Genomic DNA, 57,671 nt, shown 5'->3' on the forward strand with positions numbered 1-57,671 from the left:
GATATGCAAACGCCTGCTGCTCGCCATCCCGACGTTGCTGATGGTCAGTATGATGGTCTTCGGGCTGCAAAAGCTGCTGCCCGGCGATCCGCTGACTGCCATGCTCGGGGAAGAGCGTGATCCGGCGGTGATCGCCCAGCTACGCGCGGAGCTGAATCTGGATGCGCCGATCCCGGTGCAATATTTCCACTGGCTTACCCGCGCCTTGCAGGGGGATCTTGGCGTCTCCTTACGCACTCAGGAGCCGGTGACGCATCTGATCGCCACCAAACTGCCCGTTACGCTGGAGATGTCCTTGCTGGCGATGATTTTCGCGCTGCTGTTCGGCATCAGCATGGGGATCATGGCGGCAGTGAACAAGAATAGCTGGATCGATCACGGCACTAACTTTGTCGCCATCTCCGGCATCTCGGTGCCGCACTTCTGGCTGGGGATTTTGTTGATCCTGATTTTCTCCGTCAATCTGCAATGGCTGCCAGCATCGGGTTTTGTCCCTTTCAGCGAAGATCCGCTGCAAAACCTGCGCACCTTGCTGCTGCCTTCGCTGGTGCTTGGTACCGGGCTGGCGGCCACCTTAATGCGCCACACCCGCGCATCGATGATTGCGGTCCTGAAAGCGGATTACATCCGTACTGCCAGGGCGAAGGGGCTGCTGCCGAAAACGGTGATCATGAAGCACGCATTTCGTAATGCGCTGGTGCCGGTGATCACCCTGACCACGCTGCTGTTTGGCGAACTGCTGGGCGGCGCGGTGCTGACCGAGCAGGTATTTACCATTCCCGGTTTCGGCAAAATGATTGTCGATTCCGTGTTTAACCGTGATTACGCGGTGGTGCAGGGCGTGGTGCTGGTGGTGGCGATTGGCTTCCTGTTGCTCAACCTGTTGGCCGATGTGCTGTACGTGCTGGTTAACCCGAAAATGCGGAGCGAATAATGGCGGAACTGACCACTACGGGCGTGGCGGCGTCGCTGCCGCGCACGGAAAACCGGGTACTGAAGAAATTCCTCGCCAACAAAAGCGCGATGATTGGTGCGGTGATTGTCGGCATCTTTGTGCTGATCGCTTTGCTGGCGCCGTGGATCGCACCGTTCGATCCGGTAAAAGCAAACTTTCTGGCGGTGCGTAAACCGCCTTCTGAACTGTACTGGTTCGGCACCGACGAACTGGGGCGCGATATTCTGTCGCGCATGATTTGGGGGGCGCGCACCTCGCTGTTGGCCGGTTGTATCTCAGTGCTGATTGCGGTGGTGATTGGCGTGCCGCTGGGTCTGCTGGCCGGTTATTTCCAGGGGATCTGGGATGGGGTGATTTCACGCTTTATCGAAGCGCTGCTGGCCTGCCCATTTTTGATCATGGCGATCGCCCTCGGCGCATTTCTTGGCCCAAGCCTGAGTAATGCGATGATCGCCATTGGCCTGTCGGCGATGCCGATCTTCGCCCGTCTGACGCGCGGCCAGGTGATCGCCATTCGCAACGAAGAATACATCGACGGGGCGCGGGCGATTGGCCTGCCGGATCGCTGGATAATCCTGCGCTATGTGCTGCCAAACGTGATGTCGCCGATCCTCGTGCAGGCAACGCTGGCGATTGCCTCGGCGATCATCACCGAAGCCAGCCTCTCTTTTCTCGGCCTCGGCCAACAGCCGCCGTATCCCTCCTGGGGCGCGATGCTGAATACCGCTAAAGGTTTTCTGGAGCAGGCACCCTGGATGTCTGTTTTCCCCGGTGTGGCGATTTTTCTCACCGTACAGGGATTTAATCTACTCGGCGACGGGCTGCGCGATGCGCTTGATCCACGCCACGACTAAGGAGTCTCGATGACGAAAGCGATTGATTTTAAAGTGGGTTATGCCTCATACCGCGCGCCGATGATGGGACACAACGCGGTAGCCACCTCCCAGCCGCTGGCGGCGCAGGCTGGCATGCGCATGCTGGCGCTCGGGGGTAACGCGGTGGATGCGGCGATTGCCACGGCGATGGCGCTGACGGTGGTGGAGCCAACCGGCTGCGGTATTGGCAGCGATGCGTTTGCCATTGTCTGGGATGGCAAAGAATTGCACGGGCTGAACGCCTCCGGCCGTTCCCCGGCGAGCTGGCATGCGGATATGTTTGCTGGGCTTGATGCGGTGCCGGAGCTTGGCTGGAATGCCGTTACCGTACCCGGCGCGGTTTCCGGCTGGGTGGCGCTGGCCGAACGTTTCGGCTCGCTACCGCTGACCACGCTGGCGCAACCGGCGATCGAGTATGCCCGTAACGGTTTCCCGGTTTCGCCGCTGATTGGTGAGCTCTGGCAGCGCGGCTATAACAGGTTAAAAGATCAACCGGGCTTTAGCGCCTGTTTTGCGCCGCAAGGGCGCGCGCCAAAGATCGGCGAAATCTTCCGTAACCCGGCGCAGGCGAAAACGCTGGAGTTGATTGCGCAAACCAACGGCGAAGCGTTTTATCGCGGTGAACTGGCGCAGAAAATTGCCGCTTTCGCGAAAGAGCATGGGGCGCACCTGAGCGAAGCGGATCTGGCAAACCATAAAGCCGACTGGGTGACGCTGCTCTCCAGGGCATTTGCCGGTGGTTCAGTGCAGGAGTTACCGCCGAACGGGCAGGGGATTGCGACGCTGATTGCGCTCGGCATCCTTGAGCACTGCGATATTGGCCGCTATGACCCGGATTCGGTGCAGTCGCTGCATCTGTCGATTGAAGCGATGAAGCTGGCGCTGGCCGATCTCGACCGCTACGTTGCGGATGCCGATCATCTGGAATTCGCCGCCGACCTGCTGCTCAGCGACGACTATTTAAAAGCCCGCGCGGCGCTAATCGACCCGGAGAAGGCCTCCGATTTTGTTTACGGTTCGCCGACGCAAAGCGGCACGGTGTATCTCTCCACGGCGGATGCCAGTGGCATGATGGTGTCGTTTATTCAGTCTAACTATATGGGCTTTGGTTCCGGCGTCGTGGTGCCGGAAACGGGTATCAGCCTGCAAAACCGCGGCTGTGGTTTTGTGCTCGATCCGCAACACCCGAATGCGCTGGCGGGCGGCAAGCGTCCGTTACACACCATTATCCCTGGCTTTGCGCTGGGGGCAGACGGCAAACCTCTGATGTCTTTCGGCGTGATGGGCGGGCCGATGCAGGCGCAAGGTCATATGCAGATGGCGCTGCGCATTATGTTGCACGGACAGAACCCGCAGGCGGCGATCGATGCGCCGCGCTGGCGCGTGGTGAAGGGCAGGGAAGTGGTAGTGGAAGCAACGTTTGAACGCAATCTGATTGCCGGGCTGCGCGCGCGGGGACACCAGATTACGGTGGAAGATCCGCTGGAAGGCTATCATTTCGGTGGCGCGCAGGTGATCTATCGTATGCCGGAAGGGCACTACGTTGCAGCGACTGAAAGCCGCAAAGATGGACAAGCGTTAGTGAGTTAAGGGAAGTCATGCCGGATGGCGGCTGCGCCTTATCCGGCCTACATCGCTTTCAGCTACACGTTGTTCAAGTCGTAGGCCCGGTAAGCATAGCGCCACCGGGCAGAATCTGCGCGGCAAATAAAAAGGCCGGATGGCGGCTGCGCCTTATCCGGCTTGTGATTCTCTTCGATCTTCAGACCTGTAGGCCCGGTAAGCATCGCGCCACCGGGCAGAACCTGCGCGGCAAATAAAAAGGCCGGATAGCGCTTCGCTGACCCGGCCTACGACCCCACAACCCCTGCGTTAATCGAGCGTAAACGGATCGGCATCCTGCCAGGCCGGGAACTGCGCGCGATACTCCTGCAATGCGCTGAGCGACATTTCGGCGTCGATGCGCGTTGCGAGGTGCGGCTCGGCGGTGGCGATAATCTCGCCCTGCGGGCTGATCACCCGGCTGTCGCCACGGTAGTGATGACCATTGCCGTCGGTGCCGACGCGGTTGCAGCCCGCTACCCACGCCTGGTTTTCAATGGCGCGCGCCACCAGCAGCGACTGCCAGTGCAGTGAGCGCGGCGCAGGCCAGTTAGCAACGTAGAGCAGCAGATCGTAATCGTTGCGGTTGCGCGACCACACCGGGAAGCGCAGGTCGTAGCAAACCAGCGGCAGGATGCGCCAGCCGCGCCACTCAAATACCACGCGCTTATTTCCTGCTTCGTAGTGATGGTGCTCTTCGGCCATGCGGAACAGATGGCGCTTATCGTAAAAATGCACTTTGCCTTCCGGCTCAATCAGCAGAAAACGGTTTACCGGCCCGCGGTCGGTTTGCAGCGCGGCGCTGCCCGCAATCAGCGCATTGGTCTGGCGGGCTTTACTTTGCATCCATGACACCACATCGTCTTGCGGCATGGACTGTTTTGCCGCTTCCATCGCAAAGCCGGTGGTGAACATTTCGGGCAGGACGATGACATCCCGGCCGGTAACGCCCTCCAGTTGGATGTCGAAATGGCGCAGATTCGCAGGCCCATCCATCCAGACTAACGGTTGTTGTAACAGTGTAATTTTCAAACCAGGCACAGTGTTGACTCCCCGTAAGACAGCATTTGCACACTGTAGCATGCAAAGACAGAAAAAAACCCGCGGTTGCGGGTTTTGGTAAGGGAAGAATGCTTTCAGGCTATTACTGCATCAGGCCGCTTCCGGTTTGCGCAGTTTTTCCGGCGCCTTGACCACAGGCTGCGTTGCCAGTGCCTCTGGCGCAAAGTCATCAACGTTGATGCTGCGCAGACGGCTGACTTCCGCTTTACTCAGTAGCGTCGCTTCTTCTGCTGTGATCAAGCCGCTTGCCAGCGCCTGCTGGGCGAGATCATTGAGGCGGGTGAACGGCAGGTTTTTGCCCAGCGCTTTGCAGATGCGTTGGTGAATCGGATCGGCTGCTATCACATCGACCAGCGCCTCTTCCAGCAGGCCCACCGGGTTGTGCTCGCTCGGCGTCAGATACTGGCCGCGCCCGATGCGGGAGCGGGTGGCGCTCGGCGTTTGCAGGATCTTCGCCACTTTGTGGTCCAGCTTATCCGACGGCGCGCGGTAATGGCGTCCGGTCGGGAAAATCACCAGGCTTAATGCGCCCGCGACGAAGCGGTTCGGGAAGTTCTCCAGCAGATCGCTCATCGCCTGTTCCGCCTGATACAGCGCGTCCTGCACGCTCCAGTGTACCAGCGGCAGATCCGCTTCCTGGCGGCCTTCATCGTCATAACGTTTCAGCGCGGCAGAGGCGAGGAATAACTGGCTGAGAATATCTCCCAGACGGGCGGAGATACGCTCGCGGCGTTTCAGGCTGCCGCCCAGCACCGCCATTGAGACATCAGACAGCAGCGCAAGGTTGGCGCTCAGGCGGTTCAGATGCTGGTAGTAACGTTTGGTGACGTCGCGGGTCGGCGTGGCGCTGGTTAAACCGCGCGTCAGGCCAAGCCACAGGCTGCGCATTTTATTACTGCCGACATGGCCGATGTGTTTAAACAGCAGCTTATCGAAAGCGTCCACATCATTATTCTGCGCGGCGGCCATCTCTTCCAGCACATACGGATGGCAGCGGATCGCGCCCTGGCCGAAGATCATCATGCTGCGGGTCAGGATGTTGGCGCCTTCGACGGTAATGGCAATCGGTGCGCCCTGGTAGGCTCGTGCCAGGAAGTTGCCTTCGCCGAGCATAATGCCTTTACCGCCGGCAATATCCATCGCATCAATAATGGATTGCTGGCCGCGGTGGGTGCAGTGATATTTCACGATAGCGGAAAGCACTGCCGGTTTTTCGCCGAGCATAATGCCGTAGGTGATGAGCGAGGCGGCCGCATCCATCACGTAGGCGTTACCGCCGATGCGTGCCAGCGGCTCTTCGATACCCTCCATTTTGCCGATTGGCACTTTGAACTGGCGGCGAATATGGGCGTAAGCGCCAATCCCCATCGCGACAGATTTCAGGCCGCCGGTGGAGTTAGACGGCAGCGTAATACCGCGACCGACCGACAGACATTCCACCAGCATACGCCAGCCCTGACCGGCCATTTTCGGCCCGCCAATAATGTAATCAATCGGCACAAAGATATCGTCGCCGCGGGTTGGCCCGTTCTGGAACGGAACGTTCAGCGGGAAGTGACGACGGCCGATTTCCACGCCCGGCGTTGATGTCGGGATCAGCGCACAGGTGATGCCTAGCTCTTCTTCGCCGCCCAGCAGTTTTTCCGGATCCGAAAGTTTAAAAGCCAGGCCGAGTACGGTGGCAATCGGTGCCAGCGTGATATAGCGTTTGTTCCAGCTCAGACGCATGCCGAGCACCTGCTCGCCCTGCCATTCGCCCATGCAAACCACGCCGGTATCGGGGATCGCGCCCGCATCGGAACCCGCTTCCGGGCTGGTCAGCGCAAAGCAGGGGATCTCCAGGCCACGCGCCAGGCGCGGCAGATAATGATTTTTTTGCTCTTCCGTGCCGTAGTGTTGCAGCAGTTCGCCAGGGCCTAAAGAGTTCGGCACGCCGACGGTGATGGCAAGAATACCTGAGACGCCGGAGAGTTTTTGCAACACGCGGGACTGCGCATAAGCAGAGAATTCCAGCCCGCCGTACTCTTTCTTGATGATCATCGCGAAGAAGCGGTGCTCTTTTAAGAACGCCCACAGCTCCGGCGGCAGATCGGCCATTTCATGAGTGATCTGGAAATCGTTCGCCATGCGGCAGGCTTCTTCCACCGGGCCGTCGATAAAGGCTTGCTCTTCAGCAGTCAGGCGCGGCTGCGGATAGTTGTGCAGCTTTTTCCAGTCCGGGTTACCGCGAAACAGATCGCCTTCCCACCAGGTCGTACCCGCGTCGATCGCTTCTTTTTCGGTACGCGACATCGGCGGCATCACTTTGCGGAAACCGCGAAATACCGGCGCGGAAATCAGTGCCTTACGCATCGGCGGCAGATTGAACGGCACCAGAATGATCGCCAGCGGCAACAGCACCCAGATGGACCACAGCCCCATAACGCCCAGCGCGGCAGTCCACGCCAGTAAAATCACGCTGCTCAGGAGCAGATTGACCCGGTGATAAAACAGCACACCGAGGAGAACGATTGTTGCGATAAGGCTCAAAATCATCATAAAAAAAAGCTCCCTGTCTTGTAGGAGGTCTGACCACTTGTGATGTTATGGTTGTAGTGGATGAGATTTCTTTTAGCAATGTGTTTACAAAATAATTACAACCTGGTTCACATTGTTGGGGGGATTTTGCGCACGGAAAACGAAAACGCGCAGGTGCCGTGGCTTTAGCTTCTCGCTCCGGATCCTATCCGGTACACTGCGCAGTGTTATTTACATCTATGCTGAAGGATATCCTCATGTACCAGGATCTGATTCGTAACGAACTGAACGAAGCGGCGGAAACGCTGGCGAATTTCTTGAAAGATGAAGCCAATATTCACGCGATTCAGCGCGCGGCGGTGCTGTTGGCGGACAGTTTCAAAGCGGGTGGTAAAGTGTTGTCCTGCGGTAACGGCGGTTCTCACTGCGATGCCATGCATTTTGCGGAAGAGTTAACTGGTCGCTACCGTGAAAACCGTCCTGGCTATCCGGCGATTGCTATCTCCGACGTCAGCCATCTCTCCTGCGTAAGCAACGACTTCGGTTACGACTATGTCTTCTCCCGCTATGTGGAAGCCGTGGGTCGTGAAGGCGACGTGCTGCTGGGCATTTCCACTTCCGGCAACTCCGGCAACGTGATCAAAGCAGTGGCGGCAGCGCGTGAGAAGGGGATGAAAGTCATCACCCTGACCGGTAAAGATGGCGGCAAGATGGCGGGTACCGCGGATGTTGAAATTCGTGTGCCGCATTTTGGTTATGCTGATCGTATTCAGGAGATCCATATCAAAGTGATTCATATCCTGATTCAGCTGATCGAAAAAGAGATGGTTAAGGCGTAGGGAAGGCTATTTTATTTGCCATTTTGAACCTGGGCAGTGCTCCGCGCTGTCCGTGTTCAAACTGGCTGCAACAATTACGCCTTCCCAGAATTAAGGCGTTTTTGGGGGTGAGTATGTGCGAACTGCTCGGTATGAGCGCCAATGTGCCGACCGATATCTGTTTTAGTTTTACCGGGCTTGTCCAGCGCGGTGGTGGAACCGGGCCGCATAAAGACGGCTGGGGCATCACTTTTTATGAGGGCAAGGGCTGTCGCACGTTCAAAGATCCGCAACCGAGTTTTAACTCTCCGATCGCGAAGCTGGTGCAGGACTATCCGATCAAGTCCCGCTCGGTAGTGGCGCATATTCGCCAGGCTAACCGTGGCGAAGTGGCGCTGGAAAATACCCATCCGTTCACCCGCGAGCTGTGGGGGCGCAACTGGACTTACGCACACAACGGTCAGTTGAGCGGCTATAAGTCGCTGGAGACCGGCAATTTTCGCCCGGTTGGCGAAACCGACAGTGAAAAAGCGTTCTGCTGGTTGCTGCATAAGCTTACGGAACGTTATCCGCGTACGCCGGGCAATATGACGGCGGTGTTTAAGTACATTGCCTCGCTGGCAACGCAACTGCGCGAGAAGGGCGTTTTCAATATGTTGTTATCGGACGGGCGCTACGTGATGGCGTTCTGCTCGACAAATCTGTTCTGGATCACCCGCCGTGCGCCGTTTGGCGTGGCGAAACTGCTGGATCAGGACGTTGAGATTGATTTTCAGCGGGAAACCACACCGAACGATGTGGTTACCGTGATTGCCACCCAGCCGTTAACCGGCAACGAAACCTGGCAAAAGATTATGCCAGGCGAGTGGGCGTTATTTTGTCTGGGGGAGCGTGTAGTTTGACGCCAGCTGTGGCTGAACGGCGGTGTTCAGCGGCTTGTTGACGACATAGCGACCATCCACAACCGAGACAACCGGCGGCTGGTGGGTGGTGGCAAAATAGTCGTAACCCGGCTTCAGCTGTTTCCAGAAATCCGCATAGGTCGAATATTTGTGACGCAGCATATTGGCGTCGGTCATGCGGAACGGATAGATGCTCAGTTGCACGTTCGGCTGCCCAAAGACCAGCGCGGCGGTCACAAACTGGAAGATCTCATCAATGTTCGAATCCGTCATGGCATAGCAGCCAATCGAGACGCAGGCGCCGTGGATCATCAGGTACTTGCCTTCGTAGCCGTGGGCGCGGTCATAGGTATTCGGAAAACCAATGTTGATCGCTTTGTAGAAGCGGCTGTCCGGCTTCAACTGATTACGTTGAATGGAGTAAAACCCTTCCGGGCTTTTAAAATCGCCCTGGCGCTGTTTCGGGCCCAGACCGCCGGAGTAATTGCAGATTTTATAGCTGTCGAGCAGTTGGTATTGCTCGCCCATTTTGACGTAGAGATCAAGGGTACGCTCTTCTTTGAAGATTTGGATATAAACCGGCGACCCCATTAACTGCTGCTTATATTCTTTGCTTACCGGCGTAATCGAACTGTTGCTGCCCATTAAGCCAGCGAACGAGACGCACGGGATCAGAAGCATCGCAATAAATAATGCGATTTTGCGCATACAACTTGTTTCCTTGATAAAGCGAATACCACATTGCCAGGACGGCAAAAGATGCCCAAAATTCAGACTAATCTGTTTCGGAGCGCCCACATTAGCATTACGGCATTTTTTCGCAAGCCAGAATAGAGTTCATCCTTCACGCTTCATCTTTTTTTGGCGATATTTCCACCATTGCGCAAATTGTGTTCTGTTTTGCGTTTCAAACACCTGGCCGTTTAGCTGGTGGTTATTATGAAACTAAAACGGCAGAAGTAACTATCAAATTACCCTCTTTTCGGCGGTTTTACGCACTGGCTTCTCATTTCAATGGAATATGCTGTATACTTATCCAGTGTTCTGTGAGGGCGTACGCATGCGCAAAATCATACATGTCGATATGGATTGCTTTTTCGCGGCGGTCGAGATGCGCGATAACCCCGCCCTGCGCGACATCCCCCTTGCCATTGGCGGCAGCCGCGTTAAGCGTGGCGTTATCAGCACCGCCAATTATCCGGCGCGTAAATTTGGCGTGCGCAGCGCAATGCCCACGGCAATGGCGCTGAAACTTTGTCCTCACCTCACTCTGCTGCCCGGCCGTTTTGATGCTTATAAAGAAGCGTCAAATCAGATCCGTGAGATCTTTTCCCGCTACACGACGTTGATTGAACCGCTTTCGCTGGATGAAGCCTATCTGGATGTTACTGACAGCCCGCACTGCCACGGCTCAGCGACGCTGATGGCGCAGGAGATCCGCCAGACTATTTTTAATGAAACGCAGCTGACGGCTTCGGCGGGCGTGGCGCCGGTAAAGTTTCTCGCCAAAATTGCCTCCGATCTTAATAAACCCAACGGCCAGTACGTGATCACGCCAGCGGACGTTCCGCAATTTCTCCGCACGCTGCCGCTAAGCAAGATCCCGGGCGTCGGCAAAGTGTCGGCGGCAAAACTGGAGACGCTGGGGCTGCGCACCTGTGAAGACGTGCAGCGCAGCGATCTGGCGATGCTGCTTAAACGCTTTGGTAAATTTGGCCGTATTTTGTGGGAGCGCAGCCAGGGCATTGATGAGCGGGAAATCAGTAGCGAGCGGTTACGTAAATCCGTCGGCGTGGAGCGCACGCTGGCAGACGATATTCACCACTGGGAAGAGTGCGAAGCGATTATTGAGCATTTATACCCGGAGCTGGAGCGACGGCTGGCAAAAGTGAAGCCGGATTTGCTGATTGCCCGCCAGGGCGTAAAGCTGAAGTTTAATGATTTTCAGCTCACCACCCAGGAACATGTCTGGCCGCGCTTAAATAAAGAGGATCTGTTGGCAACGGCGCGGAAAACGTGGGATGAGCGTCGCGGCGGGCGCGGTGTACGGCTGGTAGGGCTGCATGTGACGTTGCTGGATCCACAACTGGAGCGGCAACTGGTGCTGGGGTTATAAGTGAATGTCCGCGCCGGGCGGCGCGGACAGCGGGCTTATTTCGCCGGAATAGCTTTCAGTAGCTCGGTCAGCAGTGTCCAGTAGTGGCCCACGCTTTCGATATGCACCTGCTCATCCGGAGAGTGCGGGCCGGTAATGGTTGGCCCAATGGAGACCATGTCCATGTTCGGGTACGGTTTTTTGAACAGACCGCACTCCAGACCTGCGTGGATCACCTGAATGTTCGGCGTTTTGTTGAACAAACGCTGATAAGTCTCACGCACCAGTGCCATGACCGGCGAATGCGCGTCTGGCTGCCAGCCCGGGTAGCCGCCTTTCGGCGCTGTTTTCGCGCCAGCCAGCGCTCCCAGCGATTCCAGCATGCTCACCACGTAATCTTTACCGCTATCGACCAGCGAACGGATCAGGCAGATGATTTCCGCGCTGTCGTCCTGCAGGGTAACCACACCGACGTTCAGCGAGGTTTCAACCACGCCTTTTGCCACGTCGGAGTTACGAATGACGCCGTTTGGCGTGGCGTTCAGCAGGCGAACAAACGTGTCGCGGGAAGCGGTGGTCAGCGCGGCTTTGTCGCTGCTTGCGCTTTCCAGCAGCACCACCAGGTTCTTCTCTTTCATCTCCAGCTCGTTTTTCAGGATTGCCTGATACGTGCCGGCCAGCGTTTTGAGCTGCGCGGCGTTAGTGGCCGGAACAGCAACTACGGCAATCGCTTCGCGCGGGATCGCGTTGCGCAGGGTACCGCCGGTGAAATCGAGCAGACGCAGATCCAGTTCCGCCGCGTGCCCGGCCAGGAAGCGCGCCAGCAGTTTGTTGGCGTTGCCCAGACCGACATGAATTTCCGCGCCGGAGTGGCCGCCTTTCAGGCCTTTCAGCGTCAGTTTGAAGGTTTCATAACCGGCCGGTACGGCTTCGCGGGTCAGCGGCAGGGTGGTGATAAAATCGATCCCGCCCGCGCAGCCCATGTAGATTTCACCTTCTTCTTCAGAGTCGGTATTAATCAGAATGTCTGCCTGCAACCAGTTGGCCTGCAAACCAAACGCGCCGTCCATACCCGCTTCTTCGGTCATGGTCAGCAGCACTTCCAGCGGGCCATGTTCTACGGTGGAATCGGCCAGCACGGCCAGCGCCGAGGCCATACCGATGCCGTTATCCGCGCCGAGCGTGGTGCCGCGCGCTTTAACCCATTCGCCATCGATATAAGGGCGAATCGGATCGGTGGTGAAGTCGTGAACGGTGTCGTTGTTTTTCTGCGGCACCATGTCCAGGTGCGCCTGCAATACGACCGGCTTGCGATTTTCCATGCCGGCGGTGGCCGGTTTGCGGATCAGAATGTTACCTGCCTGGTCGCGCTCTGCGTGGAGACCTTTTTCCTTCGCCCAGCCCATAATATGTTCGGCGAGTTGTTCTTCATGGTAGGACGGGTGCGGAATAGAACAGATTTTGGCAAAAATATCCCACAGCGGTTGTGGCGATAGTTGAGACAGTTCAGACACGATGAGTCTCCTTACAAAGAGCCTGCGAAACTTACCTTGCAGGTCACAGGGTTAAATAAACGGGCATCGCAAGAGCGCCTTGCGAGATGGCGTTGAGAATAACACTTTCTTGCCAGACTGCGAGCCTGTAAACGTGGAAAAAGCGCCGCTAATGCCGGGTAATACTGGTTTTTAGTGCCGCAGATCTCTATAATCTCGCGCAACCTATTTTCCCCTGGAATACTTTTAAGCCGTAAAACACGGGCTGGGACACTTCACATGAGCGAAAAATACGTCGTCACCTGGGACATGTTGCAGATTCACGCACGCAAACTGGCCGCCCGACTGATGCCTTCAGAACAATGGAAAGGCATTATCGCCGTAAGCCGCGGCGGTCTGGTACCGGGCGCATTACTGGCACGTGAGTTGGGCATTCGTCATGTTGATACCGTTTGCATCTCCAGCTATGACCACGATAACCAGCGCGAACTGACCGTGCTGAAACGTGCGGAAGGCGATGGTGAAGGCTTTATCGTGATTGACGATCTGGTCGACACCGGCGGTACTGCGGTAGCGATTCGTGAAATGTATCCGAAAGCGCACTTCGTCACCATCTTCGCCAAACCGGCTGGTCGCCCGCTGGTTGACGATTATGTTATTGATATCCCGCAGGATACCTGGATTGAACAGCCGTGGGATATGGGCGTGGTTTTCGTTCCGCCTATCAGCGGCCGCTAATCCCCCGCACGTTCTGCTAACGCCCGGTTCTACCGGGCGTTGTTCATTTTGTCGCACCTCAGGTTACAATAACCTCCAGTGATAGATACATGGAGGCTGCGCGCGATGTCACAAGCTAATCTTAGCGAAACCCTGTTCAAACCCCGTTTCAAGCATCCGGAAACGTCAACGCTGGTACGTCGGTTCAACGCTGGCACGCAGCCGCAGATCTTATCAACGCTGGATGGTAAAAACGTTCCGCACTGGTATCGCATGCTTAACCGCTTAATGTGGATTTGGCGCGGTATTGATGCCCGTGAGATCCTCGAAGTGCAGTCGCGCATTGTGATAAGCCAGGCCGAGCACACCGATCCGGAACTGTACGATACGGTGGTGGGTTACCGCAGCGGTAACTGGATCTACGAATGGTCCACGCAGGCGATGCTCTGGCAGCAAAAGGCGATGCAGGAGCAGGAAGCGGTGCAGAGCGGTCGCCACTGGCTGCGCGCCTCCAGTCTGTACAGCCTGGCGGCTTATCCGCACATCAAAGGCGATGTGCTGGCCGAGCAGGCGCAGGCTCTGGCGAATCGTGCCTATGAAGAGGCAGCGCAGCGCTTGCCTGGGGCGCTCAAAGAGATGCAGTTCAGCATTCCGGGCGGTTCGCCGGTGACTGGCTTTTTGCATATGCCGCCTGGCGACGGCCCTTTCCCGACGGTATTAATGTGCGGTGGGCTGGATGGCCTGCAAATCGATTACTACACCCTCTATGAACGTTACTTCGCTCCGCAGGGGATGGCGATGTTGACGCTGGATATGCCTTCTGTCGGCTTTTCGTCGAAATGGAAATTAACCCAGGATTCGAGCCTGCTGCATCAGCACGTTTTGAAAGCGCTGCCGAATATTCCGTGGGTCGATCATACACGGGTAGCGGCGTTTGGCTTCCGTTTTGGCGCAAACGTAGCGGTACGCCTGGCTTATCTGGAAGCACCGCGCCTGAAAGCGGTGGCGTGTCTGGGGCCGGTGGTGCATGCGCTGCTTAACGAGCCGTTACGCCAGGGGCGGGTGCCGGAAATGTATCTTGATGTGCTGGCCAGCCGTCTGGGGATGCATGATGCTTCCGATGAAGCGCTGCGCGTTGAGTTGAACCGTTACTCCCTGAAAACTCAGGGCCTGCTCGGACGGCGTTGCCCAACGCCGATGCTTTCCGGCTTCTGGCAAAACGATCCGTTCAGCCCGGAAGAGGAGTCACGTTTAATCAGTACGTCATCGAGTGAGGGCAAACTGTTGGAGATCCCCTTCAATCCGGTCTATCGCAATTTTGATAAGGCGCTGGAGCAAATCACCGGATGGATCAACCATCATTTCCGTTAATAGATTGATAAATTCTATTGATTTGGTAAAACAGTTGCTTCACAAAAGGAGATCGCAATGACGTTACCGAGTGGACATCCGAAAAGCAGACTGGTTAAAAAATTTACTGCGCTTGGGCCTTATATCCGCGAAGAGCAGTGCGAAGATAACCGCTTTTTCTTTGATTGCCTGGCTGTTTGCGTCAACGTAAAACCAGCGCCGGAGAAACGCGAGTTTTGGGGATGGTGGATGGAAATGGAAGCCCAGGAAAAACGTTTTACCTACCGTTATCAGTTTGGGCTGTTTGATAAAGAAGGGCACTGGAAGCCGACGGCAATTAAAGATCAGGAAGTGGTCGATCGCCTCGAACAGACGCTACGTGATTTCCACGAACGGGCGCGTACGATGCTGGCGTCCTTAGAGCTGAAGCTGGAACCTGCCGATAATTTCAAAGAGTCGTTGAAACTCCCCGCGTAAATCCCCCCCTGAATAAAAAAGGCCCGCTCGCCTTTCGCGTATCGGGCTTCTGGCACTGACCAGCTTGTAACCTGAAACAGGTTAAAGAAATGCCCTCAGTCGAGGGCATTAATATAACGAGGGTGTTACGGGTTCAAAAACTTAGAACTGGTAGGTCACGGCAACGGCTACGATATCGTCGCTGCTGATGCCCAGTTTGTTGTCATCTTTGATCTGGTTGATTTTGTAATCCACCATCGCAGAGATGTTTTTGTTGAAGTAGTAAGTTGCGCCAACGTCGATGTAGTTAACCAGATCTTCGTCGCCGATACCGTTTTCGATGTCTTTCCCTTTGGTCAGGACATAGCCCAGGGACGGACGCAGACCGAAGTCGAACTGGTACTGGATAACCGCTTCAAAATCCTGCGCTTTATTCGCAAAACCCTTGCTGGAAGAGATCGGCGTCATGTTGTAAGACACACCGTACATGGTGGCGATGTACAGGTTGTTCGCGTCGTATTTCACGCCAGTTGCCCACGCTTCTGCTTTCTCGCCGCGGCCCAGCGCCAGAGAGGTATTCTGTGCGTCAGTACGGTCAGAGTTGGCATAAGCGCCGATCAGCGTAACCGGGCTGCCGCTGAAATCGTACGCCAGAGAAGTACCCCAGCCGTCACCGTTCTGTTTGATGACGCTGCTGCGGCCGTTTTCGTTTTTACCCTGGTATTGCAGGGACATATCCAGACCGTCAACCAGACCGAAGAAGTCGGTGTTGCGGTAAGTTGCAACGCCCGTGGTACGTTTGGTCATGAAGTTATCGGTACGAGCCAGACCGTCACCGCCGAATTCCGGGAACATATCGGTTACGGCAGCCACGTCGTACAGCACGCCCAGGTTACGACCGTAGTCGATAGAACCGAAGTCTTTCATTTTCAGGCCAGCAAACGCCAGACGGGTTTTCTGACCAGAGGTGGTTTCGTCGTTGTTACCGGCAAATTCAGCTTCCCAACGACCATAACCGGTCAGTTGATCGTTGATCTGCGTTTCGCCTTTGAAACCGAAACGAACATAAGTTTTATCACCATCGTTGCTGGTATCGTCGCTGAAGTAGTGCATGGCTTTCACTTTGCCGTACACATCCAGCTTGTTGCCGTTCTTGTTATAAACTTCCGCTGCGTGAACGGATGCAGAAGCGACAACGCTCATTACCATTAATGCCAGAGTGCTCTTTTTCATTTTGATTCCTGATTTAACTAACGCGCTAATATTCGCTGGGCATATGCCCCGTGAAAAACAGGAAGGGTTTTATCGCTCTGAAATTAACTATTTATGACAAATTGAGAATAATTTTAAAAAGTTGTGTTTTAGTTTGTTTGCAATAAAAACGTCAAAATTTACCGTTAGGCTTGCTGATCCCGCGCAACAAAAAAGTGGCCTGATTGCACTGACGGTTGGCAATCGCCGCGACTCCTGTTACAACGTCTGACGACTATCGATATTTCTTATTTTTTCTTAAAAACGGCAGAGAATCATGAGTGACAGCCAGACGCTGGTGGTAAAACTCGGCACCAGTGTTTTAACGGGCGGTTCCCGTCGCCTGAACCGCGCCCATATTGTGGAACTGGTGCGCCAGTGCGCGCAGCAGCACGCCGCCGGGCATCGTATTGTAATTGTGACTTCCGGGGCGATTGCCGCCGGGCGCGAACACCTGGGCTACCCGGAATTACCCGCCACCATCGCCTCGAAACAACTGCTGGCGGCGGTCGGGCAGAGCCGTTTGATTCAGTTATGGGAACAACTGTTTTCTATTTACGGTATTCACGTCGGGCAGATGTTGCTGACCCGCGCGGATATGGAAGACAGAGAGCGCTTCCTTAACGCTCGCGACACGCTGCGTGCGCTGCTTGATAACAATATCGTGCCGGTGATTAACGAGAATGACGCGGTCGCGACGGCGGAAATCAAAGTCGGCGACAACGATAATCTCTCTGCGCTGGCCGCGATTCTGGCCGGTGCGGATAAGTTGCTGCTGCTGACCGATCAGCAGGGGCTGTTCACTGCCGATCCGCGTAACAACCCGGATGCGGAACTGATTAAAGATGTTTACGGCATCGATGATGCCCTGCGCGCGATTGCGGGCGACAGCGTTTCTGGCCTCGGCACTGGCGGAATGGGCACCAAATTGCAGGCCGCCGATGTTGCCTGCCGCGCCGGGATCGACACCATTATCGCCGCAGGCAGCAAACCGGGGGTGATTGGCGATGTGATGGAGGGGATCTCCGTCGGAACGCGTTTCCATGCGCAAGCTTCGCCGCTGGAAAACCGCAAACGCTGGATCTTCGGCGCGCCGCCAGCGGGGGAGATAGCCGTTGATGAAGGCGCTACCGCCGCGATCCTCGAGCGTGGCAGTTCACTGTTGCCGAAAGGCATTAAAAGCGTGACAGGCAACTTCTCGCGTGGTGAAGTGATCCGCATCTGTAATTTGCAGGGGCGCGATATTGCCCATGGCGTTACCCGCTATAACAGCGATGCGCTGCGCCGTATTGCCGGGCACCACTCGCAGCAAATCGACGCCATTCTGGGCTATGAATATGGCCCTGTCGCCGTTCACCGCGACGACATGATTACCCGTTAAGGAGCAGAAGTATGCTGGAACAAATGGGCATTGCTGCGAAAGCAGCATCATACAAGCTGGCATTGCTCTCCAGCCGCGAGAAAAACCGCGTGCTGGAAAAAATCGCCGATTACCTGGAAGCGCAGTCGCAAGAGATCCTGCTGGCGAACGAGCAGGATCTGCTGGAAGCTCGCCGCAACGGCCTGAGCGAAGCGATGCTCGACCGTCTGGCGCTGAACCCGAAGCGTTTAAAAGGGATCGCCGACGATGTCCGTCAGGTTTGCAAACTGGCCGATCCGGTCGGCCAGGTGATCGACGGCGGTTTGCTGGACAGCGGCCTGCGCATTGAGCGCCGTCGCGTACCGCTGGGCGTTATCGGCGTGATTTATGAAGCGCGCCCGAACGTGACCGTTGATGTGGCTTCGCTGTGCCTGAAAACCGGTAATGCGGCAATCCTGCGCGGCGGCAAGGAAACCTGGCGCACCAATGCGGCCACGGTAAAAGTGATTCAGCAGGCGCTGGAAGAGTGCGGCCTGCCTGCCGGTGCGGTACAGGCGATTGAAAGCCCGGAGCGCGAACTGGTCAATCAAATGCTGCGCATGGATAAATACATCGACATGCTGATCCCGCGCGGCGGCGCGGGTCTGCACAAGCTGTGCCGCGAGCAGTCAACCATCCCGGTGATCACCGGCGGTATTGGTGTCTGTCATATCGTGGTGGATGAGTCTGCTGAGATCGAACCGGCGCTGAAGGTGATCGTCAACGCCAAAACGCAGCGCCCAAGCACCTGCAACACCGTCGAAACCCTGCTGGTGCATCAGGATATTGCAGCGACTTTCCTGCCTGCGCTGAGCAAACAGATGGCGGAAAGCGGCGTTACGCTTCACGCCGATGAACAGGCGCTGGCGCTGCTGAAAAGCGGCCCGGCAAAAGTGGAAGCGGTGAAAGCGGAGCAGTACGACGACGAGTTTTTGTCGCTGGATCTGAATGTGAAAATCGTGGCCGATCTGGATGCGGCTATCGATCATATTCGCCAGCACGGCACGCAGCACTCTGACGCGATCCTGACCCGTACGCTGCGCAATGCGGACCGCTTTATCAATGAAGTGGACTCTTCGGCGGTGTATGTGAACGCCTCCACGCGCTTTACCGATGGCGGCCAGTTTGGCCTTGGCGCGGAAGTGGCTGTCAGCACGCAGAAGCTGCACGCGCGCGGCCCGATGGGCTTAGAAGCGCTGACCACCTATAAGTGGATTGGTTTTGGCGACAATACCGTTCGCGCATAAATAAAACGGGCGGTGCATCCTCTGATGTACCGCCCGTTTGTTATTCTTCGGCTCTGATTCTTGCCGCGCCTGCAAATTCCTCTCGCAAATAACTTCAACGATCGGCCTGTTTACAGGCGCGAAGCCTTACATTTTATAGCGCCGGATGGCATCCATAAGCTCGTTTGCCTGCTGCAACAGCCCTGAAGCGGTGCCTTTGGACTCTTCCGTCAGCTGCACGTTGCGCTGCACGGTAGTTTCGAGCTGCGTTACGGCTTTGCTGATTTCATTGATGCCTTTGGTTTGTTCCTCTGTCGCCAGGCTGATTTCAGCAATCATAGTGGTGACCGAGGAGACGCTACCGACGATTTTTTGCATTGTCATACTGGTATTATCAACCTGCTGCACGCCGGAGGCGACGCTGCTTACCGTGGTGTCGATGAGATTGCTGATCTCCTTCGCCGCCTCTGCGCTACGGCTGGCCAACTGCCGCACTTCATTGGCGACAACGGCAAATCCACGCCCCTGTTCGCCAGCGCGCGCCGCTTCTACCGAGGCGTTGAGCGCCAGGATGTTTGTCTGGAAAGCGATGCCGTTGATCACGCTGGTGATCACGCTAATTTGTGACGATGCGGCTTCAATCTCTTTCATTGTCTTAATGAGATAATGAACAGAATCAATGCCTTGCTGTGCATCACTTGCCGCGTCAACGGCAGCCGTATTCGCCTCGCGCGAGGTGGCCGACGAGTGGGCTACGTTGGCCGAGATCTCCTCAAGCGATACTGACGTCTGTTGCAGGCTGGCGGCAGACTCTTCCGTGCGCAGAGCCAAATCATCGTTTCGTGATGACATTTCTATCGCCGCGGTGCGTACCTGCCCGCTGTTGTTGCGGATGCTGGTCATCGCTTCGACCAGTTTGTCGGTGAAACCGTTGAAGGCTATGGCGATTTGTGCGATTTCATCTTTGCCGTGTACCGGTAAACGCTGCGTCAGATCGCCTTTATCGGAAGAGAAGAATTCGTCCATCGCTTCACGGATCTTAATCAGAGGTGCAACGCTCTTCTGCGTAATGTAGCCGACGGTCAGCACAGATAAACAGATCAGAACGAGCAGCGAAATGGCTGACATTTGCAGTAAGGTATTCATCCCGCTTCTGACTTCATTTTTATCAATCGCTACAACGATATACCAGGCCGTGCCTTTGATCGGGCGAGCCAGCAGATAGGCATCTGCCCGGGAAACGCTTGCTTCAACTGGCGTAGCGGAAGTGAGTAGCTGAGATAAATTAAGGTCCGGGCTGACAGAACCCAACTGCTTCATGGTGAGATCATCATTGGGGTGCGCAATGATTTGCCCTTGCGAATCGATAAGCATGCCAAAACTGTGTGGCGTTGGATGTATCGCCCGGACGTTTTTAATAATTTCATCCATTGCGATATCGCCTTCGATTACCGCTTGCAACGCGTTATTGTTGAAAGCTGGTGTGGCAATAGTCATCGTCAAACGGCGGGAAGAGATATCCTGGTAAGGCTCAGTAATGATGGTTGTTCTGGCATTATTAGCCTCGATATACCACGGCCGACTGGTAGGATCATATCCTTCAGGAATACCTGAAGGGTCGGAAGATAAAACATGCTTGTCAGTAAATGCAATGTCAACGTTTAAGAAGTTTCCGGCTGCGGCGGCTTGCTTAAGCAGCGCTACCGGGTCCGGATGATTAACGTAAGGTGTGAGATTTGCTATTTGCGCTATTCGCGTGGTGACCCACTGTTCTATTGTTGTTGTGTTACTTTCCGCTAAGGAAGTCAGGGTTGAGTTGATCGACTTTGTCGTCGCATTATTACTGATAAAATAGTTAATTGCAGTGTTCAGAGAAAGTGATAGCACCAGAATTGCGACCACAATAAATAATATTCGATTCCGAAAAGATGAGAGCATAAAGCGTCCTTGTGTCTCGAGGAATACAACTAAGCGTAATGGAGTAATAACTTATATATAATACTTTACTCAATCAGCAAGGGAAGCCTTCATATAGGTTGAATACAGCGCTTTTATGTGGCTAATCATGCTGATGAATAAAAAAGAAGTGTGGAAATAAGGACATATCGCGCCAACATATTTAAATGTTTTATAGGATTCCACTTAATATATGAGAATGTAGTGAGTTAAGAGAATTATCTATACTTAAATAACGGCCTTAAATGAAATAATATTTATAATAAATTCACGAATAATTTGCGTAAATTATATAAACACATCTGTTCATACTTTTAGTCCGTTTGACCCGGCTAAGATATAACCGTGGTGACGGTACACAGAAACGGTGCGACTGCTGGAAATGTCAGCAGTCTACCTGCGACAGCACGCGCAACCGCGCAGAAATGAAGCAGGATGGTGCAAAAGTAGCCGTTTGATTCCCAAGGGCATTGACGCATCACTCGCTTAGTTTTAACCTTCTACTCCGTGATTCACGTTCGTGAACGCATCGCAGGGCCGATATAGCTCAGTTGGTAGAGCAGCGCATTCGTAATGCGAAGGTCGTAGGTTCGACTCCTATTATCGGCACCATCTTGAAGTCCATATTCATCCATTTTCGTCCTTAAACGCCCTGTTATCTAAAGATTTTTTAGGTTACGGTGTCCGTGTTAGTCCTTTTTCATCCAGTAGAATCCAGAGCCGAATGTGTATAGGATGGTGTATAGGTTCTGTTCGGTCTGGGGGTTCTATACACATGCCTTTAAACGATATGCAGATTCGCCGCGCTAAGCCTGAAGCTAAACCCTATACATTGGGAGATGGCCTGGGGCTCTCATTGCTTATTGAACCAAACGGAAGCAAGAGCTGGCGGTTCCGCTATCGCTTTGCCGGTAAGCCCAAAATGATCTCACTTGGGGTTTACCCGGCGATCACTCTCGCTGATGCACGTTCCCGGCGCGATAACGCCCGAAAACTGGTTGCAGAAGGCAAGAACCCTAGCGAGGTTCGTAAAGAGCAAAAACTCGCATTGCAAACTGAGTCTGAGAACGCCTTCGAAAAGATTGCCAGAGAATGGCATCAGATGAAGTCTGCCAAATGGTCTGCGGGCTACGCTTCAGACATTATGGAAGCGTTTCAGAACGATATTTTCCCTTATGTTGGTACAAGGCCAGTTGGCGAAATTAAACCATTAGAGCTGCTTAACGTTCTGCGAAAAATTGAAAAGCGTGGGGCGTTAGAAAAAATGCGTAAGGTACGGCAGCGCTGCTCAGAGGTTTTTCGCTATGCCATCGCCACCGGAAGAGCTGAGTTTAATCCAGCGGCAGATCTCTCCAGTGCCCTCGAAGTACATCAATCGAATCATTTCCCGTTTCTTAAAGCAGAAGAGATACCTGATTTCCTCAAAGCATTAGAAGGCTATAGCGGAAGTAAAATTGTTCAGATTGCGACGAAGCTATTAATGATAACTGGCGTAAGAACCATAGAATTACGTGCAGCTTTGTGGCAAGAATTTGATATGGATAATGCACTTTGGGAAATTCCAGCTAAGCGGATGAAAATGCGCAGGCCGCATTTTGTGCCGCTATCTCCTCAAGCATTAAATTTACTCAATGAACTCAAAATAATGACAGGGAACTATCGTTATGTATTCCCGGGGCGGAATGATCCGAACAAGCCTATGAGTGAGGCGAGTATAAACCAGCTGATCAAGCGTATTGGTTATAGCGGGAAAGTTACTGGTCATGGATTCAGGCATATGCTATCTACGATTTTGCATGAAAATGGTTATGAAAGCATATGGATTGAACTGCAGCTAGCGCATGTTGATAAAAATAGTATTCGTGGAACTTATAATCATGCTCAATATTTAGAGAACAGAAGAAGAATGATGGAGTGGTATTCTGAATTTATCCGTATTAGTTGTATTAGTCGCGATTATTAATCTTGATGATTTGCTGTCACCAGCCTCACCCACGGGTTATTCACCGGCACTTCTTCGCCAAAAACGAGTCCGGTCTCCTTCATCAGAAACCCTTTCAACTGGCTGGTTTTGCGCGGTGCTTTTACCTCGCAGGTCCAGATAAATGAGTCCTCATTACAGCGCAGGGCCAGCCCGGATTCCTGAAATGTTTTCTGCGCCAGTTTCCAGCTATCACCAGCATCGCCTGTGGTTTCGGCCGCATACAGTTTGAAAATCCCTGGCGTCACCAGAAACAGGTGGTCTTCGACAATATGAGCTTTTCCTTGTCTGGTGTTTACCGCGTCAGAAGCAGTAACGTACCGCTTCAGCCAGGATATGAAGCCGTCCTTATTACTGGGCTGTGGAGTATCCTGAATCACCGGAGCTAATGGTTCCGGTACCTTAAGTTCGGGTGCCGGAGGCGTTTCGCTTACAGGTGAAACGCGTCCTGCGAAGCATGCCGGTCGCTGATCCGGTTGCGCCCAGATTGCGGAAGGCGACAGTCGCAGCAGCGTCAGCGGTTCGGCGGGTGACCAGCCATGGTCGGACTGAATAACACAACGCCAGATTGCTTTATCGTCATTGGCAACGATCAACTGATGCGTCAGTAATTCATCAAACAGGCGGTTATTATTTTTCGGCACGCCGGTGACACCGTGCTGCAACAGCCAGGCGCGAGCCCGGTCGGCGGTGGTTTTGCTGACCAGCCAGAGTGTATCTTCCGTCAGCCAGCCATCAGAACCCGATTCCGGGTTATTCAAGCGGTACTCATCCTGTACCAGCGAACGCAGGGCAGTGAGAAGCTGTTGGGGCAGGGAGGAGGGTTTGTGCGCCAGCGCCGTTTTGATATCGCCGCCGAGACTTCTGGTGACGGAGGCTTTATCGGCCTGCTGCACCAGTTCTGCTAATACGCCAGCCCGTTCGTTGTGCCCGGTGAGCTGGTAAATCAGCGCTGAGAATACCGCCGGATACCCGGTCAGCCAGTCCAGTAAAGGCGGAGGCAGCAAATTACTCGCCAGTAATGCGCCAGCCGCCGAATGCAGGTAATAATCCTGCCCGGTGCTGCGGTATTGCCAGCGGTAGGGCTGCAGCAGATCTCCCTGCCACGGGTGCCAGAGCGCGCCATTGAGTTGTTGAATCTCCATATCCACCGCGATTTTCCCTACGTCATGCAGTAGCGCCGCACACACCACAGCGACTGTCCAGGCACTGGCCTGCCGAGCCTGTTCCTCAGCACCGGCTTCCGGTGGCAGCAGATACCCCTGGCGCAGGCGAGCTGCGTTGCAGGCAACCTCCAGCGAATGATCCAGCAGTCCCCCTGGCTCTGCATGGTGATGCCCGCGGGATGCGGGGAGTTGCTGAACCAGACCTGCGAAACGCCGGATGGTCACGAGGAGCCAGTTATCGAACAGGGTATCGGGCAGCGGTGTGAATTGCCGTAGCTGGTGCAGGTGGTCCTGGCGTTGAGGTGTCGCCAGCAGATCTTCTGCGGCCAGTGGCGCAAACCAGCCTTCCGGTCGCGCAGCGTCTGGCGCAGGCTGGGATTTATGCAACGCTTTCTGTAGCCATTTCAGCATATATGCCTTTCCGGGCAGGCCCCTTTCCCCTTATCGCCCTTCCTTTGCTTTTTCCCTTTAGCGCAGTTCATCCTTTGCCCCACGGCTTTGAGAAAAAGTGGCCGATGTTCACCGGCCACTTTTGCTTTATTTACCACCAGGCGTAAAACAACAGCCTGTCCTGCTCAAAATCGAATGTTTCCAGTGTCTCTTTCACCCAGCAGGTGACGGCACGAACGTCCTGCCAGTAGGTTTCACCATAGGTGGTGTAACCGTAAAAGAAACCATCAATGGTGGGGAAAACGGTGCCACAGTTATCCGGCGTCAGGCTTTGCAGGTCATTCTGTAAAGCCTGTAAATGTGCCTTTGTCATTTCTAACGGCAACTGGTTACGCACCAGTCCGACATGTCTATCCACCCAGTTCAGCAGGGGATTAACTTTGCGGAAATAGCCCACCCTGGCGGGCTGGCAGTCGTCAGGCGCGTTTTTCGCTTGTCCGAGAAAGTAAATATCGAGTCCCATTCTTTGCTCCTTAATAAAAGGGGAGCATCACCCCGGCGGGGATGGCTCCCCGGTCGGGTGGGTTGTCAGGCGCTGAGCCGACAGGCTTGTGGTACTGCGTTTATCAGCCATTCACAGGCACTGCGTGCCATACCGCTGGCACGGATCACAGCGTGTTTGTCCTGGTGCAGGATCTTCAGCCAGTAACCGATATAGTTGCTGTGCTGAAGCTGGCCCTGAATGCCACAGTGGGCGCACAGGAAAGCGCTGCCCATCTCTGCCACCAGTTCTTCAGCGGCATAGCTCTCTTCAGTGCGATTAGTCCCGTTAACACCCGGGCGGCTAAGACGTGAGGCGTGGCCGGTGGCGTGCGTCAGTTCGTGCAGTAATGTGGCGTAATACGCGTCACTGCTTTCAAACTGCTGAGGCTGCGGCATCATCACCAGATCGGCCGCAGGCTTGTAATACGCCTGCGACTGTCGGCGGTGGCGCAGTGTGACACCGCTGTTACGTGCAATAGCCTCTGCGATTTCCACCGGTTCTCCCGGCCGGGAAAACGGCTCATACAGCGTCTGCGGTAGCCCGTCGCACTGCGTGAGATTAAACAACCGGAATTCGCGGATGATCCCGAAATGCCGCAGCTTCGGCTCACCTTTTTCATCCAGCACCGGCTGGCCATCGGCATCGGTTTCCTCCAGCGAACGCGGCAGGTACAGCACGGCCAGCGAGGACTTTTCTCCCTTGCGGACATGCCCGCCGAGTTCGCTAACCTGGTGGAAAGTGAGCCACCGATCGCTGGCGAAACTTTGCTGGCTGGCGCTGCCCCATAGCAACGGGACATTGATGCCATGATACGGGCGGCCAGATACAGCGTTCATCGGGAACGGGGGTTCACCGTCGCGCCACGGGCGGATCCATGGCGCATGGCCCTTTTCCAGTTCTGCGATAATCTGGTCGGTCACTTTCTGGTAGATATCGTTGCTTCTGTCCATTTTTGCGTCCTTATGGAAAGAAGCCGGAGCCTCCATCCGGAGAAACTCCGGCAGGGAGGGTTACACTTTTGCAGCCATTGCGATCTGCACGTAGTGCGCGTGATAGCTGAGCGAGAGCGGTAACAGTACGGGATCTTTCATATCCCCCTGTGGCGGCTGGCAGTAGATCGTAAAGGCGATGTGACTGCGTGCTGGCCCGGCCGTGCGCATCGTCAGCAGTACCGCAAGTAACAGCTCACTTAACCGTTTTTCGACTTGCAGCGGATCGGCAGGGAATGCCACGGCGGATTGCCATACGTCGGGAGTGATGACCACCGGCAACAGCGTCGATTTTTTGTTGTAAAAAGACATGGTGTTTCTCCTGTTTAACAGCAGGGAACACCCGTCGCAGGGCGTTTCCCTGCGGGATGAATGACTACGGATATCCTGCGCATCAGCGCCGTTCGCGGCTTCCGGACAGATGGCGAACTTACTTCATCAGCGGTGTCAGTGTTTTATTCGCTCCGCATAAAAGGGAGTGGAAAATCATTACCAGCAGCGGAAGTTTTTGGATTTGATGACATGAGAAGGACAGGAAGGTCTGGTGTGCAGAGTTCTCTGCACACCGTAAAGCTTTTAATACCTTGTGGAACCTCTGGCGTTGTGATGAATGCGGTTTACCCGGCGTTTCCGGAACAAGCCGGGTCTGACAGGCCCGTCAGAATTTATTCCTGGGCATAGCCAGCAAATACAGCAACGAGAAAAATAAGGCTCCCCAATAGATTGAATCGTATTGCCAGGGATCAAAGTCGATATGCAGGAAACCTTTTACGAAGCTTTGCCCATTGGCGAAGATATTAATCTGGATCGCGGCCATCGCGATGACAAACAGCATGTAAAAAATAAACAACGGGTATTTATGGAGTTTGTTGACTTTGATTTTCCCCATGTACAGCAATATAAAAATGATGGCAGAGATAACATAGTAAAGAACAGCGGGCCAGAGCGGGAGGGATTGAAAAATTACAATATCTTGCTGCATGATTAATTCTCTTTAGATATTTGATGCACTTTCCAGCCACGAACTTATTTTTGTCCCGGTTGTTCGAATACATCCGACAGTCCTTATCTGTTTGGAGCATGTAACCCGTTATCGTGTCTGTAAATATTGTTGCAGATTCCTGATTATATCGCCGTCTGAACAAAATATATTTGTACAGGCCGTGCTGATTTGCAAGGATCCAACGGGCATTTCAGAAGAGTGAACACATCAGGCTGTGGCTCAGGTTATTTCTTCTTATCTTCGTGGAACAGGAATGCCGGGATACTGGCCTGGCTGACCATCATTTTTCCGGCTTGTCCACCAGCACTTTTCACATCGCTGACTGCGCTTCCCATTGCGCCTGCAAGTGTGCCGCCGATATGAAGCCCAGCCCATGTCAGCGCGCCCAGCCAGAAGGCGGGTAGTACCAGGAACATCACGCCCATCACGATATTCATAATGAGATCGTCCGAGGTGTTTTGCAGGCCATACAGGTTGAAATAAGAGTGGGTTTCGCTGTCATAAATCATCTGCAACAGCCAGGTGTCCAGCCAGCGGGCCAGCTCCCACCAGAAACTGAGAAAGAACAGCGCGAATTGCACAAAGCTCAGCGTGATGAGCGTTTTCAGCTCCCAGGCGGAACACAGTAATATCAGCGGCAGGCAAATCACCAGTGCCATTTGCAGGAAAGCCTGCACCATGGGAAGCGCCTGGCGGACACTGTCAAACGCCGGGAAGAGTGCATAGCTTGATAACCCGGTACCGACGATACTGCCCAGGCGGCTCAGCGCCTGCGATGCGTTCAGATTATCCCCGGCATTGCCGCCGAAGCCGTTATAGACCCGTCCACCCTGCGATACCTGCATACTGCGCGGGCTGACCAGAGAGCGCAGTACCGCCTGCTCATATTGCTCTTTCGGCTGCCCCAGTTTTTGCAGTTGCTGCCAGAGCGAGGTATCCACCTGCTTCAGCAGGCGGTTTTTCAGGCCTGCATCACCGTCAGACCACCACGCTTTGCAGGTCGGGTAACCGCCATTGCCGGTATTGCTCAGGCCATCATCGCGGCTGGCATCATAAGACCACGCAGCGCGTGGAGATCGGGAATGATCGTGATCGTAATAGCCTGGCGTGGAGAGATAAAAGGGTGATCCCACCCAGTCCACTTCCCGGCTTTGTTCTTCGCTGATATTACTGGCCTGGCGTTTCAGCCGCGCGCGGGAAGGGTTATAGCAGTCATTAACGAAATCCTGTAATTCCTGCGCCAGTGCCGGATCGGCAAGCCGGGTGTGCTGCACCTCAAAACGCAACTGGCGCAGGTCCGGTTTACAGGGCAGCACGGCGACGGCGGCGCTGGTGACGCCTTTACTCATGGCGTGCATGAAGTACCACCACACCGGCACTGAGGCGCTCTGGCCGCCAAGTTCGTTAATCAGCGGCGCGTAGCCGGAATCGACAGGTTGTACGACGGAGTAGCCACACTGGCGGGTGCGCTGGCTGTCGAAGGTGAGGGTATTAATATCAACATTCAGGAAGGGGACACCGGCAAAGAAGATCACCAGCACGGCGCTGTAGAGTGAGTGCTCCATCCAGATGACCAGCAGGCGGGCCACATTGCCCTCATCGGCTCCCTGACCGCGCGCCTTCAGCCACAGGGCGATCAGTTTCGCCAGCAGGGGAAGGGCGAACAGCCCGGTTGCGGTCAGCGTTTGCCAGATACCGTTATTCACCAGCCAGCCCAGAAGGGTAAGAACATATTCGAAATAGCTGCTGGCGGTCATGGCTGGTTGCCCGGCTGCGGGTTATTCAGCCTGTTTACGCGGCTGTCACTGTTATCCGGCACTTCCACAGCCTGCCCCTGCAACTGGTCGCGCTGCTGTTTACGTTGCAGGATCTGGCTGGCGGTATTGCGCGTCAGCGCATGGCGGAAATCCAGCTCCAGCTTAAGCTGATTCAGCTCCTCATCCAGTTGCGTGGTGGTTTTGCCTAAAGTTTCCTGTGCCTCTTTTTCATTGGCAATCACCGGTTCGCGCATGCCTGCGAGCAACGTACGGCGGGCCAGCAGCGCCTGCTCGGTGACGCGGGCCAGTGCCAGTTCACCCGCCAGACGTTCCGTCAGCACTGCTGCATCAGGATCATCATGCAACGCTTCCACGATCCCCCGGGTGAGCTGCATGGAGCCGCCGGAGACGCTGGCCAGGTTATCAAAGCCCGGTTTCGTGGTGCCATTAACCAGATCTTTCAGTAGTGGCAGGATTTTTGTTTTCTCTTCGTCTATCAGCGGATGCAGGCCAACCCCGGCCTGCGCGCCGGAGCGTTCGTCCGTATTCTCTGCCGCAGGTGCCACGCTGATTGTCTGCTCTCCCACCACTCTGGTCATCCAGTCGGCCGCCTCGCGGGGGGATTTCCAGGTGGAACACAGTTCTCCGTCGCATTCCGCTGAGGTGAGTGATGATGTACTGGTGACAGGCTGGTGGTTGAGGATGTTCCAGCCCGCTGTTGTTGTGTCGTGGATCACTTTGATCGGGGGCTGGCCTTTGCCGCCGCGTTTTTGCCCACCCACCCAGCGTTTCCCCTTTTCGGCTGCTTCTTTTGCGGCTTTCTGGTCTGCGCGGATGGCATCGTTGTCGCTGGTGGCAATCGACTGGTAGTTCTCCGTTTTTGCTCCGGAAAACCAGGCTGAATCTGCGGCAAAATCGGTCATCTTCTCTGCCATTTTCTGGCAGTTCAGCAACGACTTATCAAAATCCAGCCGCCCCTGAAGGATGCCGTTGGTCAGCAGATCATACAGTTGCGGGTTAGCGCGCTGGATAATCATCGCCGGCAGGCCGGCGACCGCGCCGGTGGCGCTCTGGATAACATTCCCCATCAGTTGCTGGTAACCGCTGGTGATGCCATTAAGCTGGTTGCGCACGGTGGTATTGATGTCGAAATTGCCGCACATCATGTCGGTATTCCAGCCAATGCCCACGCTGAGCGGTGTTGCACTGCGATGCACCGGCGGCGGCATGATCGCTTCTCCGCCACCAATCTGGTAGTAAAGCAGGTCATCAACCGCCCCCCGTTTGCGGAAGCTGTAATCGTCTGCGGCCTGGCTGCTCCCCGCCAGCGCCAGCAGAACCAGAATGAATGCCCTCATCATCGCCTCCGTTTAGCCGGTACTACCGAGGAAAGTCTGCCCGCGGCGCGGGCAACATTTGTAAGGCCGCCACAGCGTCCATGCGTAAGCGCCATCCGCTGCCAGCTTGTCGGCATAGGTGTTGGTGGCAGAGTCATCCGGAAAAACGGCACAGGATGAGGATTTCTGGGGTGTCAGCATTTGCCACAGATGATTACTGCTGTCGCCTTCCTTCACCGGCGAGGGCGGCCAGTAACCGTCGTGGGATGACGCAGTCAGTGGTGAGTAGATATGCGGCTGCCCGGCGCGGGTCACCAGATCGGCCACGCGCTGGGCGATGACCGCAGCGGCTTTATAGTCATGCGTCTGGCTGATCGCCCCGGCGCGCGGAAAAATATTGCCCCACATGTCGCCATCTTTGCCCACTTCGCGCAGCCCGGGTGTCAGCGCTTCCGGCCAGGCCATCTCCGGCACACCGCTGCGCCAGGCAAGTGAATCCAGCGTGCTGAGAAAATAGGGCCGGAAGGCCTGAGGCGATGGCGCGCAGATATAGCCAAACTGACCAAAAAACTCAGCCAGCGCATCGCCTGCAGGAAAACCGATCGCATCGGCATTTTTAAACCGGATCTTACTGTGCTGGTATGCCGAACGGGGATGGGTATCGCCACCTCCTTCAGCAGTACCGGGCAACGGAGGGCTGAGCAGCGACATCTCTGACCACGGATTTTCCCCGGTTGCGCTGTAGGCTGATATCACCAGATCGGGCCGGAAGTGTTGGACTTTTACCGAGGTGCGAACGGTGCAGCCGAACGGTGTACAGAGTAACCAGTAACACACCCCGACCACCCGGTATTTCACACAGTCCGGCGACAGGGCAGAGGCCGCGATTTCCGGCGTAGTGATGGCGCTGACCGGTAATACGGTGCACAGCAGCAGGGGAAGTAAAAAGGTCAACCGGCCAGACATAATGGCTCCGTAGTGAGAGATTCGCCTTACGGATGTAACGCAACGCCGGGGAATTCACTGCAGGAAACTGGTATACCGTTTAAAAAATTGAACAGAACGAAGGAAGCAGCAAAACCGCGCTTCAGCGTGATTATTTATTTCTACCTTCGCCGCTGGCAGCAGCCAGCTCAGTTGGTTTTCATTATCTGCAAATAAGTCTACCGCCCGGTTACGCGCATAGCGCACAACCAGTGATGTCCTCAGGATGGACAACCCCGTCTCCAGCGCCATGACCATCACTGCGGCAATCCCCCAACTGACCATCCCCAACGCATTGGCGAATAACAAAATCATAATTGCCCTACTGCACGGCCTGGCACCTATCGCCTGGATCACGCCCAGCCGGGTTTTCCAGTCGGCGTTGGCTAAATCCCGCCCCACGCCGTGATGCCCGCAACCGCACTGCGCGGAATGTTCATGCAATGGCATCAGGGCAGTGATTGTCATTTTGCGCGGGCGCAGGCTTTTGAGCGTCTGATAAATCACAAATGCGCCAAAGCCACCAATTAACAAGGCGCTCACCTTCTCGACATACCACCGGTTGGCGCTGAGGTCGCCGGAAGCTAGGTTAAAAACCACCGCCAGAATGAACACAAACAGAATCGTGCTCGCCCCTTGCATCAGGTTCCCGATAAACGGCACTACCCTTGCCGCCAGCAGGCTTTCTCTATATTTGTGCTGAGATACGTGGTCACGACAAACTTGCCGTGCCCCGGGACGATGGCGTGCAACACACCGTAAATAAAAGCGCCCACCATCAACCACACCCCGCCACGGTATTCGTGGTTGTTCAGTTGCAGCAGATACATCACCAGATAGAGGTGCAGCGTGATTTGCGTCGCCAGACACCACTGGAGAAATACGGCCCAGTGGGCATGCAGCGTCATCCCCAGCCAAACCAGGGCAAGATCACCAGGCCCGCCGTCAACAGACGCCAGTCGCGCGTGAGTATACGAGTTGTCATAATTTTGCCGTGAAACGAAAACAATGTTGCTGGCCGGAGGTATCCCGCAACCGTCTGTATAGTTTTACTCAATTACCCTGAAGATACTCAATTCAGAATCTGAAAATGCCCCTGGACAGGCGATGAAATCCCCCCTGCGCACGATGGCAGTACGGTGAAAAACACGTTGCAAGTAGTGACGCCAGCGACGGATGAAGCCAGTGAGGGTAACCGGGAAGTAATGTACCGCAGTAACGGTGAACCGCCGCGCTACGATGTGTTTAAACCCCTGCCGCGCACCACTCGCCTCAGTGGTGCGCAGCATACTGATTATCTGTTTGTCGGGAAAACGCATCTTCTCTTCACAGGAGGGCACATTACTGATTTAAACACAACCAATACTGCCAGATATTAATAAATATAGCGCAGGTTAAATGCATTGTTCTGCCCGGCGCGAAATAAGGTAACAGAAGGGCATGAAATAACCTCCACCATAAAAATAGCGTTATTAATAACAGGCAATAGAAAGTTGTCATGTATTGGCAACTCATTGTCATGCCTTGCTTACATAGAAACTCATTTTTCATGTTTACATATCAACGTCATATTTCGAATCGAAATAAATTTAAGCGCTCCAGATATAACTATGCCCTAAACTGAGGTATCTATATGACGTTAGATATAAGCACCAGCAATGAGATAGATTTCATCGATCTAAAAAAAAATACATTTCCAGAACAATAATCAGGGAGGGTTTTGCGACAAAGAAAACCGACGTGCTTATTTCTATCACAGCATACAATGAAAGTGCATATATGATATGCAACACACTGGCGTCTCTTGCCAGAAACATAATTTATATAAATGAAAAACATCATGTGAAATATGAAATTAAAATATGCATCATATTTGACGGCATCGCTAATATATCGGGTGACACTGCTATTTTTTTAGAATCACTGGGGTATGAATTAAACAACACTGGTCATAATGAACTTTATCCCATGCTGACATTAAGTGAGAAAAAATTCGCTTCACCTGAACTACTCAGACAATGTGCAGACTATACTGATAACAAACATGTTGTTGGCTCAGATCATGAGATAAATTGTATTCTTGCATTAAAATCTGAAAACAGAGGGAAACTGGACTCCCATGCATGGATGTTTTTATCTATATGTGAGCAACTCAACCCGCGATATATTCTACAGGTGGATGCAGGAACCGTCCCTGCCACATCATGCCTGCTGAATTTGTTATGCGACATTGAGAGCCACCCGGACTATGCCGCTATTGCCGCATACTTACTACCTAAACCTAATTTCTTTGTTCCTGTGCATAAATCCTGGCAATACAGCAATTTCGTCTGGGATAAGATAAATTTTTGGCCGGTCGGTTATCTACTGGGATACCTTGAGGTCATCCCCGGGGCATGTAGCCTCATTCGATGGGAAGCCGTTAATAACGGTAATCCAGGACAGCTCCCGCCGTTATCTAACTATTTTCGCGGCTTGTCCCCCGCTGGCCTGCTTCAGAAAAACCTCTATCTGGCGGAAGACCGTGTTCTTGGTTTTGAAATTATAAAAAATGGTGATCGCGAATATAAGATAAAGTTTAACCCCACGGCAAAAGTGGAAATCGATAATTGCAATACTTTTTCGGAATTGATTCTACAGAGAAGACGCTGGATAAATAGCACATTATCAGCGCGATTATATGCCTTGTCCCAGCTACCGGGAATCATTGTTAACAACAATAAAGGAGCATTTTATAAATTTAAAATCATGACATCACTATATTTATCTTTAATTAATATGGCTGAGATGGTTCTCATGCCAGCCGTATTCAGTATATTATTATTTTCTACATTTGAGAAACTGGCTGCAAATTTACCAACCTGGGTGAATCTCCCTTATATATCCTATAGTGCATTCTTCTTCTCTTGGGTGGGAATAATTATTTTTGATGCTTTTGTTTCTCCGGTGAAAAAATATGGAAAAATACTTCATCACTTGCTATTCTTCCCCATATTCATAATGTTTGCATTTTGTTTATTAACTATTCTCACCAATACTAATTTGGTTTGGTTCTATGCAGTAACAGCATTCCTCTTGATCTTTTCGCTGGCTGTTTTGATACCGACACCTTCTTCAGCGATCCATTTTTTTAAATGGATTTTTATGCATTTTATTTTTGATGCATCTATCTCGTTTTATTTAACCAGCTATGCGCTGGCAAACTATAACGATACCAGTTGGGGAACGAAAGGATTAAATAACAATGAAAAAAAACGAAGTACAACAAGAAAGGTAGCATGGCTATCATGCTGGGTGATAGTGAATATGATAGTTTCATTTTTTCTCATTAGCATCGACTATACACAAAGGATTTTTTTGTTTACCGTACTAAGCGTATATATTATGGGACGTTCATCATTATGTTCAGTTCTAACTTTACTCATTTACTCTATGAAGAAAATATCTCGCAACCAGACTAAATATTGATACGCTGGCGTTCATTATTCCTGCTTAATAAGGGTAAATATATTGCGTATTCACAAATAATGAACGCCAGCTTTTTCGTCCATGTGGTGGATGACCAATCAAAAAATTATTGAAAATGGCAGGGTTACAGTTAGCTTAATGTTTTTTTGAGCCTGTGGCGTATTATTAAAACCATTGCTGTAACCCGTCATTCCACTATGGTTAGCATAGTATACATAACGAACTTTTACTTTTCCTCCCGAAAAGAATCCACTCTTTGCCAGATCATAATTCAGATACACAGCCACAGCAGACTCATGGATTCTCTTCGTCTGGTCATAAACTGGATCAGAGCCGGGCCTGACATCCCAGCCAAAGGCATAACTGGCTCCAACGGACCACCCGGATAACTTTTGCGCATCCAGAGCGTATTTAACACCAAAAAAAACAGCCTTCTCCCCGTTAGCATTGAAGTCAGAAATTGAATCCCAATCAAAATCCATCCGCCCCGCTGAACTGGCGTAAACAGGAGTGAGCCTTGTAGTAAAATATCCCTGATTTCCTGCTGCCTTAACTTGTGTCGCTTCTATTCGGTATTCAAAAGGATAGTTTAGATAAAAAAGCGCCATTCCTTGTAACCATGCCACACCATCATAGAGATTGTTATCTGATTTATTATTCACATTATCAGTGGCCATATAAAGCTGATAACTTAGCTTGAATATTCTATCATTTTCAGCATACTGACTATATGTTGTTTTCCATAAATACTGCGAAATATAACCTCTGGATCTTCCGTAAGCGCCCTCAAATAACCATTTATCATGCTCATAACTACCACCGATAGAGTCGATAAAGGATACGGGAGTGTATTTATCCACCTGGCGAAATGAATAAAAATGAGCATACCATGGTGCTTTATATCTATCGGCAATAAAATATGATATTTTAAATTTATCATGAGAAAAAACATTTTTGTTAAACCCTAGTTCAATACCTCGATATGCACCCTGTACTATATTCCAGTTGGATGCAATCAGTGTTTGGCCTGAGGGGATAATATAGCCGGCATTCAACCAGTAATTGCTATACTTTAATTTCATGGCTGCTTGATAAAGGCTACTTCCACTGCGATCACCTTGCCATTGTTCATCCCAAACAGTATTTGAATCGCTAATACCAATTTCATCTAATGTATTTTTCCCTCTGGAGAGTATTTTTTGAGTCTGATAATAACTTAAATCCATACCAATAAAATCATGGTAATAGCCTGACTGAAAGTTTAAACTTATAGCAGATGTTATATGATTCATACTAAGTTTATAACCATTACCATCAGGTAAATCTTTTTTTAACTTGCTAATGTCAGAGTAATAAAAAATACCATCAAGCGTTGAGTCACTGATGAAACCAGATGCCAGAGCATGGTTAACATGATAAGAAAGAATTAAAACAAAAATTTTTTTATCTATCATAATAGACATTATTTACATTTCTCAATTTTATGCCATAACCTATATCGTTATGAGTAAACACCTTGCTATTCATAACGAATGAGTATTAATAAAAAAAAAGAAAAAGTAAATAATCGCAATTTCACAAGTCATGACATTGCATTATCTTTTAATGACAAAAAAGATGATTATTTAATACAGATAACAGCAGAGACCATTGGAATTTTTAGCATCATTGAAATACAGACCCACCCAACCCCTCCCTGGGTTATATGAATCTCGTTCAGATGATACAATATTATTGTTTATATTTTATTCACTATGCTTCATTGTTTAAACTCCGATAAACACTGGGGGCGATCCCGAACCACCGAATACAAACCCGGCTAAAACTACTAATATCCTGATATCCTAACAGAATGGAAATGTATGATAATGAATATTGAGTGTGTAATAAATAATATATAGCCATCTCTTTTTTCACATCAGACAGAATATCTTTAAAATATATACTTTCCTTTTCTAAACGACGCTGTAAAGTTCGTTGAGTCATAAAAAGCGCTGCTGCGACAGATATAATAGTGCAATGTCCTTTTTTTATTTGTTCTTTAACAATTACTTTCACTTTTGACTTGAAGTTTTCTCTGGACTGGATTTCCAGATGTAATTGTGACTGGCCTTCATGAAATTGCTGCAATATTTCATTTTTTGTCATAAGAGGTTTAAGTAAATCATCTTCATAAAAAGTGATAGAATTTACTGCCATACCAAACTGGATCGGACAACTAAACATATTTTCGTATTTTCTGATATCGGCTGGCTTTTCATAGCAGAAACTTATAGAATATAGCCTCAACGAATCTGAAATACCCAGCCATTTACAATAGGCATAGACACAAGCTACTCCGGCATCATAAAAATATCGTAAAAAAGACTTAATGCTATCCAGTTCATCACATTGACTAAACGTTAAGCAATAGGTATATTGCCCGGATTTAGTCAGAGTGACATTGCCACCGTTATACACCAAAGCCGAAAAGCGGCAGAAGTTTTCCAGAGCATGAAGCAAATTATTACTGCTCATCATTGTGTAGCTTAATAAATCAAAATAACTGGGGTGAAAATAGTCATGAAACATCAAGCCAATACACTCATCGCCAGACATATCGGCAGCCGCATGAAATAATTTATGTACAATCGTGCTGGGTATATATCTATTACCTGCTTCTATAATCGCTTTATCTATATCCGCCCTGATGAATAACAAGCCAATATCCAGTCCCATATTTTCTAATGCATGAGACATCATCTTTATAAAATTTTGATTAACCTGATACATACTGATTCCTTACATTACTCCCCAGACTGTAAATGCAGTGAGGCAGTAAACTGTAGTGGCACAGTAAATTTGGCCACCTGGATAGAGGTGATATCATCGCCTCATAGTTAAAAACCAATGCTCCATTTGGATTTGGAGTACATAATTATTTTCTGGTACCATGTCGTACTGTGGTGGTAGAAATAGATAATAAAGAATTAAATTTACATCGAGGAGATGTGATCTATATTAAAGCTGTAACGAACAATATAATTATCGATCCCTATACTGGTAGGAAATATAAACATGACAGATATTTCTTTGTCGGAGATATAGGTGGAGATCTTAAGGGAGACAATGTTGATACTCTTTGTGGATTTAAATACAGCTGCCTCTCCCCGTTTACAGCCGGTGACAAAAAAAAATATAAACTGTCTACAGCCATAGTGATCAATGGCCCGGCAATCAAAGAAAAACTGACGCGTATGCACTTGCAAACGAGCTACAGATAGTGGTGGATAGACACTGCGCTGTAATGTGTGGCTTCGGGTGCAGGTAAGTTAATTCCGGTTTAACCGTTTTTCGGATCTTCCTCAAAAAAGTAGAAACAGCCCGTATACGGGCTATCATACCGGACTGTATCAGTTTTTACCGACAGCAAGCGGGATTATGGCCTCCATTGCTGCAGGGCAGATCAGTCCCTGTCGGGGACTGAATGCCTGTCTCCCCGGCGCCAGATATAAATCCAGAGACAACAGCCTGGTAATTGACGTTTCTGCGCTCAGGTGATCACTTTGCCTTTACCGTGCGGGTGATCAGGTCCTGCCGTTCACGCATATCATTCATCTTTTTTCTCCTGCACACACCGTGCTTGCTTCGCCGGATACCCGCATCACGAGGTGCCGTCAGGCTTCCGGAACTGACAGAAAACGGATCTGCGTGGCGGAAAACGGAGGGTGCTTACATTGTAAGTATCCCGCCTAAACGGTTTTTCCAGTCGTAGCCAGAAAACAGGTAATACACGTTTTGCCGGTATGCAGTTGTGGGTCCGAAAGAACACTGATGTCAGTCAGTTTTATTCAACGGATACTTTATAAGTGCTGCATACCGATTTTTGACACTACTCTCATCCGTGGAGGTAAAAGAGGCGTTATTAATACGATATTTACCATCAATATAAATAGAGGGAACTGAGTGAAGTTCAAGAGCCTCAGCCAGTGAATCCTGAGTACTGACCAAAGCGTTAACCTTATCACTGCTCCATGCCTTTTTAATCTCACCTAAAGGGAGCTGCTTACTGGTCAACAGCTCCTGAATATCATCAACCGAGTGAACCGCATGTGATTTCTGGATCGCATTAAAAATTTTCGGCTTCACCTGTCCGGCTACCCCCTTCGTCTCTGCAACAGCCCACGCACGGGTAAGCTCCTGCCCCAACGGATTTATTCGTGAGGTATGATACTGGGTGAAGCTGATCCCTGCCGGGAGAGAAGCTTTTATAAAGCTGTTTAAATCGGAGCCAACCTCATAGTAATAGCAATGAGAGCAATTAAATGAAATGAACTCAACCACCCGGGGAGCATTCAATACAGGATGTTGTTCGACAAAATAATCCTTTCCTGCAATGAACTCCTCAGCGTATGTGAGTTGCGGGAGCAAAACTGAAAGAAACAGTAGTATTTTAAACATACAGACTCCATTTGAAATGGTTAAACCGATCAATGAAATTGTTGCTTTTGAATATTCAGCAAATCAGAGTACTCACCGCTCTGCGACTCAAGGACAGCAGGAGTACCCTCCTCAACAATGCGGCCCTTTTTAAACACAAAAATTTTAGTCGAATGTTTCACAGAGCCCAGGCGATGTGTGACCATGACAGACGTCTTGCCCGCAGCAATCTGACTGAATTTTCGGAAAATATCTGCTTCAACTCGAGGAACCATTGCACTGGTGGGTTCATCCAATATAACCAGACTACCATCGGCATAAATAGCGCGGGCGAGTGCCAGTCTTTGCCATTGCCCCCCCCCCCCGATAAGTCCGTGCCGGAAAATTCTTTTCCGATTAACGTATCAGGCTGAATAGACTCGTCAAATTCAAACTGCGCGTCATTACAGGCTTCTCTGAAGGTAATTGTTGTTTCAGATTTATCATGGGTGCCAAAAGTTACATTATCCATTATGGATACATTGTAATGACCAAAGCTTTGCCACATATAAATTTTTTTATCTATTGTTTTTGGGCAGATATCATAAAAGCCTATAACGTTACAAATTTTGTTCAGTACAGACTCGGTACCTGTACTGCGTGGTTTATACACAACAGAAAAGTTTTTGGCTGAGATCCTGATTGGTTGTCTGCCATTTTCATGCCGGTCGCCACCAAGTATCTCCATGCTTACCCAATCGATCCCATCGGAGAAACCAAACTCTTCCGAGATTCTCCCGTAATCGTCAGTAAACCTTTCCTGGTATTCCCGGATGTTTCCAATAGTTGAGTTAATTATTTTCAAAGCCAGTGATGTGATATATAATGTTTCAGATTGTAGTTTACCCTGCCATTTATTATTTTTATCTTTAAAATGGTTTTTATAGCGATCGCATTCACTGCTTTCTTGCTGCCTAAGCCATTTATCAAAAGAAACCACAAAGTCATGAAGAAATATTTGATCCAGACATTCAGATATGGTTTCTGACATATTTGAAAAATTTAGGCGCTCCATGCCAAATGTTTTCAACAGAGACATTGTTTTTTCGTTAAATGTTTTTAAGTAGGGTATGTAGATATAGGCACGATAAGGTTCAATCACGGGTAATTTCACTTGTTTATCCTTTTCTGGATGAGCGGCGATAATCTGCCGCTCATTTGTTTTCATCAATGAAAATTTTTAACTATAGAAAAGCTCGTCAACTTCAGTGAATTCCTTCAGAAGTGTCTCATCAACACTACCAGCCGTACAGTCGCATGTTCCACTTGCGCAGTCCTGACCGCTATTAGCCATGTAACCGCGAATTTCAGTGATCTTAGTTTCCTTTACTTCTACGATTCTTTCCATTTAAAGCCTCATGAAATAATAGTGAAATTTATCAGGCAGATCGTCACTTGTTGATGTACATCCATTTTTTTATATACTTAATCAAACTTGGTTAGGTGTGATCAAGATCACATAAAAACACTATTGTATATTTGTGTAAATACGGATTTTTACTACTGTCTGAGATTTATCTTATTTTCATCTTTATCTTTTTTTGAAAAGCGTATTGGTAACAACAAAATAAATTAAGTTATATATAAAATGATATTTTAATCATGCTGATTCACGTTCGGCTTAGTAAGCCAATCTAAGATGTAACACAATATTTTATGTTAAAGTAATCTCAGTATTTTCAATGAATAAGTTTGGTAATTGATATAAACGGGTTGGTGACGGAATCCTTCCATTATATAAAATTACTTATCCTTCAACTAAGCACACAAATGGATATGCTTATGCATGATTTTGCTATAGGACTTTCACCCCTGATTTTTTACCTTGTATGTCACCTGGCTCTGGCTGTCGAAAGCCAACCTGTACTTCATAATGAACGCTCCCTTCCTGTGAGCGCTCTGAACCGTCATATAGGGAAATCTTCTCTATACGGACTCAGTGGGTCTGGTGACATTATTTTTCTAAGCGACTCGGCGGGTTATAAAAATGCCTACAGACTCAGTTTACCGGATAAGCAACCCAGCCTCCTTTTTCGCAAAAATTTTTTCAATCATCCTATCGCCAGAATTTACCCCCTCAATGATGAATTTATTTTTATGGCAGATACAGATGGCAATGAGTTCTATCAGCTCTATTATACTAGGCCAGGTTTAAGCTCTCCCCTTTTGCTTACTGACGGAAAGTCACGTAACCAAAGCGTGGTCTGGTCTCGTTCAGGTCACTTCTTTGCCTATTCGAACACGTCCAGAAATGGGCACGATATGGATGTTTATATTCGTCGGGTGGACTCATCGCCGGTAAGGATCACCACATTTGATGGTAGCTGGTTTCCTGTTTCCTGGTCGCCTGATGGCGACCGGCTGGCCATCAACAGATACATTTCTGAAAATGAATCCATAGCCTATATATACGACATACGCCTGAATAAATTTATATTCACCTTTCCATCTGGGAATACTGTCAATTATCAGAAACTAGAATTTACTGAAGATGGCACTAAAATTTTATTTCTGTCGCGCAGTAATAATAATTTTATAAACCTTCAGCTTCTGGATCTTGTCAGTCATAAAATATCAAACCTGACAAGAGACATCAAATGGGATGTGGAAAATTTCGTCATATCTAAAACAGGCCATGTTTACTTTACTACCAATGAAAATGGCTACAGCAGAATTAACACTCTGAATCTAATGACCAGAAAAAATAACCCGCTGCGAACACCACAGGTGGGTGTTATTTACAATCTTTTGCTTTCCAGGGATCAAAAACAACTTTTCTATTCGGGTGGAAGTATAAACTCTCCGACGAGCATTTATAAACTTACACTTGCGTCTCAGAAAAATTCAAGACTGCTTCCCCCTGGTTTTGAAGGAGGGCCGACCGGTAAAATTCATACACGTCTGATTACTTACCGTTCAGGTATTGATCACCGACTCATCCCAGCCTTTGTTTCTCAGCCATCTGGAGCGGGACCTTTCCCTGTTGTAATAAACGTACACGGTGGTCCGGAATATCAGGCGCGTCCCGAATTTAATGCCCTGAACAGTTACCTGGTCAACAACATGCATATCATAGTAATTCAGCCTAACATTAGAGGTTCTTCTGGCTATGGCGTTAATTACATGAATTTAGACAATGGTATTAACCGACAAAGTGCCATCGCTGATATAGGTGATTTGTTGACCTGGGTACAAAGAAACAAAAACATCAAAAAAAATAAAATCATCTTAACCGGCGGTTCTTATGGCGGTTATGTTGTTCTTGATTCATTAACAATCTTTCCAAATAAAATCTGTGCAGGAATTGATCTTATGGGGTCTGCAAACCTCATTACTTACCTGGAAAATACGCAAGACTATCGGAAGGATCTGCGTAGAAAAGAATATGGAGATGAGCGCATACCGTCAGTAAGGCGTTTTATGTCGCAGACGGCACCTGTCAACAACATAACTAAAATTACGTCCTCTCTTTTGATTGTAGGAGGCGTCAATGATCCCAGAGTTCCCTTTTCCGAAAGTCTTTCAATGTATCAGGCTTTAAAATCCACCGGTCATGATGTAACTCTTATCAAACTCTCCAGAGAGGGGCATTTTATTAATGGGGCTGTTGATCGTGCCAACGTCTTGTCTGCGCAGGTAAATTTCATCAACAAAGAATTAAACCTGTGTAGATAAATTTTCATCCAGCAGGACGTTTTGTGGCTTACCGGATACGAGACAGGTAACGACCATGAGCCGGACAGCACTGGACATTAAAGGCGCCGGGGCTACATGGAAAGGTGCGAAAATTGACTATACCCTTTACCAGCTTTACCCTATCACAGAGAGCAATCCAGTTCCCCCATTGACAGTTTTTCAGCAGCACGTCAGTGAATGTGCCGCAGTTAAGTGCTAGTGGAAACCAGAATAAATGGGGGTTATAGCGGATTCCACCGGAGCACCCTGTGTGGCTGACAATATAATGGTCGGTAGCCAGTAACCCCCATTTCTTCTAAACACAACTCACTCGCCTGTCTCAGACTTCCCCGAGGTTTTGGTCGAAGAATCACTAAGCGGTTTTCGCGGTTTACGTTTCCCGTTGACGTAGCGGCCGGGCCAGATCGCTGCTGGTGAGACGTCCAGTGCTTTGGCAATAAGCCATTCACCTTTCGGCCACGGTCGGGTCAGGGCATTGGATAGCGTCGAAGAAGCGAGTCCTGCTTCACGGGAAATTTTCGCCAGGCTGGTGCCGCGTTTGCGCAGTGCGGCGATGATATCGGCGGGGTGCCAGTTTTGTTCGGTCATTTCGGTTACCTTTATGAATTCTGATACTACGTTTTTCGTAGTATCAAAGTTGTTAAAAAACTACGAATCTCGTAGTTATGGAAAGAAAGCACAGACAACGGGATGTTTTCATCCGCCGCTTAAAAGAAGCCCGGCAGCGCTTAGGTATCTCCCAGGCCGCTGTAGGAATCGCTGCGGCTATCAATCCGGAGGGTGCAAGCACCCGTTTTAACCGCTATGAGAAAGGTGTTTATGAGCCTGACATGGAGACCGCAGGGCGAATAGCCGATGTGTTGAATGTCCCTTTGCCATGGCTGTTTGCTGAAGATGAGAACCTTGCAGAACTGATCCTCAACTTTGCAGCACTTCCTCCCGACTTTCAGCATCAATTGCTGGAGACATCTCGGAAAATGGTTAACGAATTGCCTGACGACGACGCTTAAAATCTACGTTGCCTGTTACTTGTCATTGTCATACTACGTTATTCGTAGTATCCGGATCAAGTTAAAACTACGAATATCGTAGTTATGAATACTACTAATCATTACAACGACATTTTTTGCCGACGCCTGAAACAAGCCCGGGCGGCGAGTGGGCTTTCTCAAAAGCATTTAGGGATCGCCGCAGGTATCGATGAATTTGTCGCCAGTACCCGGATAAATCGGTACGAAAAAGGTGTGCACGAACCGGGGATGGAGATTGTGCAAAAGCTGGCAGAGGTGTTACAGGTACCGCTTGCCTATTTTTATGCTGAAGATGATGGCCTGGCGGAGTTAACGTTGTTGTATGCCTCAGCGAAAGCAGAAAAGAGAAGTGCCTTGTTAGAATATGCGAAAAAACTATTCAGTTAGTTTTCATTAAAATCAATAGTTGTGCTGGCGGCTGACAATAATCGCCGCTTCTACTTCATTGCATCCTTGTTCCTTCATTATCCGCATCCGTTCCGCTTTCTCATGTTTCTCGGTCATAGCCAGCGCCAGATACAGGGCAGGGGGAACAACGCGGAATAAGGCTTCCACGCGCTGTGACAACACCACGCCTTCGGTATATTGCCCCGGCGATTTCACGGCGGAGCGCAGAAGTTGCCTTTGCTCTTCGGTCAGGGCTTTAAACCGGCACACCTGATCGATCTCTTCGGGCGGCATCACCAGCAGTTCCCACCACTCGATCATATTGAGCAGTTTCTTCGCCTCATCGGGAAAATCCGCCAGGTTTTGGGTGGCGAGCCACAGCCAGATGCCGAGCTTACGCCACATTTTTGAGCCTTTGGTGAGAAAGCGGGCCAGCAGCGGATTAACGGTGATGATATGGGCTTCGTCGGTAATATTAACGACAGGTCGCGCAAGGTGCTGATCGCGCTCGCCGAGGTTATTGATATGGTTAATCAGCGAGATATAGCTGATGGCCAGTTGCGCCTCATAGCCTTCGCGGGCAAAGGTGGCGAGATCCACCAGAGTGATATCCGCTTCTGGCCACATCTGGCCCTCATGGTTAAATAACTCGCCTTCAAACCCGGCGCAGAACAGGTTGATGGATTCGGCCATCTCGTAGGCCCGCTGGCGGCGCGCTTCCGGCAAGCCGGTATCGTGAGAAAGCGTGAACAACTCGTCGCGGATATCCTGCGTCAGCGTCTGGCGTTTCTCTTCATAGCTGGTGTGCGCGGCGGTGATAATTGCCTGGCGGATCATCGCGCGATCCGGACGGGTGAGGCGTGCATCCTCTTTGGCTTCGCCGCCGGTTATCATCAGCCGGGCGGTGATTTCCATTTCGCCGAGCACATCACGCTGATCGTCAGTGTTATCCTCTTCTTCTTCCGGCGGCTCGGCATCATTGATTGCTTCTTCAACCAGTCGCCATGCATCGGCAAACAGGGGGAGAGTGATCCCCGCACCGGGGCGCAGGCTGATTTTATTGACACTCAGCCCATGTGCTGCGGCGTAGTCGGCCATCAGACCGAACGAATTCCCGGCTTCAATGATAAACAGCCGTGGACGATGCAGTGCCATCAACTGGGCAATTTTGGCGTTAAGAGTGGCGGATTTGCCCGCGCCAGTGGGGCCGAGCAGGAGCAAATGGCCATTCTGGGCGCGATCCAGTTTATTCAGCGGATCAAAGCACAGCGGCGTACCGCCGCGATTGAAGTAGCAAATGCCCGGATGACCAGTGCCGGTTTCGCGTCCGTAAAGGGGAAGCTGGCTGGCGATATGCTGGACGAAGTTCAGCCGGGTATACAGGCCGCGGGGATCGCGCATCGGATCGAAACACATAGGTAACCAGCGCTGCCAGTGGCTGAGCGGAGCGACTTCGTGCTGTTCCTGCATCGGCACCAGTCCGGCATTCAGCAACAGGCTGTACAACTGGCGCTGCTGACGGAATAGCGTATCGGTATCCGGTGCATTGAGATAAAAGACCAGCGCGCTGCGGTAAAGTTTATGCCCATCTTTCAGGTATCGACGCACCTCATGGCAGTCGCGGCGGGTATATTCAGAATCGGTGTTGTCGCCTATCGCGCGGTCAGACAGGCGGCTGATATGCTGCTCCAGCTTGTCCTGCGGATGCACAACCATCGTGAGGTTCATTATTGTTCCACCTGGCAGCAGATCGAAAAGGGCATTGATGCCATCCCCGCGCGCGGTCTCCCCGGTCAGCAAGCCGGGGAAGGGCGCTTTGCGCAGGCGATCGACGCAGACCGCTTTGTGCGGGCGATTATCCAGCCACCAGACACCGTTTTCCGAATCTGAGCGCGGTTCATTCGCCATCAGGCGTTCGGCAAAATCCGTCATGACGGGAAGCGGTTCCTCATCCGGCAAATCCAGTTGTTGCCAGAAGACCTTTTTGTCTTCCGCTGGCGGTGCGGGATTAAACCAGCGCACCAGCCAGCGGTGGATATCCTGTTCAACCTGGCGGAAAGCGGCGATACCTGCAGCTTTCAGCCCGGCGGTGAGCCGTTCGCAGATATTGTTGAGCGCCTCTTCGGGTGAGAGGGCTTCTGGTGAAGGTGCGGGAAGCCAGCGGTAGACAACCATCCGCGTCCGCCGCCATGTTGCCCGCCAGCGGGTACGGGTGACGGTGGTATCCAGAAACATGCCTTCTTCGCGGGTAAGCGTTGCCATATGGTTCGCCATTTGTGCGAGCCATTCCCGGGTAAGGTCGGAATCGCGGATTTCCGCTACCGCGTAGGCTTTTAGTGATGCCAGCCATGCTTCGCTGTCGTCTTCATCCTGGCAGAAAAACTGTACCACCCACGGAGCGCGTTCATGTTCATCGAATGCATCCTGCAGCGCGTCGGTGACGGTATCGCGTACCTGTTCGAGGAAGGCCGGAGAGCGCCCCTCCGTACCGACAGGTTTCAGTTCAAATACGGCTCCCACAGAACGGCCATCTTCCAGTAACAGTGTTTGCGAGCCGGGTAAAAACTCGACCCACGGCAGCCAGTCGATAAACGACGGGCCTTTCCGGTAACTGCTGTTCAGTGCCTGTTGCGACAGGCCACGACGTTGATTCATAGCGGTGTCAGCCGTTCACCCGGCAGGGCGTACTGCGTGCGGGTGTAAAAGGGGAAAACGGTGCTGTAGCCGGGAACGGGCGTGTTGCCGTTGAGGTGCGGAAACACGTACATCACCATATCCGGGTTGGGCAGGCGCGGGAACTGGTTGCGTATTTCGCTGGCAACATCGCGTGTCCAGGCGGTGTGATCCACTGGATCTTGCGCCGGGCGACGCAGTTGCGCACGAGCATCCAGCAGGGTTGCGTTGCCGCCGCTTTGTTGCTGCCACAACGTTAACATGCTGGCGTCAGGCGCGACCGGCATCAGCGTCTCCTGCGAGGTGCTGCATCCGATCAGCAACAGTACAGTGATAAGGGTGTAACGTATCATTCCAGCCCTCCGGATGCGGTGGCGTGCTGATATTTCACCTGCCGTCCTTCCGGCTCGTAGTCGATGGACAGTGATTCACTGAGATGCACCGCTACCTTATGTCCGGGCGGTACATACACGGCGTCAAACATCTGGCCGTAATGTTGTTTCATCCAGTCGGCGGTCTCTTTTAGCCCGCCGCCGATGGCCTGACCCAGCACGTACTGCCCGCTGTTTCCCGTCACCGCGCTGGTGATGCTGCCACCTTCCACCACAGTGGTGCTCTCACCGTTCGCGAAAGCCTCGGCCGCTGCGCCGGAGCCTGCCAGCAGGAACTGGGAAGTCAGGTACTCCTTCGCGTTGCTTTTCCGTTCGCCGGGAATGCATGGCAGCCCCTGCTCATCGGAGAGCCAGCCAATCTCCTGCTGTTTGTTGCTGGATTTGCCCATCTGCGGCACGGTACGGATGGTGCCGTCGTGGAAGACAAAGGTCAGGGAGGTGATTTGCCCGCGTACACAGGAAAGCGTCCAGTCGCCGGAGGCAATACCGGAAACTACCGCACCTGCCACGTCCGGCAGTTCGATACCATTGGCGGTGAGGTTGTCTTCGCCAATCAGCAGTTTGAACGGGTAAGGATCGCTGACGGTTCCGTTAAGCGGCACACGGCCGATTAACGCGGTCATGGCAACCGAGCCGGTGAGCGTGGCATTCTGCGGCAGCGTGTAGACTTTGACGTCTGGTTTGGGCTGCGGTTTTTCTGCTGGTTTCACCGGAAGGCGAAGCAGTTTGTCATCAATCACTGGAGGCGCATCCAGCGGTTCCAGCCAGCGGGTTTCGGGCTGTACACCAGCAGGCTGTTCTCCGGGCGCAAGCCCCAGTCCGGGGGGAATATCGCCCGGGTGTTTTTGTGCCACACGGTCGAGTTTATCCAGCAACCCTTGCTGGCTTTTCAGCAACTCATCACGCATCTGATCCTGCTGTTTACGCATATCGTCGCGTAATTGCGACGCCAGCGTATTCTGTTGCGCCTTTAACTGCTTCTCCCGTGCCTGCTGGCTTTCGTTATTACTCTGTATGGACTGAAGTTCACGGCGATACTGCTTCATCTGGCCGACCAGCGTCGCGACAGTATCGGCGGGTGTGTCGCCATCAATCCCCAGATCGCGAAGCTCCTGGGGGGTTAATGCCGCCACGGTGCGGGACGGGGATTGATCGGTAATGTTTCTGGCCGTCGGACGCAGTATCAGCCAGAGGGTGATGAACACAATCAGCGGCAGCAGGATTTTCAGCAGAATGCTCTGGCGTGGCGTCATGGTTTCGCCTCCGGTAGCAAGGCGCGGGAAACAAGGCCTTCCGTCACCAGATAGACCACGCTGGTATCTTCCGGCTGACCCTGCGGGCCGAGCCAGCCATGCTGGAAAACGGCGGCGGTAAAGTGTCCCTGCAGTTCACGGGGATCGAGCGTAACTGTCTGCGCGCTGCGGTTTTGCAGGCGAATGGCGGTCACCGTCGTGGTATTGATTTTCCATGCTGCCATTGGCGCGGCGGTGATGGGGTGCTGCGGCAATAATGTGGTGATGTTTTTCGCTAGTCGGACCGGCGCAGGCGTGACGCCTGCCAGAGCTTCAACACTGCGCAACGGTGCATAGAGGTTCTGCGCGGCGTAGCGCACCAGCAACACCGGTAACGGTTCGGCTGATGTCGCGGTTGTGGTTGATGTGTTGGCTGGCGTTTGCGGCGCGTAGTCAATCTGTACCGGCTCCAGCGGCGTGTCATCCTGAATGGCCTGAATATCCAGCAGGATCAGTTCACCGCTTTCGGTATCGCGGAGCTGGATACGCGTGGCCGGAAAGGGGACGTTTGCCAGCAGGAACACTTTTCCTGCGGCACTTTGCAGACGGATTTTGCCTTCAAGTGTTGACGGATAGCCGATGCGCACCGGTTTGCCCGCATCCACAATGCGCTCCTGCCCGACATGCAGTGTCACGGGAAGCGGGATGTGCTCCCAGTGCACCACTTCCGTGGCCAGAGCGGGCAGGCTGCACAGAAACAGCAGAAGTAAAAGCCTCATGGTTGTGCCTCCGCGACAAGACGCTGCGGCGCGGCATCGGTGCAGTCAATCGCCAGCCCCCACGGGTTTTTCTCCGCATCGATGGCATAGCGCACTACCTGCAACGGGTAGCGTACCAGCGCTTTTTTTACCGGCTCGTTCTGGTAATACTCTTCAACCGCGATATCCAGCGTGACCCGCCAGTTGTCGCGGCTCAGCATCTCCACGCGTGGAGTGGGACGTTTTGCTGCATCACGTACCGGGCTGCTGTAGCCGTGACCAGGCAGCTCATAGATGCCACGCGCGCGTTCACGCAGTTCGCCACCGTTGCGCCGGACCGTGAAATCACGCTCAAGCCAGGTGTAACAGGCTGGCGTCAGGTAAGCGCGCAGCGAATGAAGGTTGCGGGAGTAATCCTCCTCACCGTTGTTCGGCCAGCGGTTGAGTTGCTGGAAGATATAAAAGGTAAAAGCGTAGACGCTTGCTGGCGGTACTTCCCACCACGGGCGTGTGCTGCCGGTGCGCAGATCCGGGGGAAACCAGAGGGTGAGTTTCTGCGGTGCGCTGTACCAGCCGTAACCGACACCGGTAAGGCACAGACACAGCAAAACAATCACCGCCCGCAGCGTCAGGATATGGTTATCGCGCTCGGCCAGCGCGTGGCGAAAACGGCTCATCGCGGGCTCCTGCGTATCACCCATACCGCGCTGTGCTGGATCAGGTGTGTGCCACGAAGATGGTGGCGCTCAAGCCAGGCAAGGAATGCCTGTTGCAACCAGCTATCCGGTTTGCCCCGCTTGATACGCGCCAGGGTACGGCCTCCGCCCTGAACCAGTAACGCCGCGCCGGCCAGTGCCGAGCCGGGGATCAGCGGCCAGTAACCGGACAACAGGGCCAGGACGATCCCGCATGTCGCTCCACCACCCAGACCGCCCGCAAGCGCCAGAAAAAGCTCGCTGGTGGTCAGGCCGCGCCAGACGACAGGTTCGCGGTTGAGACGGTCGGGAAGGAAAGGAATTGTCGCCATATCAGAGGACTTCCGACGCCTGGTTAAGTAGCCAGATGATGACCACCAGTAAAATGCTGCCGACACCGGCCATCGCGCCAAGATCTTTCCACTGCTTGCGCCCGTTTTGTATTTCCGAGTAAGTGGCAATGCAGTTGTTAGCCACCACCAGAAACCCGACGGCGCAGATTGCCAGCGCCAGCAGAGTCACAATGTCAAAGCCGTAATTCTGCAATGTTTCCATGATGCCCTGCCCCTCGCCGCGCGAGGGATCTTCCATCGTGGGTAGATCGGCCAGCGCATCAAACGTGGCGAAAGCAAGTAACAGAAGCCAGCGCATGGTTCCTCCTCAATTCAATATCAGCCAGAAACAGATCAGTACCAGCAGCAGCGAACGGGCTGTGACGGCACCGAAACTCTGCCAGCTTAAACGCTGGCGGCAGACGCCCTGCCACGCGACCAGCAATGTCCAGGCGCACCATAACAACAGGGTGGCGGAATACAGCCCAAGCAGTAACAGGCTGAGGGATTCAGGTTTACTCAGGCTGGCCGCCTGGTATGCGGCGATTTGCGCTTCAGTCACCTGCATTCTCCCGCTGGTAGTCGGCGCTCAGCGGCAGGACTTCGCGCGGCTGTGCTCGTGCCGGGGAAAGATAGTGGTTAATTCCTTGCCTGATGGTCTGGATATCCTGCTGCGCCTGCGGATAGTCGAAGTAGTAGCGAGACCGGGCATCGGCGCTGGCGCTCTGCCGGGCGCGCTCAAGAGTGACTTGTATTCCATCGAGCTGCTTCAGCGTCTGGGCGAGTTGGGCGGATTCCGGGGAAGCACTGGCCAACGCCGGTGAGAGCGAAATGAACAGTAGAATTGCTTTCTGGCAGTGCATGAACGACTCTCCTGTGCCTGTGATAACGAGCAGGGTAGGAGAGCCGTGGGGAGTGGGCAGCTAGAAAATCATTTCATCGCGTGAAGAATTTTTATCAGCGAATTATCTGTGCTCAATTTTATTTTCTCATAATGTATTGGTTCTGATAGCGGCAAATCCCATGTGTGAATTTCGCTTTTATCGAATGGCACGCATTTCATTGCAGTGTCTTGCAAGAGCTTTAATTTTTTATCATGTTCATTCGGGTCATTTATTGTTAGGATTAAGCTTTCTCTCCTGATCTTCATTATTTCCAAGGGGCATATTAACTTTACGTTCCCGAAAGAAAAAACGTTATTACCAGTAACGAAAAACCTGTCTGGAATATCTTTATAGTATCGAGTGTCCCATAAAACGCTGTTAAACATACTGTGTGGATATGTTTTTGTTTCAATATAATAGCTATGAGTTCTCGTATCACTAATCCCTGAAAGGTTCATGGCCATATTAATTACCATGTTAGGGATGGAGCGGTTTATGAAACTGAGTGCAATGATTATAGCAGGTAGACATATCAAGACAGTGATAGTGCTTGTTGTTTTATTGCTTTTTCTAAGTTCATTTAAATGTATAGAGCCCGGTAAGATACCAAGAGTGACAATAACTATTGTAAACCCGATGAGGAAACTCAGTTCAACCAGATTGTTTGTACCTTCACTGAACTCAAGCTGAGGCATGAAAAATAACATAGGGAGTATTTGAACTAACCCCGGAGCCAGTAAATACAAAGGTAGCCAACGCTTTAGTTTTTTATCATCAGGTAATTTTTCGGTCTCATCAATGCTTTGTCCATTAAATGTTCGTTTCTTGTTGCCCCAGAAGAACCTCTTTGCATTAAATAGATCTCTTATTGTTATTGTATAACTAAATATTAGGATTACTATAAAAACAATTGTGGAAATAATATATCCATTATACTTTGTAAAATAATAAACAGCATTGCCAATGTTTATTATTGTACATATGAATATGCTGTTGCTGTAACAGATGGATGAAAATCTTTGCGGTATGGTAGCAAGCGCCTTAAATTTCCCTTCGTGAATGGAGTAAATAAAGATCATAACAAAAGAGGATATAAAAATAACCGTGCTAAAACCGATTAGCGATAAAAGTATGAAGAAAAAGATAATCCCCAAGGATGAACTCACACTTACAGCATCAAAGAAAATATCAAGCCTGTCGATATTAGACAGATAAAACCATATGGCAGCAATAGTGAGACTGGTTACAAAAACGGAGGAGGTTACTATTGTGAGAATGAATTTTTTATTTATTAATTTAAATAAAGGTTTGTTCATTTTTCAAATTCCATGTCTGAATAACTGTTGCAAACTCTACATATACCACCATGTTATTTAATAAATCCCGATATGTGCGGTCAGCACATGTCTCAATGCGATTATTACATAGCCTGATCGTAAGAATATAGCTATTCAGATCAGGCTGAGCATGTAACGCAGTTCTGGTAACTACAACCACCGCTTAAAACTGCATGCCACTGCCCATATTATTGCCCCGAAGCCTGTAGCCGCAGGCAGCAATATCAGCGTTGCCGGTAAACAGAATGGCTGGGCAAGCCAGAATATCAACAGCGTTGTGGCGACAGAGCTGCCGATTCGGCGGGTGTGCCGGTGAATAAAGGTGGATTCCAGGCCGGTGCCAAATCGTCTCAAATCCCTTTGGACCAGCCCATCCACCAGCCCGGTGAGTACACAAAGGCAGAGCAGCGGCAGTATTGTTGCAAGCCAAACCAGCCGCAGGAGAGAACTTGTCAGGGTATACGCGAGGGTATCGAGGAGGTCTTTAAGAAAAAAGAGGTGAATTTGCTGCCGGAGGTAAAGTACGCCTGCGCGGGCGTTTTCCAGTAGCATCAGTATCTCTTTACCTGCCGGATGCGGCTGTAAATGCAGGGCCAGCTCCGTATGTTCCTGCGTTACCACCTGAAAAATATGCCGCGCGCCGTCCTGCGGCCAGCAGAAATATAGCCCCAGCAGTTCAACCACCAGGCGTAACAGCAGCGCGCCTGTTACCAGCCCCACGATCCGCCCGGCCAGTATGAACAGCCAGCCGACAGGTCCCGGTTCCGGGCGCGGTTGTGGCCCTTTCTGTTCACTCATGGGCGTCTTCGCCGTCTGGACGAGCCTTCATCCATGTGGTTAACCGGACGACGGATTCCGGCAGCGGGCACTGCTTATCCGCCACGGGCAATGGCAGACGAATTTTCCATAATTGCCCACCTTCCAGCAGGGCAAAGGCCTGGCCTTTGGGAAGCTGAATCAATGCCGACGTATCGAGTAACGGGGCGTTATGCGTCACCACATGCTCATGCGTACTGCTGGTAAAATTGTTGATGCTGCCGGGCGTATCAGTAATGCCGGAATTGACCTGTCGGCTGCGAATTTCCACCTGCGGTAGCTGTTTTGTGAGCAGTTCGGCGGTGGCTGTTTCGCGTACCCGCAGCATGATCAGATTATTGAAGTTGCCCACCACCTGGCCTGCTTTTGGCGCGCTGCCAATCCGTGCCTGAATATCGCTCAGTGTCTGGGTGTAGGCGGTGACCTGAATACCTGCGCCGCCGCCTTTGTTGATCAACGGAATAAATTCCGGCCCCATCAGTTCATTAAATTCATCGCAGTGCAGGTTTATCGGCACCGGTTTTTCATTACCGCCGGGGAGCCCGTCATTGAGGCCAAATTTATAGAGATGCCCGGCAACGCTCACCAGATCGGCGAACATGGAGTTGCCAACAGCAGCAGAGACGACGGCATCGGAGAGGGCATCCAGCCCGACATACACCACGGCTTTCTGGCGGATCGCCTGCTGCCAGTCGAGTATGGGGCGAGGATCGTCCAGATCGTGGTAGTCCGGCGCGAGCAGGGCGGCCAGCGTACCGGTGGTGAGCTTCTCAAGGAGCGGCAGGAGAGACGCCACAATCTTGTCAAAATAGGTTTTGTCATAACGCACAGCAGAAAGCAGACCGTCGAGGATCGGATCGTAAAGTTTCTCCGCGTTCAGGTACTGTTCCAGCGCCACCACATGGTGATCGCGGCCCTGCATATGACGCGGCGTGTTTTTATCGGTGACACGCTCCGCCAACTGGGCCACCACTTCCCACGCCCGCGTATTATGGCGCGGCAGCACAATACGCGCGTAGTCGATAAACAGGGCGTCGATATTCAGGACGTGGCGGGAAATCAGCTGATAGTCCGGGCGCTGGCCGAGTGCGACCAGTGCCCGGGCGATGATATTCACAAAGCGCCAGGCAAATTCACGGAAGGCTGCGGAGTTCCCTTCACCGGAAAGCTGGCCGGTCAGGCGCGATGCCACTTCCGAAATGCGGCCAAAGCGCCCGATGGCGTTATAACGGGCGCTGATGGCCGGATACGCCAGATGGAACAGGATAAAACGATCGCCACGCCCGGCCCGCTGTGCTTCCATGTACAGGCGCTTCAGCAGATCGGCATCTCCTTTTGGATCAAAGACAATCACCACTTCACCGCGGCGGATGTCCTGGGTGGCAAGCAGCTCCGCGAGCCGGGTTTTGCCGACGCGGGTAGTGCCCAGCACCAGCGTATGGCCCGGGCGTTCGCCAAGCGGCAGAGTGACATCCGCTTCTTTCAGTTCCACGCCGTGCAGCCAGGGATTTCCTCCGACGGGCGGCAATGGGCGCACTGGGTTCAGAACACTGTCTGTGCTGAGCAGGCGGGCAAGGGCGGGTAAGGTATGTTCACAGCGTTTTTCGGCACTTCTGGCCAGCCGGTAACAGAGCCCGGGCCGCAACCAGCGGGCAGCTTCAGGTTGCAGACAGTCATACAGCCTCTGGGTATGAATGGGTTGCCAGCGAAAACCCTTACCGAGAAATAATCGCTGGTTGCTCACCGGTATTTTCCGGCTGGTCAGGCCATAGCGCGGCAGACGCAGCAGGTTGCGATGATAGCGCACGATGCGCCATCCCTGCCAGGTGCGGTACAGGGCCAGCAGTAGCAGACCGCAGGCCATCACTCTGGCCTCCGGAACGGAAAGCATCAGAATGGGGGCCTGCGTCAGGCAAAGTAGCGCGCCGCAGACGGTGGTGATCGTACTGTAAAACTCGACGGGTGGGCGCAGTAGCGCTTCCAGTGCGTAGCGACTCATGGTTGTCGGCCCTGTTGCAGAAGGCGGCTGACCTGCTGGCGGTAACGGGCCGCAGGTGCTCCACCTGCCGGGCGATGATAATGAGCGGCGGCATCCAGCCAGCTTCCGGGATGCTCATCGTAGCGCTGGCGCAGCAGACGCGCGGCAAGGGCCAGGTTTTTAACGGGATGCAGGGCATCGCAGGGGGAAGTGAAATATTCCCGGTGCCAGCCGATGTTGATTTGCGCGATCCCGACGTCGATACGCTTCGGGCTGGTGTGGCGAAGAGCGGAACGGAGCGCTGTACAGGCCTGTAGCTGGTTGTCGTAGCGATAACCGGTTCCGGCGATATTGAGCGTCCAGGGCCAGGGAAGGTATTTGCCATTCACTTTTGTACCGCTTTCAACCTGCGCCACGGCCCACAACAGTTCCGGCGGAACACGGAAACGTTCAGCGGCCTGACGGTAGGCCTCCGGTAAGGGATGGGCCAGCGCCAGCCAGGGCAACAGTACGATCAGGGCAGAACCTCGGACCACAGTTCCCCCTTGCGCTCCAGCGCCACCGGGATTTTACTCTGGCCGAGCAACTTCCAGCGCCCGGCGTCGTGGTTGAGCGTGATGTTATGTTCCTGTACCCGTTTGGCATCGATCCCGTGTTCCGTGGCCCAGTGGCGAACCCGGTTGTCATCGCCTTCGCTGTTAACCAGCCAGATATCCATCGGCCGTTTCTGGGCCATCAGGGTTCGCAGCAGGTTGTCGCAGGATGGACAGTTTTCTTTGACGAACAGCGAGACGCGGGCGGTGCTGGCCGACGTGGTTTTAACGGGTGTCAGTTCCGGGTATAACCGCTGCCAGGTGGCATCATAGGCGCGCTGAAACGCCAGCTCTTTCTCCAGCCGCTGAAACTCTTTTTTCACCAGCAGTTCGGCGAATCGCTGGCGCTCACGATCGGTTTCTGCCTCGACACCCAGGGTGGTCAGCGGATCAAGGTCCGGCGACCAGATGCCGCGTGCCTGCTGTTTCAGTGCCAGGTAACGCTGCCACTCTTCGGGTGTCACCTCCCAGACAGTCGCCTGCTGCTCGGTGGTCAGTTGTTGCAGGCCGGAAGCGATGTGCTGGCTGGTCTGCACCAGGGTTGGCTGTGCCTGTACGGCGGTGGCAAACAGAAGAAGGAGTAAACGTTTCACGGTCTACTCCGGCATCTTCAGTGTCAGGTGGCGCTTACCGCGACGGAATACCGCCCGTTGCTCATCAAACCTTTCCAGTTGCCAGCCGCGCCACTGTTCTCCGGGCCGCAGCCAGACCACCTGATGCAGATAAACCGCACCCGGCGGCACAATAACGGCCAGCCGGATCTCACCACGTAGCACCATCCCGGCAAGAAAAAAGGGGGCCATTGCTGGCCCCAAAGGTGGGTGGGTCATGGGAAGCGAGTGAGAGATCACCGGGAGGGAAGAGGTGCCGGCAAAACAGACTTCCCGGCGGGTTTCATTAAACGTCAGTTGCCAGGCCGGACCTGCCAGCAGATGCAGGGCAGTTTTCAGGCGTTGCGGGCCGATGCGGTACTGGCTGAGTGGTAAAGGGAGGGTATAGAGCTGCGCCCGGCTGGCATCGGGCAGGCACAGAGACCAGCCACTGTCGCGCAGCAGATACTGCAACGCCTCGCCCACAGCCGGGTGAAAACCGGGCGGTACAGACAGCGTTGTGAGCTGCTCAAGAGGCGATGATTCCGGTGAGGTATTGACCAGCAGATAGCGGTCGTAGCGTGCTACCTCCGGTATGGATGGGGAACCTGCGGCCACACCGTGAAAGGCGGTCAGTATCAGCGCTACCAGTAGTCGTTTCATCGCATCCTCCACAACGTTATGGCGTGAGCATGCCGGGCAGGGAGGGGAAGTCATACCGACAACTGTTTGCGGCAGAAAAAAATAGCGCCCGGTTTTCCGGGCGCAACAGAGAGCGAATACTAAGTGAATGTCGTGTCAGAACTGCGGTGTGGGCTCAGGTTGCGGTTCGGCCGGTGCGGGCTGAGGCTCTGCTTCGCGCCCGGCCCGGTAGACCTCTTCACCGTCAATTTTGATCAGCCCGATATGCAACAGATGGGCTTTCAGGCTGACGCCGGTCTCGCCTTTACGTTCACCTCTGGCATAAACAAAGGTGTCGGCATACAGATCGCCGAGGCGGAACTGGATCAGCACTTTGCGTTTTTGTTCACATGCGTCAATACAGCGTCTTACCAGAGTTTGAGCGTCCTTACCGCTGACGCGGCAGTCGAACCAGGTGTGCTCCGCGTTACCGGCTTCGCCCCGGAGTGCGGCAATGTCGCAGCACAGGAACGGGTCGCCTTTTTTCGGCGCCACTTCCCGGATCCGGTTGAGGTAGCCGAGGCCGCTGGTGTGCAGGTTGAAGTAGTGAGAAGTATTCATGGTGGTTCTCCGTGTTGGATGGGCGGAGGAATACCCCATGGCGCGGGGATTTCCCCGCTTCGGGATGACATTTCCGCCTTCTGATGGCAACCCTCTGAAAAAGGCTGAGTAATGTTTCGGGCATTCCGCGCAGTGCGCCTCCGCATTTCAGGAATGCATGGCAGAGTGCGTTAGCGTCACTACAGCAACAGGCTTTCATCCCTGATAACAGCGGAATTCATGTTCAGCGTTTGCAGGAAAGTTGCTGCTTCAGTTTGCGGAAATATGCTCTGGCATCATCGTCA

General features: G+C 52.2%; 54 protein-coding genes, 1 tRNA gene and 2 pseudogenes (2 of these 57 only partly in view). 20 read left to right on the forward strand and 37 right to left on the reverse strand.

Going from position 1 to position 57,671, the window contains the following annotated elements:
• The 3 genes in view from C0557_RS03790 to C0557_RS03800 are tightly spaced (at most 9 nt apart) and all read left to right on the forward strand, a layout consistent with a single transcriptional unit that may run on beyond the window.
• Positions 1–934: the 3' portion of an ABC transporter permease gene (locus C0557_RS03790; protein ID WP_208657531.1), read on the forward strand. 11 nt of this gene lie to the left of the window's left edge; 934 of the gene's 945 nt are visible here — the last part of the coding sequence; its start codon lies off the left edge, out of view; the stop codon is at positions 932–934.
• A complete protein-coding gene (locus tag C0557_RS03795) occupies positions 934–1,809 on the forward strand; it encodes an ABC transporter permease (RefSeq protein WP_208657532.1) in 876 nt (291 codons plus the stop codon). The genes C0557_RS03790 and C0557_RS03795 overlap by 1 nt, the downstream gene beginning before the upstream one ends.
• 9 nt (positions 1,810–1,818) lie before the next feature.
• A complete protein-coding gene (locus tag C0557_RS03800; RefSeq protein WP_208657533.1) occupies positions 1,819–3,420 on the forward strand; it encodes a gamma-glutamyltransferase family protein in 1,602 nt (533 codons plus the stop codon).
• 282 nt (positions 3,421–3,702) lie between these two features.
• Here the strand turns inward: C0557_RS03800 and C0557_RS03805 are convergent, their stop codons facing one another.
• Both C0557_RS03805 and fadE read right to left on the reverse strand, forming a co-directional pair.
• Positions 3,703–4,473 carry an amidohydrolase gene (locus C0557_RS03805; RefSeq protein ID WP_208657534.1) on the reverse strand — a complete coding sequence of 257 codons (771 nt, stop codon included), beginning with the start codon at positions 4,471–4,473 and terminating at the stop codon, positions 3,703–3,705.
• A gap of 111 nt (positions 4,474–4,584) precedes the next feature.
• Complete coding sequence (gene fadE, locus C0557_RS03810; RefSeq protein ID WP_208657535.1) at positions 4,585–7,032, reverse strand: acyl-CoA dehydrogenase FadE; 2,448 nt, start codon at positions 7,030–7,032, stop codon at positions 4,585–4,587.
• 236 nt (positions 7,033–7,268) lie between these two features.
• On the opposite strand from fadE, the gene lpcA reads away from it, so the two are divergent.
• Positions 7,269–7,850 (forward strand): D-sedoheptulose 7-phosphate isomerase, encoded by a 582-nt coding sequence (gene lpcA / locus C0557_RS03815; protein ID WP_007373312.1) that lies wholly within the window; start codon positions 7,269–7,271, stop codon positions 7,848–7,850.
• Between the two features lie 113 nt (positions 7,851–7,963).
• On the forward strand, positions 7,964–8,731 hold the full coding sequence (locus C0557_RS03820) for a class II glutamine amidotransferase (RefSeq protein ID WP_043954834.1): 768 nt from the start codon (positions 7,964–7,966) through the stop codon (positions 8,729–8,731).
• Here C0557_RS03820 and dpaA read toward each other — a convergent pair.
• Complete coding sequence (gene dpaA, locus C0557_RS03825; protein WP_074776911.1) at positions 8,702–9,439, reverse strand: peptidoglycan meso-diaminopimelic acid protein amidase; 738 nt, start codon at positions 9,437–9,439, stop codon at positions 8,702–8,704. The genes C0557_RS03820 and dpaA overlap by 30 nt on opposite strands.
• A 352-nt stretch (positions 9,440–9,791) precedes the next feature.
• On the opposite strand from dpaA, the gene dinB reads away from it, so the two are divergent.
• Complete coding sequence (dinB, locus tag C0557_RS03830) at positions 9,792–10,847, forward strand: DNA polymerase IV (RefSeq protein ID WP_074776912.1); 1,056 nt, start codon at positions 9,792–9,794, stop codon at positions 10,845–10,847.
• 35 nt (positions 10,848–10,882) lie between these two features.
• On the opposite strand, the gene pepD is transcribed toward dinB, so the two are convergent.
• Positions 10,883–12,340 (reverse strand): cytosol nonspecific dipeptidase, encoded by a 1,458-nt coding sequence (gene pepD / locus C0557_RS03835; protein WP_208657536.1) that lies wholly within the window; start codon positions 12,338–12,340, stop codon positions 10,883–10,885.
• Between the two features lie 258 nt (positions 12,341–12,598).
• Between pepD and gpt the strand changes: the two genes are divergently transcribed.
• The 3 genes from gpt to crl all read left to right on the forward strand — a co-directional run bounded on the left by gpt (position 12,599) and on the right by crl (position 14,863).
• Complete coding sequence (gene gpt, locus C0557_RS03840) at positions 12,599–13,057, forward strand: xanthine phosphoribosyltransferase (protein WP_010427903.1); 459 nt, start codon at positions 12,599–12,601, stop codon at positions 13,055–13,057.
• Positions 13,058–13,162: 105 nt separating this feature from the next.
• Positions 13,163–14,407, forward strand: a complete 1,245-nt coding sequence (gene frsA / locus C0557_RS03845; protein WP_208657537.1) for an esterase FrsA — start codon at positions 13,163–13,165, stop codon at positions 14,405–14,407.
• A 57-nt stretch (positions 14,408–14,464) separates the two neighbouring features.
• A complete protein-coding gene (gene crl / locus C0557_RS03850; protein WP_064568334.1) occupies positions 14,465–14,863 on the forward strand; it encodes a sigma factor-binding protein Crl in 399 nt (132 codons plus the stop codon).
• A gap of 141 nt (positions 14,864–15,004) precedes the next feature.
• Here the strand turns inward: crl and phoE are convergent, their stop codons facing one another.
• Positions 15,005–16,075 carry a phosphoporin PhoE gene (phoE, locus tag C0557_RS03855; protein WP_208657538.1) on the reverse strand — a complete coding sequence of 357 codons (1,071 nt, stop codon included), beginning with the start codon at positions 16,073–16,075 and terminating at the stop codon, positions 15,005–15,007.
• Between the two features lie 295 nt (positions 16,076–16,370).
• On the opposite strand from phoE, the gene proB reads away from it, so the two are divergent.
• Both proB and proA read left to right on the forward strand, forming a co-directional pair.
• Entirely contained in the window at positions 16,371–17,474 is a 1,104-nt protein-coding gene (proB, locus tag C0557_RS03860; protein ID WP_043954824.1) for a glutamate 5-kinase, read from the forward strand.
• Positions 17,475–17,485: 11 nt separating this feature from the next.
• Positions 17,486–18,739: a glutamate-5-semialdehyde dehydrogenase gene (gene proA / locus C0557_RS03865; protein ID WP_208657539.1), complete on the forward strand. Its 1,254-nt coding sequence runs from the start codon at positions 17,486–17,488 to the stop codon at positions 18,737–18,739.
• 126 nt (positions 18,740–18,865) lie between these two features.
• Here proA and C0557_RS03870 read toward each other — a convergent pair whose 3' ends face one another.
• Positions 18,866–20,656, reverse strand: coding sequence for a methyl-accepting chemotaxis protein (locus tag C0557_RS03870; RefSeq protein ID WP_208657540.1), 1,791 nt, complete (start codon positions 20,654–20,656; stop codon positions 18,866–18,868).
• Positions 20,657–21,210: 554 nt separating this feature from the next.
• Between C0557_RS03870 and C0557_RS03875 the strand changes: the two genes are divergently transcribed.
• Together C0557_RS03875 and C0557_RS03880 are read left to right on the forward strand one after the other, a co-directional pair.
• Positions 21,211–21,286: transfer RNA gene (locus tag C0557_RS03875), tRNA-Thr, on the forward strand.
• A gap of 163 nt (positions 21,287–21,449) precedes the next feature.
• The gene (locus C0557_RS03880; RefSeq protein WP_208657541.1) at positions 21,450–22,637 is read left to right on the forward strand and encodes an integrase arm-type DNA-binding domain-containing protein; all 1,188 of its coding nucleotides are present in this window, start codon (positions 21,450–21,452) and stop codon (positions 22,635–22,637) included.
• Here C0557_RS03880 and mobH read toward each other — a convergent pair.
• The 4 genes from mobH to C0557_RS03900 all read right to left on the reverse strand — a co-directional run bounded on the left by mobH (position 22,634) and on the right by C0557_RS03900 (position 26,056).
• A complete protein-coding gene (gene mobH, locus C0557_RS03885) occupies positions 22,634–24,232 on the reverse strand; it encodes a MobH family relaxase (protein ID WP_208657542.1) in 1,599 nt (532 codons plus the stop codon). The genes C0557_RS03880 and mobH overlap by 4 nt on opposite strands.
• Positions 24,233–24,362: 130 nt before the next feature.
• Positions 24,363–24,734, reverse strand: coding sequence for a hypothetical protein (locus tag C0557_RS03890; protein WP_208657543.1), 372 nt, complete (start codon positions 24,732–24,734; stop codon positions 24,363–24,365).
• 65 nt (positions 24,735–24,799) lie between these two features.
• On the reverse strand, positions 24,800–25,705 hold the full coding sequence (locus C0557_RS03895; protein WP_208657544.1) for an ArdC family protein: 906 nt from the start codon (positions 25,703–25,705) through the stop codon (positions 24,800–24,802).
• A 60-nt stretch (positions 25,706–25,765) separates the two neighbouring features.
• A complete protein-coding gene (locus C0557_RS03900) occupies positions 25,766–26,056 on the reverse strand; it encodes a hypothetical protein (protein WP_208657545.1) in 291 nt (96 codons plus the stop codon).
• 442 nt (positions 26,057–26,498) lie between these two features.
• Here C0557_RS03900 and C0557_RS03905 point away from each other — a divergent pair, with 442 nt between their 5' ends.
• Positions 26,499–26,732 carry a hypothetical protein gene (locus tag C0557_RS03905; protein WP_208657546.1) on the forward strand — a complete coding sequence of 78 codons (234 nt, stop codon included), beginning with the start codon at positions 26,499–26,501 and terminating at the stop codon, positions 26,730–26,732.
• Between the two features lie 239 nt (positions 26,733–26,971).
• Here the strand turns inward: C0557_RS03905 and C0557_RS03910 are convergent, their stop codons facing one another.
• The 4 genes and pseudogenes from C0557_RS03910 to C0557_RS03925 form a co-directional block, all read right to left on the reverse strand.
• A complete protein-coding gene (locus tag C0557_RS03910; RefSeq protein WP_208657547.1) occupies positions 26,972–28,504 on the reverse strand; it encodes a conjugal transfer protein TraG N-terminal domain-containing protein in 1,533 nt (510 codons plus the stop codon).
• On the reverse strand, positions 28,501–29,862 hold the full coding sequence (locus C0557_RS03915; protein ID WP_208662776.1) for an integrating conjugative element protein: 1,362 nt from the start codon (positions 29,860–29,862) through the stop codon (positions 28,501–28,503). The genes C0557_RS03910 and C0557_RS03915 overlap by 4 nt, the downstream gene beginning before the upstream one ends.
• A 12-nt stretch (positions 29,863–29,874) precedes the next feature.
• On the reverse strand, positions 29,875–30,807 hold the full coding sequence (locus C0557_RS03920) for a TIGR03756 family integrating conjugative element protein (RefSeq protein WP_208657548.1): 933 nt from the start codon (positions 30,805–30,807) through the stop codon (positions 29,875–29,877).
• Positions 30,808–30,948: 141 nt separating this feature from the next.
• Positions 30,949–31,810 (reverse strand): annotated as a pseudogene (locus C0557_RS03925) (nickel/cobalt transporter); the annotation flags it as partial.
• A 154-nt stretch (positions 31,811–31,964) separates the two neighbouring features.
• On the opposite strand from C0557_RS03925, the gene C0557_RS03930 reads away from it, so the two are divergent.
• Together C0557_RS03930 and C0557_RS03935 are read left to right on the forward strand one after the other, a co-directional pair.
• Positions 31,965–32,204 carry a hypothetical protein gene (locus tag C0557_RS03930; RefSeq protein WP_208657549.1) on the forward strand — a complete coding sequence of 80 codons (240 nt, stop codon included), beginning with the start codon at positions 31,965–31,967 and terminating at the stop codon, positions 32,202–32,204.
• A gap of 361 nt (positions 32,205–32,565) precedes the next feature.
• Positions 32,566–34,293, forward strand: coding sequence for a hypothetical protein (locus tag C0557_RS03935; RefSeq protein WP_208657550.1), 1,728 nt, complete (start codon positions 32,566–32,568; stop codon positions 34,291–34,293).
• A gap of 98 nt (positions 34,294–34,391) precedes the next feature.
• On the opposite strand, the gene C0557_RS03940 is transcribed toward C0557_RS03935, so the two are convergent.
• Both C0557_RS03940 and C0557_RS03945 read right to left on the reverse strand, forming a co-directional pair.
• On the reverse strand, positions 34,392–35,756 hold the full coding sequence (locus C0557_RS03940) for an OprD family outer membrane porin (protein ID WP_208657551.1): 1,365 nt from the start codon (positions 35,754–35,756) through the stop codon (positions 34,392–34,394).
• 289 nt (positions 35,757–36,045) lie between these two features.
• Positions 36,046–37,065, reverse strand: coding sequence for an AraC family transcriptional regulator (locus C0557_RS03945; protein WP_208657552.1), 1,020 nt, complete (start codon positions 37,063–37,065; stop codon positions 36,046–36,048).
• 218 nt (positions 37,066–37,283) lie between these two features.
• Between C0557_RS03945 and C0557_RS03950 the strand changes: the two genes are divergently transcribed.
• Complete coding sequence (locus C0557_RS03950; protein WP_208657553.1) at positions 37,284–37,556, forward strand: hypothetical protein; 273 nt, start codon at positions 37,284–37,286, stop codon at positions 37,554–37,556.
• 553 nt (positions 37,557–38,109) lie between these two features.
• Here the strand turns inward: C0557_RS03950 and C0557_RS03955 are convergent.
• From C0557_RS03955 to C0557_RS27625, 3 genes and pseudogenes are all read right to left on the reverse strand, one after another.
• Entirely contained in the window at positions 38,110–38,733 is a 624-nt protein-coding gene (locus C0557_RS03955) for a DsbA family protein (protein WP_208657554.1), read from the reverse strand.
• Positions 38,734–38,762: 29 nt separating this feature from the next.
• The gene (locus C0557_RS27620; protein WP_217273289.1) at positions 38,763–39,098 is read right to left on the reverse strand and encodes an ATP-binding cassette domain-containing protein; all 336 of its coding nucleotides are present in this window, start codon (positions 39,096–39,098) and stop codon (positions 38,763–38,765) included.
• 206 nt (positions 39,099–39,304) lie between these two features.
• A pseudogene (locus tag C0557_RS27625) lies at positions 39,305–39,919 on the reverse strand (DUF4135 domain-containing protein); the annotation flags it as partial.
• Positions 39,920–40,533: 614 nt separating this feature from the next.
• Here C0557_RS27625 and C0557_RS03965 point away from each other — a divergent pair.
• A complete protein-coding gene (locus tag C0557_RS03965; protein ID WP_208657555.1) occupies positions 40,534–42,426 on the forward strand; it encodes a prolyl oligopeptidase family serine peptidase in 1,893 nt (630 codons plus the stop codon).
• 327 nt (positions 42,427–42,753) lie between these two features.
• On the opposite strand, the gene C0557_RS03970 is transcribed toward C0557_RS03965, so the two are convergent.
• Complete coding sequence (locus C0557_RS03970; RefSeq protein ID WP_208657556.1) at positions 42,754–43,035, reverse strand: helix-turn-helix transcriptional regulator; 282 nt, start codon at positions 43,033–43,035, stop codon at positions 42,754–42,756.
• 77 nt (positions 43,036–43,112) lie between these two features.
• On the opposite strand from C0557_RS03970, the gene C0557_RS03975 reads away from it, so the two are divergent.
• Together C0557_RS03975 and C0557_RS03980 are read left to right on the forward strand one after the other, a co-directional pair.
• Positions 43,113–43,457, forward strand: a complete 345-nt coding sequence (locus C0557_RS03975; protein ID WP_208657557.1) for a helix-turn-helix domain-containing protein — start codon at positions 43,113–43,115, stop codon at positions 43,455–43,457.
• Positions 43,458–43,541: 84 nt separating this feature from the next.
• Positions 43,542–43,865, forward strand: coding sequence for a helix-turn-helix domain-containing protein (locus C0557_RS03980; protein WP_208657558.1), 324 nt, complete (start codon positions 43,542–43,544; stop codon positions 43,863–43,865).
• A gap of 12 nt (positions 43,866–43,877) precedes the next feature.
• On the opposite strand, the gene C0557_RS03985 is transcribed toward C0557_RS03980, so the two are convergent.
• The 17 genes from C0557_RS03985 to C0557_RS04065 all read right to left on the reverse strand — a co-directional run.
• A complete protein-coding gene (locus C0557_RS03985) occupies positions 43,878–46,520 on the reverse strand; it encodes a conjugative transfer ATPase (RefSeq protein WP_208657559.1) in 2,643 nt (880 codons plus the stop codon).
• The gene (locus C0557_RS03990) at positions 46,517–46,891 is read right to left on the reverse strand and encodes a TIGR03751 family conjugal transfer lipoprotein (RefSeq protein WP_208657560.1); all 375 of its coding nucleotides are present in this window, start codon (positions 46,889–46,891) and stop codon (positions 46,517–46,519) included. The genes C0557_RS03985 and C0557_RS03990 overlap by 4 nt, the downstream gene beginning before the upstream one ends.
• Entirely contained in the window at positions 46,888–48,183 is a 1,296-nt protein-coding gene (locus C0557_RS03995) for a TIGR03752 family integrating conjugative element protein (protein ID WP_208657561.1), read from the reverse strand. Before C0557_RS03995 ends, C0557_RS03990 begins: the two co-directional genes overlap by 4 nt.
• Positions 48,180–48,941, reverse strand: a complete 762-nt coding sequence (locus C0557_RS04000; RefSeq protein ID WP_208657562.1) for a TIGR03749 family integrating conjugative element protein — start codon at positions 48,939–48,941, stop codon at positions 48,180–48,182. Before C0557_RS04000 ends, C0557_RS03995 begins: the two co-directional genes overlap by 4 nt.
• Entirely contained in the window at positions 48,938–49,597 is a 660-nt protein-coding gene (locus tag C0557_RS04005; protein ID WP_208657563.1) for a PFL_4703 family integrating conjugative element protein, read from the reverse strand. Before C0557_RS04005 ends, C0557_RS04000 begins: the two co-directional genes overlap by 4 nt.
• Positions 49,594–49,947: a TIGR03750 family conjugal transfer protein gene (locus C0557_RS04010; RefSeq protein ID WP_208657564.1), complete on the reverse strand. Its 354-nt coding sequence runs from the start codon at positions 49,945–49,947 to the stop codon at positions 49,594–49,596. Before C0557_RS04010 ends, C0557_RS04005 begins: the two co-directional genes overlap by 4 nt.
• Position 49,948: 1 nt before the next feature.
• On the reverse strand, positions 49,949–50,266 hold the full coding sequence (locus C0557_RS04015) for a TIGR03745 family integrating conjugative element membrane protein (protein WP_208657565.1): 318 nt from the start codon (positions 50,264–50,266) through the stop codon (positions 49,949–49,951).
• 9 nt (positions 50,267–50,275) lie between these two features.
• Positions 50,276–50,509, reverse strand: a complete 234-nt coding sequence (locus C0557_RS04020; RefSeq protein ID WP_043955314.1) for a TIGR03758 family integrating conjugative element protein — start codon at positions 50,507–50,509, stop codon at positions 50,276–50,278.
• A complete protein-coding gene (locus C0557_RS04025) occupies positions 50,502–50,810 on the reverse strand; it encodes an RAQPRD family integrative conjugative element protein (RefSeq protein ID WP_208657566.1) in 309 nt (102 codons plus the stop codon). Before C0557_RS04025 ends, C0557_RS04020 begins: the two co-directional genes overlap by 8 nt.
• 68 nt (positions 50,811–50,878) lie before the next feature.
• A complete protein-coding gene (locus tag C0557_RS04030; protein WP_208657567.1) occupies positions 50,879–52,147 on the reverse strand; it encodes a hypothetical protein in 1,269 nt (422 codons plus the stop codon).
• A 171-nt stretch (positions 52,148–52,318) separates the two neighbouring features.
• Positions 52,319–52,966, reverse strand: a complete 648-nt coding sequence (locus C0557_RS04035; protein WP_208657568.1) for a DUF4400 domain-containing protein — start codon at positions 52,964–52,966, stop codon at positions 52,319–52,321.
• Entirely contained in the window at positions 52,959–54,983 is a 2,025-nt protein-coding gene (gene traD / locus C0557_RS04040; RefSeq protein WP_208657569.1) for a type IV conjugative transfer system coupling protein TraD, read from the reverse strand. The genes C0557_RS04035 and traD overlap by 8 nt, the downstream gene beginning before the upstream one ends.
• Positions 54,980–55,498, reverse strand: coding sequence for a transglycosylase SLT domain-containing protein (locus C0557_RS04045; RefSeq protein WP_208657570.1), 519 nt, complete (start codon positions 55,496–55,498; stop codon positions 54,980–54,982). The genes traD and C0557_RS04045 overlap by 4 nt, the downstream gene beginning before the upstream one ends.
• A complete protein-coding gene (locus tag C0557_RS04050; protein WP_208657571.1) occupies positions 55,477–56,148 on the reverse strand; it encodes a TIGR03759 family integrating conjugative element protein in 672 nt (223 codons plus the stop codon). Before C0557_RS04050 ends, C0557_RS04045 begins: the two co-directional genes overlap by 22 nt.
• A 3-nt stretch (positions 56,149–56,151) precedes the next feature.
• Positions 56,152–56,808, reverse strand: coding sequence for a pilus assembly protein PilL (locus C0557_RS04055; protein ID WP_208657572.1), 657 nt, complete (start codon positions 56,806–56,808; stop codon positions 56,152–56,154).
• A 135-nt stretch (positions 56,809–56,943) separates the two neighbouring features.
• Positions 56,944–57,387 (reverse strand): STY4534 family ICE replication protein, encoded by a 444-nt coding sequence (locus tag C0557_RS04060; RefSeq protein WP_208657573.1) that lies wholly within the window; start codon positions 57,385–57,387, stop codon positions 56,944–56,946.
• Positions 57,388–57,610: 223 nt separating this feature from the next.
• On the reverse strand, positions 57,611–57,671 hold the final stretch of the coding sequence (locus tag C0557_RS04065; protein WP_208657574.1) for a hypothetical protein. Its footprint extends 104 nt past the window's final position; only the last 61 of its 165 coding nucleotides appear in the window; the start codon falls outside the window, past its right edge; the stop codon is at positions 57,611–57,613.

The sequence above is a fragment of the Kosakonia sp. MUSA4 genome (assembly GCF_013085925.1).
Classification (GTDB): domain Bacteria; phylum Pseudomonadota; class Gammaproteobacteria; order Enterobacterales; family Enterobacteriaceae; genus Kosakonia; species Kosakonia sacchari_B.

Coding starts and splice junctions, on each gene's coding strand:
- C0557_RS03795 (WP_208657532.1), top strand. CDS start 934: ATGGCGGAACTGACCACTACGGGCGTGGCGGCGTCGCTGCCGCGCACG.
- C0557_RS03800 (WP_208657533.1), top strand. CDS start 1,819: ATGACGAAAGCGATTGATTTTAAAGTGGGTTATGCCTCATACCGCGCG.
- fadE (WP_208657535.1), bottom strand. CDS start 7,032: ATGATGATTTTGAGCCTTATCGCAACAATCGTTCTCCTCGGTGTGCTG.
- lpcA (WP_007373312.1), top strand. CDS start 7,269: ATGTACCAGGATCTGATTCGTAACGAACTGAACGAAGCGGCGGAAACG.
- C0557_RS03820 (WP_043954834.1), top strand. CDS start 7,964: ATGTGCGAACTGCTCGGTATGAGCGCCAATGTGCCGACCGATATCTGT.
- dpaA (WP_074776911.1), bottom strand. CDS start 9,439: ATGCGCAAAATCGCATTATTTATTGCGATGCTTCTGATCCCGTGCGTC.
- dinB (WP_074776912.1), top strand. CDS start 9,792: ATGCGCAAAATCATACATGTCGATATGGATTGCTTTTTCGCGGCGGTC.
- gpt (WP_010427903.1), top strand. CDS start 12,599: ATGAGCGAAAAATACGTCGTCACCTGGGACATGTTGCAGATTCACGCA.
- frsA (WP_208657537.1), top strand. CDS start 13,163: ATGTCACAAGCTAATCTTAGCGAAACCCTGTTCAAACCCCGTTTCAAG.
- crl (WP_064568334.1), top strand. CDS start 14,465: ATGACGTTACCGAGTGGACATCCGAAAAGCAGACTGGTTAAAAAATTT.
- phoE (WP_208657538.1), bottom strand. CDS start 16,075: ATGAAAAAGAGCACTCTGGCATTAATGGTAATGAGCGTTGTCGCTTCT.
- proB (WP_043954824.1), top strand. CDS start 16,371: ATGAGTGACAGCCAGACGCTGGTGGTAAAACTCGGCACCAGTGTTTTA.
- proA (WP_208657539.1), top strand. CDS start 17,486: ATGCTGGAACAAATGGGCATTGCTGCGAAAGCAGCATCATACAAGCTG.
- C0557_RS03870 (WP_208657540.1), bottom strand. CDS start 20,656: ATGCTCTCATCTTTTCGGAATCGAATATTATTTATTGTGGTCGCAATT.
- C0557_RS03880 (WP_208657541.1), top strand. CDS start 21,450: ATGCCTTTAAACGATATGCAGATTCGCCGCGCTAAGCCTGAAGCTAAA.
- mobH (WP_208657542.1), bottom strand. CDS start 24,232: ATGCTGAAATGGCTACAGAAAGCGTTGCATAAATCCCAGCCTGCGCCA.
- C0557_RS03890 (WP_208657543.1), bottom strand. CDS start 24,734: ATGGGACTCGATATTTACTTTCTCGGACAAGCGAAAAACGCGCCTGAC.
- C0557_RS03895 (WP_208657544.1), bottom strand. CDS start 25,705: ATGGACAGAAGCAACGATATCTACCAGAAAGTGACCGACCAGATTATC.
- C0557_RS03900 (WP_208657545.1), bottom strand. CDS start 26,056: ATGTCTTTTTACAACAAAAAATCGACGCTGTTGCCGGTGGTCATCACT.
- C0557_RS03905 (WP_208657546.1), top strand. CDS start 26,499: ATGCAGGAAACCTTTTACGAAGCTTTGCCCATTGGCGAAGATATTAAT.
- C0557_RS03910 (WP_208657547.1), bottom strand. CDS start 28,504: ATGACCGCCAGCAGCTATTTCGAATATGTTCTTACCCTTCTGGGCTGG.
- C0557_RS03915 (WP_208662776.1), bottom strand. CDS start 29,862: ATGAGGGCATTCATTCTGGTTCTGCTGGCGCTGGCGGGGAGCAGCCAG.
- C0557_RS03920 (WP_208657548.1), bottom strand. CDS start 30,807: ATGTCTGGCCGGTTGACCTTTTTACTTCCCCTGCTGCTGTGCACCGTA.
- C0557_RS03940 (WP_208657551.1), bottom strand. CDS start 35,756: ATGTCTATTATGATAGATAAAAAAATTTTTGTTTTAATTCTTTCTTAT.
- C0557_RS03945 (WP_208657552.1), bottom strand. CDS start 37,065: ATGTATCAGGTTAATCAAAATTTTATAAAGATGATGTCTCATGCATTA.
- C0557_RS03955 (WP_208657554.1), bottom strand. CDS start 38,733: ATGTTTAAAATACTACTGTTTCTTTCAGTTTTGCTCCCGCAACTCACA.
- C0557_RS03965 (WP_208657555.1), top strand. CDS start 40,534: ATGCATGATTTTGCTATAGGACTTTCACCCCTGATTTTTTACCTTGTA.
- C0557_RS03970 (WP_208657556.1), bottom strand. CDS start 43,035: ATGACCGAACAAAACTGGCACCCCGCCGATATCATCGCCGCACTGCGC.
- C0557_RS03975 (WP_208657557.1), top strand. CDS start 43,113: ATGGAAAGAAAGCACAGACAACGGGATGTTTTCATCCGCCGCTTAAAA.
- C0557_RS03980 (WP_208657558.1), top strand. CDS start 43,542: ATGAATACTACTAATCATTACAACGACATTTTTTGCCGACGCCTGAAA.
- C0557_RS03985 (WP_208657559.1), bottom strand. CDS start 46,520: ATGAATCAACGTCGTGGCCTGTCGCAACAGGCACTGAACAGCAGTTAC.
- C0557_RS03990 (WP_208657560.1), bottom strand. CDS start 46,891: ATGATACGTTACACCCTTATCACTGTACTGTTGCTGATCGGATGCAGC.
- C0557_RS03995 (WP_208657561.1), bottom strand. CDS start 48,183: ATGACGCCACGCCAGAGCATTCTGCTGAAAATCCTGCTGCCGCTGATT.
- C0557_RS04000 (WP_208657562.1), bottom strand. CDS start 48,941: ATGAGGCTTTTACTTCTGCTGTTTCTGTGCAGCCTGCCCGCTCTGGCC.
- C0557_RS04005 (WP_208657563.1), bottom strand. CDS start 49,597: ATGAGCCGTTTTCGCCACGCGCTGGCCGAGCGCGATAACCATATCCTG.
- C0557_RS04010 (WP_208657564.1), bottom strand. CDS start 49,947: ATGGCGACAATTCCTTTCCTTCCCGACCGTCTCAACCGCGAACCTGTC.
- C0557_RS04015 (WP_208657565.1), bottom strand. CDS start 50,266: ATGCGCTGGCTTCTGTTACTTGCTTTCGCCACGTTTGATGCGCTGGCC.
- C0557_RS04025 (WP_208657566.1), bottom strand. CDS start 50,810: ATGCACTGCCAGAAAGCAATTCTACTGTTCATTTCGCTCTCACCGGCG.
- C0557_RS04030 (WP_208657567.1), bottom strand. CDS start 52,147: ATGAACAAACCTTTATTTAAATTAATAAATAAAAAATTCATTCTCACA.
- C0557_RS04035 (WP_208657568.1), bottom strand. CDS start 52,966: ATGAGTGAACAGAAAGGGCCACAACCGCGCCCGGAACCGGGACCTGTC.
- traD (WP_208657569.1), bottom strand. CDS start 54,983: ATGAGTCGCTACGCACTGGAAGCGCTACTGCGCCCACCCGTCGAGTTT.
- C0557_RS04055 (WP_208657572.1), bottom strand. CDS start 56,808: ATGAAACGACTACTGGTAGCGCTGATACTGACCGCCTTTCACGGTGTG.
- C0557_RS04060 (WP_208657573.1), bottom strand. CDS start 57,387: ATGAATACTTCTCACTACTTCAACCTGCACACCAGCGGCCTCGGCTAC.